This window comes from Vibrio sp. PSi01 (assembly GCF_054960695.1).
In genome coordinates this window covers 57,672-102,916 of the sequence record NZ_JBHNYN010000015.1, presented here as the reverse complement: position 1 = coordinate 102,916, position 45,245 = coordinate 57,672, and the positions used below count along the sequence as shown (strand labels likewise).

At 45.9% G+C, this 45,245-nt stretch carries 40 protein-coding genes (1 of these 40 only partly in view); 21 read left to right on the top strand and 19 right to left on the bottom strand.

From position 1 onward, the window contains the following. From ACFI6G_RS17670 to glnA, 5 genes are all read right to left on the bottom strand, one after another. On the bottom strand, positions 1–1,260 hold a 1,260-nt coding region (locus tag ACFI6G_RS17670), incomplete at its 3' end, for a HAMP domain-containing protein (RefSeq protein ID WP_462710382.1). A 107-nt stretch (positions 1,261–1,367) separates the two neighbouring features. Beyond that, positions 1,368–2,771 carry a nitrogen regulation protein NR(I) gene (gene glnG / locus ACFI6G_RS17665; RefSeq protein ID WP_462710380.1) on the bottom strand — a complete coding sequence of 468 codons (1,404 nt, stop codon included), beginning with the start codon at positions 2,769–2,771 and terminating at the stop codon, positions 1,368–1,370. Positions 2,772–2,880: 109 nt separating this feature from the next. Then, entirely contained in the window at positions 2,881–3,957 is a 1,077-nt protein-coding gene (gene glnL / locus ACFI6G_RS17660; protein ID WP_010433517.1) for a nitrogen regulation protein NR(II), read from the bottom strand. Between the two features lie 167 nt (positions 3,958–4,124). Next, complete coding sequence (locus ACFI6G_RS17655) at positions 4,125–4,697, bottom strand: DUF4124 domain-containing protein (protein ID WP_016787706.1); 573 nt, start codon at positions 4,695–4,697, stop codon at positions 4,125–4,127. 216 nt (positions 4,698–4,913) lie between these two features. After that, positions 4,914–6,323, bottom strand: a complete 1,410-nt coding sequence (gene glnA / locus ACFI6G_RS17650) for a glutamate--ammonia ligase (RefSeq protein WP_010433520.1) — start codon at positions 6,321–6,323, stop codon at positions 4,914–4,916. Between the two features lie 247 nt (positions 6,324–6,570). Between glnA and ACFI6G_RS17645 the strand changes: the two genes are divergently transcribed. Beyond that, positions 6,571–6,786 carry a hypothetical protein gene (locus ACFI6G_RS17645; protein ID WP_016768260.1) on the top strand — a complete coding sequence of 72 codons (216 nt, stop codon included), beginning with the start codon at positions 6,571–6,573 and terminating at the stop codon, positions 6,784–6,786. 100 nt (positions 6,787–6,886) lie between these two features. After that, the gene (gene typA, locus ACFI6G_RS17640; RefSeq protein ID WP_010433522.1) at positions 6,887–8,719 is read left to right on the top strand and encodes a translational GTPase TypA; all 1,833 of its coding nucleotides are present in this window, start codon (positions 6,887–6,889) and stop codon (positions 8,717–8,719) included. Positions 8,720–8,954: 235 nt separating this feature from the next. Here the strand turns inward: typA and ACFI6G_RS17635 are convergent, their stop codons facing one another. Next, positions 8,955–9,515, bottom strand: a complete 561-nt coding sequence (locus ACFI6G_RS17635) for an AAA family ATPase (RefSeq protein WP_016768261.1) — start codon at positions 9,513–9,515, stop codon at positions 8,955–8,957. 31 nt (positions 9,516–9,546) lie between these two features. Then, positions 9,547–10,188: a DUF2959 domain-containing protein gene (locus ACFI6G_RS17630; RefSeq protein ID WP_016784088.1), complete on the bottom strand. Its 642-nt coding sequence runs from the start codon at positions 10,186–10,188 to the stop codon at positions 9,547–9,549. A gap of 42 nt (positions 10,189–10,230) precedes the next feature. Here ACFI6G_RS17630 and ACFI6G_RS17625 point away from each other — a divergent pair, with 42 nt between their 5' ends. From ACFI6G_RS17625 to ACFI6G_RS17615, 3 genes are read left to right on the top strand one after another with little or no spacing between them, the layout of a single operon-like run. After that, positions 10,231–11,172, top strand: coding sequence for a virulence factor BrkB family protein (locus ACFI6G_RS17625; RefSeq protein ID WP_010433528.1), 942 nt, complete (start codon positions 10,231–10,233; stop codon positions 11,170–11,172). Next, positions 11,144–11,578, top strand: coding sequence for a D-aminoacyl-tRNA deacylase (gene dtd, locus ACFI6G_RS17620; RefSeq protein WP_010433531.1), 435 nt, complete (start codon positions 11,144–11,146; stop codon positions 11,576–11,578). Before ACFI6G_RS17625 ends, dtd begins: the two co-directional genes overlap by 29 nt. A gap of 16 nt (positions 11,579–11,594) precedes the next feature. Then, the gene (locus ACFI6G_RS17615; protein ID WP_010433534.1) at positions 11,595–12,530 is read left to right on the top strand and encodes a bifunctional GNAT family N-acetyltransferase/hotdog fold thioesterase; all 936 of its coding nucleotides are present in this window, start codon (positions 11,595–11,597) and stop codon (positions 12,528–12,530) included. A 28-nt stretch (positions 12,531–12,558) separates the two neighbouring features. Here ACFI6G_RS17615 and ACFI6G_RS17610 read toward each other — a convergent pair whose 3' ends face one another. The 4 genes from ACFI6G_RS17610 to hslR form a co-directional block, all read right to left on the bottom strand. Further along, positions 12,559–14,529, bottom strand: a complete 1,971-nt coding sequence (locus tag ACFI6G_RS17610) for an AsmA family protein (protein WP_261802844.1) — start codon at positions 14,527–14,529, stop codon at positions 12,559–12,561. A 156-nt stretch (positions 14,530–14,685) separates the two neighbouring features. Then, a complete protein-coding gene (gene pckA, locus ACFI6G_RS17605; protein WP_010433544.1) occupies positions 14,686–16,311 on the bottom strand; it encodes a phosphoenolpyruvate carboxykinase (ATP) in 1,626 nt (541 codons plus the stop codon). A gap of 337 nt (positions 16,312–16,648) precedes the next feature. Next, a complete protein-coding gene (hslO, locus tag ACFI6G_RS17600) occupies positions 16,649–17,542 on the bottom strand; it encodes an Hsp33 family molecular chaperone HslO (RefSeq protein WP_010433546.1) in 894 nt (297 codons plus the stop codon). 18 nt (positions 17,543–17,560) lie between these two features. Next, positions 17,561–17,947: a ribosome-associated heat shock protein Hsp15 gene (hslR, locus tag ACFI6G_RS17595; protein ID WP_016789622.1), complete on the bottom strand. Its 387-nt coding sequence runs from the start codon at positions 17,945–17,947 to the stop codon at positions 17,561–17,563. 317 nt (positions 17,948–18,264) lie between these two features. Here hslR and gspC point away from each other — a divergent pair, with 317 nt between their 5' ends. The 12 genes from gspC to ACFI6G_RS17535 all read left to right on the top strand — a co-directional run bounded on the left by gspC (position 18,265) and on the right by ACFI6G_RS17535 (position 29,838). Next, the gene (gspC, locus tag ACFI6G_RS17590; protein ID WP_016768265.1) at positions 18,265–19,161 is read left to right on the top strand and encodes a type II secretion system protein GspC; all 897 of its coding nucleotides are present in this window, start codon (positions 18,265–18,267) and stop codon (positions 19,159–19,161) included. A gap of 41 nt (positions 19,162–19,202) precedes the next feature. Next, on the top strand, positions 19,203–21,227 hold the full coding sequence (gspD, locus tag ACFI6G_RS17585; RefSeq protein WP_016794088.1) for a type II secretion system secretin GspD: 2,025 nt from the start codon (positions 19,203–19,205) through the stop codon (positions 21,225–21,227). Then, positions 21,227–22,729: a type II secretion system ATPase GspE gene (gspE, locus tag ACFI6G_RS17580; protein ID WP_010433557.1), complete on the top strand. Its 1,503-nt coding sequence runs from the start codon at positions 21,227–21,229 to the stop codon at positions 22,727–22,729. Before gspD ends, gspE begins: the two co-directional genes overlap by 1 nt. Before the next feature lies 1 nt (position 22,730). Next, the gene (gspF, locus tag ACFI6G_RS17575) at positions 22,731–23,951 is read left to right on the top strand and encodes a type II secretion system inner membrane protein GspF (RefSeq protein ID WP_010433558.1); all 1,221 of its coding nucleotides are present in this window, start codon (positions 22,731–22,733) and stop codon (positions 23,949–23,951) included. 87 nt (positions 23,952–24,038) lie between these two features. After that, a complete protein-coding gene (gene gspG / locus ACFI6G_RS17570) occupies positions 24,039–24,482 on the top strand; it encodes a type II secretion system major pseudopilin GspG (protein WP_004741459.1) in 444 nt (147 codons plus the stop codon). Between the two features lie 96 nt (positions 24,483–24,578). After that, positions 24,579–25,172, top strand: a complete 594-nt coding sequence (locus tag ACFI6G_RS17565) for a prepilin-type N-terminal cleavage/methylation domain-containing protein (protein ID WP_462710379.1) — start codon at positions 24,579–24,581, stop codon at positions 25,170–25,172. Next, positions 25,159–25,554, top strand: a complete 396-nt coding sequence (gspI, locus tag ACFI6G_RS17560; protein WP_010433567.1) for a type II secretion system minor pseudopilin GspI — start codon at positions 25,159–25,161, stop codon at positions 25,552–25,554. The genes ACFI6G_RS17565 and gspI overlap by 14 nt, the downstream gene beginning before the upstream one ends. Next, on the top strand, positions 25,541–26,293 hold the full coding sequence (gene gspJ, locus ACFI6G_RS17555; protein ID WP_010433570.1) for a type II secretion system minor pseudopilin GspJ: 753 nt from the start codon (positions 25,541–25,543) through the stop codon (positions 26,291–26,293). The genes gspI and gspJ overlap by 14 nt, the downstream gene beginning before the upstream one ends. After that, a complete protein-coding gene (gene gspK / locus ACFI6G_RS17550) occupies positions 26,286–27,335 on the top strand; it encodes a type II secretion system minor pseudopilin GspK (RefSeq protein WP_010433573.1) in 1,050 nt (349 codons plus the stop codon). The genes gspJ and gspK overlap by 8 nt, the downstream gene beginning before the upstream one ends. Further along, positions 27,304–28,548 carry a type II secretion system protein GspL gene (gspL, locus tag ACFI6G_RS17545; RefSeq protein WP_016798446.1) on the top strand — a complete coding sequence of 415 codons (1,245 nt, stop codon included), beginning with the start codon at positions 27,304–27,306 and terminating at the stop codon, positions 28,546–28,548. Before gspK ends, gspL begins: the two co-directional genes overlap by 32 nt. A gap of 20 nt (positions 28,549–28,568) precedes the next feature. Continuing rightward, complete coding sequence (locus ACFI6G_RS17540; RefSeq protein WP_016768269.1) at positions 28,569–29,057, top strand: type II secretion system protein M; 489 nt, start codon at positions 28,569–28,571, stop codon at positions 29,055–29,057. 1 nt (position 29,058) lies between these two features. After that, positions 29,059–29,838: a type II secretion system protein N gene (locus tag ACFI6G_RS17535; RefSeq protein ID WP_010433596.1), complete on the top strand. Its 780-nt coding sequence runs from the start codon at positions 29,059–29,061 to the stop codon at positions 29,836–29,838. Between the two features lie 124 nt (positions 29,839–29,962). Here the strand turns inward: ACFI6G_RS17535 and cysQ are convergent, their stop codons facing one another. The 4 genes from cysQ to ACFI6G_RS17515 all read right to left on the bottom strand — a co-directional run bounded on the left by cysQ (position 29,963) and on the right by ACFI6G_RS17515 (position 33,069). Next, positions 29,963–30,790 carry a 3'(2'),5'-bisphosphate nucleotidase CysQ gene (gene cysQ / locus ACFI6G_RS17530; RefSeq protein ID WP_010433599.1) on the bottom strand — a complete coding sequence of 276 codons (828 nt, stop codon included), beginning with the start codon at positions 30,788–30,790 and terminating at the stop codon, positions 29,963–29,965. 36 nt (positions 30,791–30,826) lie between these two features. Then, on the bottom strand, positions 30,827–31,378 hold the full coding sequence (nudE, locus tag ACFI6G_RS17525; protein ID WP_010433602.1) for an ADP compounds hydrolase NudE: 552 nt from the start codon (positions 31,376–31,378) through the stop codon (positions 30,827–30,829). Between the two features lie 282 nt (positions 31,379–31,660). Further along, positions 31,661–32,245, bottom strand: a complete 585-nt coding sequence (nfuA, locus tag ACFI6G_RS17520; RefSeq protein ID WP_010433605.1) for a Fe-S biogenesis protein NfuA — start codon at positions 32,243–32,245, stop codon at positions 31,661–31,663. A 110-nt stretch (positions 32,246–32,355) separates the two neighbouring features. Next, on the bottom strand, positions 32,356–33,069 hold the full coding sequence (locus ACFI6G_RS17515; RefSeq protein ID WP_016801014.1) for a ComF family protein: 714 nt from the start codon (positions 33,067–33,069) through the stop codon (positions 32,356–32,358). A 93-nt stretch (positions 33,070–33,162) separates the two neighbouring features. Here ACFI6G_RS17515 and bioH point away from each other — a divergent pair, with 93 nt between their 5' ends. Beyond that, entirely contained in the window at positions 33,163–33,939 is a 777-nt protein-coding gene (gene bioH, locus ACFI6G_RS17510) for a pimeloyl-ACP methyl ester esterase BioH (protein ID WP_016784078.1), read from the top strand. A gap of 355 nt (positions 33,940–34,294) precedes the next feature. Beyond that, positions 34,295–34,768, top strand: coding sequence for a hypothetical protein (locus ACFI6G_RS17505; RefSeq protein WP_010433611.1), 474 nt, complete (start codon positions 34,295–34,297; stop codon positions 34,766–34,768). Between the two features lie 124 nt (positions 34,769–34,892). On the opposite strand, the gene ACFI6G_RS17500 is transcribed toward ACFI6G_RS17505, so the two are convergent. Together ACFI6G_RS17500 and greB are read right to left on the bottom strand one after the other, a co-directional pair. Then, entirely contained in the window at positions 34,893–37,223 is a 2,331-nt protein-coding gene (locus tag ACFI6G_RS17500) for a Tex family protein (RefSeq protein ID WP_010433612.1), read from the bottom strand. Between the two features lie 672 nt (positions 37,224–37,895). Next, positions 37,896–38,378 carry a transcription elongation factor GreB gene (gene greB / locus ACFI6G_RS17495; RefSeq protein WP_010433615.1) on the bottom strand — a complete coding sequence of 161 codons (483 nt, stop codon included), beginning with the start codon at positions 38,376–38,378 and terminating at the stop codon, positions 37,896–37,898. A gap of 170 nt (positions 38,379–38,548) precedes the next feature. Between greB and ompR the strand changes: the two genes are divergently transcribed. Together ompR and envZ are read left to right on the top strand one after the other, a co-directional pair. Continuing rightward, positions 38,549–39,268 carry an osmolarity response regulator transcription factor OmpR gene (gene ompR, locus ACFI6G_RS17490; RefSeq protein WP_010433618.1) on the top strand — a complete coding sequence of 240 codons (720 nt, stop codon included), beginning with the start codon at positions 38,549–38,551 and terminating at the stop codon, positions 39,266–39,268. A 169-nt stretch (positions 39,269–39,437) separates the two neighbouring features. Beyond that, positions 39,438–40,739, top strand: a complete 1,302-nt coding sequence (envZ, locus tag ACFI6G_RS17485) for a two-component system sensor histidine kinase EnvZ (protein WP_010433621.1) — start codon at positions 39,438–39,440, stop codon at positions 40,737–40,739. A gap of 251 nt (positions 40,740–40,990) precedes the next feature. On the opposite strand, the gene recG is transcribed toward envZ, so the two are convergent. Further along, positions 40,991–43,069, bottom strand: coding sequence for an ATP-dependent DNA helicase RecG (gene recG / locus ACFI6G_RS17480; RefSeq protein WP_102306034.1), 2,079 nt, complete (start codon positions 43,067–43,069; stop codon positions 40,991–40,993). A gap of 177 nt (positions 43,070–43,246) precedes the next feature. Then, positions 43,247–45,245, bottom strand: the 3' portion of a protein-coding gene (gene spoT / locus ACFI6G_RS17475) for a bifunctional GTP diphosphokinase/guanosine-3',5'-bis pyrophosphate 3'-pyrophosphohydrolase (protein WP_010433627.1). Its footprint extends 128 nt past the window's final position; only the last 1,999 of its 2,127 coding nucleotides appear in the window; its start codon lies beyond the right edge, outside the window; the stop codon is at positions 43,247–43,249.

Here is a 45,245-nt window from a genome sequence, read left to right as displayed (position 1 = left end):
GAATGAGGCTTTTAAATTGTTGGCCATCTCATTAAAGGCTTCTACCAACAGGCTGGTTTCGTAGATGTTATTGCCAGATTTTGGCATGCCGCTGTCCCAGTCGCCGTTCGCGAGACGTTTGGCGGCATCTGCTGTGGAGGTGATGGGTTGGGTAACTCGATTAAAGGCGATCAATCCTGCGATAATACCGATACAGCTGAGAAGCAGTCCAAGTAGCCAGCTATTTCTTTGGTTTTTAGGTAAATCACCAAGCAGGTTGGTTTCAGGGATCGACATACCAATAAACCAATTGATGCCGTGATCATCTTGATAAGGCGTGATCTGATTGAAGTATTGTTCACCATCAAGAGTAAATTTGAAACGTTGCACGCCCATATTTTCAATCAAATGAAATTGGTCAACGTAACTGGCGCTCTCTTTTATGATGGGGTTAGCACTTTCTGTTGCTAATAAGCGCTGACCTTTATGAGTTTTACCGGTTCCCCAAGAGACAACGCTGCCCCCACCAGAGTGCGCCACCAAGCGCTGCTGTTGGTCAATAATATAGACAGAGGCATCGGTTTCGGCTTTTAGGTTTCTTAAGAAGGCGTTGAAAGTGTTGATCTTGATGTCACTGACAATCACGGCTTTAAATTCGTTGTCGTCATAGATAGGTGCTAGGGCTGAAAGCGTGATCTCTTGGCGTTCATCAGCGTTGGCGTAAATGGGCGACCAAGAAGCTGTTTTTTGATTAACAACAGGCGTGTACCAAGGACGAATTCTCGGATCGTATCCCGAAATGACGGAGCGAATGTCTTCACTAATCGTGCTGCCGCGATAAATGACAAGTTGATCTTGGGTTCGGTCATCTTGCACCATCAAGGTATAACCATTGTTGGCTTCTTGACGAAAGCCAACGTAGTTACCGTCTTCAGAGCCAAAGCCGATCACATCCAGTTGAGGAACGGCCTGAAAATGCGTAGAGAACTTATAAAGAATATAGTCTTGAACTCTGCTGAGGTTCCCCGATTGATAAAGGTGGTGGTAACCGATGTTGTGGCTCAGCGAGAGGTTGGCGTGAAACGGTTTTTCTAAAAACTCAGAAAGACTTTTATGAACGTTGTCTGTGAGTGATGTTAGTTGTCGCGCACTAAGATCACTCACCATTTCTTTGTAGCTTTGCTTTTGAGTAAAAACCATTACGCTCATAGTGAATAGAAAAATCATCACGAATGGCAGAACCACAGCGGTTCTTAATGTAATTTTTGTTTTCAAAGACATCGTCGCTACAACTTTAGTGAATGGCATACCTTAATTGTACCGACACTACTCAAACCAAGCGACTCTTTTTTGGGTTAAAAAGTCGCTGCATCGAAAGTCATATCAGGTCAGTACAGTTCTTTGAGTTTACGGGTTAGGGTGTTTCTGCCCCAACCTAAAACCTTAGCTGCATCTTGTTTATGACCATTGGTATGGTTGAGTGCAGCCTCGAGCAGTATACGTTCAAACTCTGGTAGAGCGTAAGTGAGCAGCTCTTTTTCTCCTGAATCAAGCGCACATTTCGCCCAATTCGCGAGCAGTTGCTGCCAGTTATCTCCGGTACCTGAAGTGGTCACGACTTTTTCTTCCAACAATTCCGGTGGTAGATCGGAAGGCAGTATCTCGCTGCCGCTAGCCATCACCGTTAACCAACGACAAATATTCTCAAGCTGACGTACGTTACCAGGCCAATTCAGTTGGTTGAGCTTTAGAATCGTTTCTGGATGCAGTGTCTTCACTTCAACGCCTAACTCTTCTGCAGCTGAGGCTAAAAAGTGGTGAGTCAGCTTTTCAATGTCCTGTTTACGTTCGCGTAGTGCTGGAATATGAATTCGAATGACGTTAAGTCGATGGAAAAGGTCTTCACGAAACCCACCTTCATGAACTAATCGTTCGAGGTCTTGGTGGGTCGCTGCGACGATGCGAACATCGACCTTAACTGCAGAGTGACCACCTACGCGATAGAACTGACCATCAGAAAGTACACGCAATAGACGAGTTTGAATATCGAGTGGCATATCACCGATTTCATCAAGAAACAGCGTGCCGCCGTTAGCCTGCTCAAAACGTCCTTGGCGAACATTGTTAGCACCAGTAAACGCGCCTTTTTCGTGGCCAAATAGCTCTGATTCAATGAGATCTTTAGGAATAGCCGCCATATTAAGGGCGATAAATGGCTTTTTCGCTCTTGGGCTGTGTCGGTGCAAAGCATGCGCGACGAGCTCTTTACCCGTACCTGACTCACCGTTAATAAGAACCGAAATGGATGAACGAGATAAACGACCAATAGCGCGGAAAACTTCCTGCATCGCAGGTGCTTCACCAATGATTTCTGGCGCATTAGTGTCTTCAGTTACTTCGCTGGCTTGTTCGCGTTTCTGTTCATGGCTATGCGCAATCGCTCGCTCTACCAGAGTCAGTGTTTCATCGATATCAAACGGTTTAGGCAGATACTCAAAGGCCCCTTTTTGGTACGCATTGACTGCTGCATCTAAGTCTGAGTGCGCGGTCATAATAATGACGGGTAGATCAGGCGATCGCTGATGAACTTGATGTAACAATTCAATCCCGTCGATACCAGGCATTCTAATATCAGATACTAATACATCTGGCGTTTCGCGCTCAAGAGCAAGCAATACGCTCTCTGCGTCGGCAAATGTTTCGCACTTTATGTCCGCAGAAGACAGTGTTTTCTCTACTACCCATCGGATAGAGCTGTCGTCATCAACGACCCAAACGTATCCCTTACTCATAATTCAATTCCTTTACAGCCAATTCTATTGTGATAATCATTGTTGTTTTTATTTTTCGGTATTCTTTTTTGCCTTTAAAGCTCGGTTTTCCATTGGGATCTAGCTTCACTTATATCGGCAAGTAAATCGTGAATGTGGTATTTCCTGGCCAGCTTTCAACGTCAATTTTCCCATTGTGTTGATCGATCAGGTTTTGCGATATGGATAACCCTAATCCCGTGCCACCTTCTCGCCCGCTAACCATTGGGTAAAACAGTGTGTCTTTTAATTCATCAGGAATACCTGGGCCGTTATCGCTGATCTCAATACGAGCAGCGAGTTTGTGTCGCTGCCCATGAATATTGGCTTGATGCACCGTTCTGGTGCGAATGGTGATTTTTCCTGATTCTTGGGTCTTTAAAATCTGTGCAGCATTGCTCACGATATTGAGCATGGCTTGTTCAACTTGGGCGGAATCCATCAAAATCGCGGGCAAGCTCGGGTCGTAATCTCTTTCGATAGCGAGTGTTGAACCTGATTCGAGTTCAACAAGTTGTCTTACTTTTTCGAGTATTTGATGGAGGTTCTCTTCCGATTTTGTTCCTGGCTTTTGTGGACCAAGAAGGCGGTCGACTAACGCTCTCAAGCGGTCGGCTTGCTCAATAATGATCTGCGTATACTCATTAAGGGACTGATCGGGCAGCATTTTTCCAAGCAGCTGCGCCGCGCCTCTTAATCCACCTAACGGGTTCTTAATTTCATGCGCTAACCCTCGCACCAGCAGCTTAGCCGCTTGTTGTTGCGCGTGCTGGTTTAGCTCTTGGCTGAGTCGTCTTTGTTGGTCTATCTTGCGCATCTCTACCAATAGCAAGGTCTCACGTTGCCAAGATATTGGGCTCACTGTCACTTCAAGCATTAATGGGCGGTTATCGACAACAAAGGTAACGTCACTGTCGGTAATGCTCTGGCCACTTTGCAGAGGTTGTGTCAGGAGGGCTAAATCGAGAGAGGCATGTTGGATGAGTTGACTCAATGGATGATCAACGATGCGTCTCGCACTTTGTGAAAAGAGTTGTTCAGCCGATGGGTTGGCGTATCGCACATACAGTTGCTCATCGAGCATCAATGTCGAGGTCACCATATTATCGAGAATGGCACTGGAAAGTTGATGTGTATCTATGCTGTCGCGTTTCGCTGATCGATTCACTATTTCGTCCTTGAACTGGTGTTTTCTCACTGCACCAATTTGGTGCGTAGCTAAGTTCAAGTATGGCGCATATCAATCAGAAGCTAAAGTTAATTCATTAAAGTTGCTGAAAGCTGTTGAGAACAGGTGAAAAGCTGAGGTAATTCCGTCTCTTTTAACACACAGGCCTACTTGATCGTCGCTCGATGTAAATACACGGTGACTGGACTAGTAGATGCAATAAGCTTGCCGCTTCTATGTGCTTGAATTGCAATGGTGTGAGTACCTCGGTCTATGCCCTTTAGTTCCCAGTGATATTGGGTTTGTGGAGCGCCATAACGACGACCATCAAGCATGAGTTGTAATTGTTCCCCGATACCTAGCTTTCGGCTCAGTTCTATTTTAATAGGGATTAAGCCGCGGTTGCTGCGGATGGTTTGATCGTGAACGGGAGTCAGCATAGTCAGTGTTAACTGAGTAGGGAGTTCTCGTTCTGTGGTGTTGTCGGCTGTTGGCTGATCATGAACTGGCGCAGTCACTTTCGTTGCCGATGAAGCCGAGGAATCAACGGGTATCGAGCTTTCAAATTTAGGCGCGGGCGCAGAAGCTTGTACGTCAGGTAAGTGAAGAGACTTGGCATTTTCAGCGGTGGGCATATCACTAAAGTGGAGTACGCCCTCGCTATCTTCCCAGGTATATACCGTTTGAGAAGAGCATGAGAGTGCGACTGTTAACCCGATCAGGAACAGTATATTTTTCATATCTTTAGCCTCTTTTAACCGCTAGGTGACTTCACGTTTGGCGTTGATTTTATTGTATTTATAGCAGCAGCCTCTGAAGGCTTTTGTCTAAGGTATGGTACGAGGAGGGGGGCGTCGAGAGAATAAAAAAAAGGCCCACCTGCGAGGCGAGCCTAATATTTTTTAGCACTTCTTACATGTTGCAGTAAGAGTCACTACACGATTATTAATCGAGGATTAAACTGAGTAGTACAGTTCAAACTCAAGTGGGTGTGTAGCCATGTTCACGCGTTGTACGTCGTCAGATTTCAGAGTGATGTAAGAATCGATGAAGTCGTCAGAGAATACGCCGCCAGCTGTTAGGAACTCACGGTCGTCGCTAAGTGCTGCAAGAGCTTCTTGTAGAGATTCCGCAACTGTTGGGATTTCAGCTGCTTCTTCTGCAGGAAGGTCGTATAGATCTTTGTCCATAGCTTCGCCTGGGTGGATCTTGTTCTTGATACCGTCAAGGCCAGCCATCAGCATTGCTGAGTAGCATAGGTATGGGTTAGCTGCTGGATCACCAAAACGTAGCTCGATACGACGTGCTTTAGGGCTTGGTACTACTGGGATACGGATAGAAGCAGAACGGTTACGTGCTGAGTAAGCAAGCATTACCGGTGCTTCGAAACCAGGTACAAGACGCTTGTACGAGTTAGTTGATGGGTTAGCAAATGCGTTGATTGCACGAGCGTGTTTGATTACACCACCGATGTAGTAAAGCGCCATTTCAGATAGGCCGCCGTACTTATCACCAGCAAACAGGTTTACACCGTCTTTTGCTAGAGATTGGTGAACGTGCATACCAGAACCGTTGTCACCAACTAGTGGCTTAGGCATGAATGTTGCCGTTTTACCAAATGCGTGAGCAACGTTGTGTACAACGTACTTGTAGATTTGAGTTTCATCAGCTTTCGCTGTTAGTGTGTTGAAGCGAGTTGCGATTTCGTTTTGACCCGCAGTTGCTACTTCGTGGTGGTGAGCTTCAACAACTAGGCCCATCTCTTCCATTACTAGACACATTGCTGAACGGATGTCTTGAGATGAATCGACAGGAGCTACTGGGAAGTAACCGCCTTTAACGCCAGGACGGTGACCTTTGTTACCGCCTTCGATGTCAGAACCTGTGTTCCAAGCTGCTTCTACGTCATCAATCTTGAAGAAAGAACCAGACATGTCGTTTGAGAACTTAACGTCATCAAATAGGAAGAATTCTGGTTCTGGACCAACTAGAACTGTGTCTGCGATACCTGTAGAACGTAGGTACTCTTCAGAACGTTTAGCGATAGAGCGTGGGTCACGGTCGTAGCCTTGCATTGTTGCAGGCTCAAGAATGTCACAACGGATGTTTAGTGTTGCGTCTTCTGTGAATGGGTCTAGTACAGCAGATGCAGCGTCTGGCATCATTACCATGTCAGATTCGTTAATGCCTTTCCAACCAGCTACTGAAGAGCCGTCAAACATTTTACCTTCTTCAAAGAAGTCAGCATCAACTTGGTGAGAAGGAATAGAGATATGCTGCTCTTTACCTTTTGTATCAGTAAAACGTAAGTCGATAAATTTAACTTCGTTCTCTTGGATCAGGGATAGTACATTTTCTACTGACATCTTGGATAACCTCCAGTGTTATTAATTCGGTATTAGCTCGATTCGGTTGAAACTAGCATTGATTAATGTCTGTATGTGCATTAATCGATGCTGATTTATCTATAGCCAAAAACGTGCCAAAAAAATTATTCCATTAATTTCAATGATTTACTTGTTTAACTGTTTTGTTCTCTTTGGTTTTTGCACCAAAATGATCTCTATCTGCACTTGTTTGGTGCAATCGTTTGTCTGTGCACCAAGATGAGTCATGAACGAATACTATTCAGCAATGAATTGCTTAAGTTGTCAATCCACTTTTACGGTTTTGAGAGAGATTCGGCTTGAAGCTGATTTGGTAATGATTCTTCAGAGTCATATAAAATGGACGGTTGGGTACGATACTGAATCAAAGTTAAGCGGATATGAATCGCTAATAAAGAAAAAAGCCTTGGTTCAGATCACATATTTCTGGGTTTTTGTCTAGAATCTGGTATATTATTGACCGTTTTTTAAATCAAGCTAGCGGTTATTATCCAAACTTTTGAGATAAGTGACGGCTACTTTTATGAGTGAATCGAGAATCCATGTCTACTCCACAGATTGATAAGTTAAGAAATATCGCGATCATCGCGCACGTTGACCACGGTAAAACGACTTTGGTTGATAAACTGCTACAACAGTCAGGCACTCTTGAGTCTCGTGGTGAAGCTGAAGAGCGTGTCATGGATTCGAATGACATCGAAAAAGAGCGTGGCATTACCATTCTTGCTAAGAACACAGCAATCAACTGGAATGATTACCGCATCAACATCGTAGATACTCCGGGACACGCGGACTTCGGTGGTGAAGTTGAGCGTATCATGTCTATGGTTGATTCAGTTCTTCTGATCGTAGATGCAGTTGACGGCCCAATGCCTCAAACTCGTTTCGTAACGCAAAAAGCATTCGCACACGGTCTTAAGCCAATCGTTGTAATTAACAAGATTGACCGCCCAGGCGCTCGTCCTGATTGGGTTATGGATCAAGTATTCGACCTTTTCGACAACCTAGGTGCTACTGATGAGCAACTAGACTTCACCGTTGTTTACGCTTCAGCTCTAAACGGTTGGGCAACAATGACTGAAGGCGAAACTGGCGAGAACATGGAACCATTGTTCCAAGCTGTTGTTGATACAGTTGAAGCGCCTGCAGTTGACCTTGACGGCCCACTACAAATGCAAATTTCGCAACTTGATTACAGCTCTTACGTAGGTGTTATCGGTGTTGCTCGTGTTACTCGTGGTTCTGTTAAGCCAAACCAACAAGTAACTATCGTGAATGCTGAAGGCAAAAAACGTAACGGTAAAGTAGGTACTGTACTTGGTTACCTAGGTCTTGAGCGTCACGAAGTAGATCAAGCTAACGCTGGCGACATCATTGCAATCACAGGTCTTGGTGAGCTGAAAATTTCAGACACTATCTGTGACGTAAACAATGTTGAAGCAATGGAACCACTGTCTGTTGATGAACCAACAGTAACAATGACTTTCCAAGTAAACACTTCTCCGTTCGCGGGTAAAGAAGGTAAGTTTGTAACTTCACGTAACATCCTTGAGCGTCTTGAAAAAGAATTGGTTCATAACGTTGCACTACGTGTTGAAGAAACTGAAAGTCCAGACCGTTTCCGCGTATCAGGCCGTGGTGAGCTTCACCTTTCTATCCTGATCGAAAACATGCGTCGTGAAGGTTTCGAGCTTGCAGTATCTCGTCCAGAAGTAATCATCAAAGAAGAAGATGGTCAGAAAATGGAACCGTTCGAAACGGTGACTATCGATGTAGTTGAAGAGCACCAAGGTGCGATCATGGAAAGCATCGGTCTACGTAAGGGTGAGCTAACAGATATGGCACCAGATGGTAAAGGCCGTGTTCGCATGGACTTCATGATGCCTTCTCGTGGTCTTATCGGTTTCCAAACTGAATTCCTTACAATGACATCGGGTTCTGGTCTTATTTACCACTCGTTCGATCATTACGGTCCTTACAAAGGCGGTATCATTGGTCAGCGTAACAACGGTGTTCTAATCTCGAACGCGACTGGTAAAGCACTGACTTACGCATTGTTCTTCCTTCAAGCTCGTGGTCGTCTATTCACAGAGCACGCTGATGAAGTTTATGAAGGTCAAGTAATCGGTATTCACAACCGTTCAAACGACCTGACAGTAAACTGTCTGAAAGGTAAGCAACTAACGAACGTTCGTGCATCTGGTACTGATGAAGCACAAGTTCTTTCTCCACCGATCAAGCACACTCTAGAGCAAGCTCTTGAGTTTATCGATGAAGATGAACTAGTAGAAGTAACGCCACTAAACGTACGTATCCGTAAGAAGCTTCTTACTGAAAACGAACGTAAGCGTGCAGCACGTCCAGCTAAGGCTTAATTGCCAGCAGACTAGCTTCTAGCTATCAAGCAGTTTTAGAATAAGTAAGAAAGCCCCGAGTAGCCTAGCTGCTCGGGGCTTTTGTTTTGTGTGCGGCTTGGAAAAGTATCGAAAACCATCAGCTGTGTGAGGTTCCTTATCACACTCGTGCCTCGCTGTAGGGAATGACGGTAGTTTGCTTAGATTCAGGTCAACGAGATGCGAGATACAAAGAGCATTCAAGTATTCGTCATCCTCAAGAGGGAGGACCGGCCGAGTTGGGGATTGAGCTTTTGATACCTAGGTGACTTTTAACAAATAGAGCCCGTTCTTCGACTGACATAAATGGAACCTCGACAACCTCATAACCCAGTTCTTGGTAGACTGTTACTAAAGCGTGGTGAATTTCTAAGGCTTCTTCAAACGGATAAGGGCGCACTTCATCTTGCACATAGATAGAAGCCTCTGGGCGGCAGAATAGGGCTTGTGAGTGATAGCCTTGGCTCGCTTCTCGGTAGGTCACATCAATATCGAGATTCGCCTGAGCTAAGTAACCGCAGATATCTGGAATCGCACGGTCGAGAAATGCAATCTGGTGTTGATTCGCTTGCTCTTTTTGCTCACTCATCACGGTTAAGCACAAGTGAGCAAAGCCCGGAAGGTCTAACCAAGGTAATATACCGTTCTCAAGTTGACTCTGCTGTTCTATCAACTGGCGAGAGGACTCAGCGAATATCGGGTAACCCATGTCACCCAAGGCATTAATTAGTGTGGTTTTACCAGCCCCTGGGCCGCCAGTAACAATGATTGGGTTCATACGGATTTATCTTAATTCGCTTCTAATGGCACTACTTCTGATTGAGTTGAGCTAGGAATTTATCCGACTCTGCTATTGCCGCATTCATCTGCTCTATTGCATAGGCGATGTCTTTTTCTAAGCTCATAAACTCTCCCTGCAACGAACCGACAGCGCTCGCATTTAGGTTGTGCTTGAGATAAAGCGTATTGTCGCGAAGGGTGTTGAGTACAGGGTCCATCTTTTTCTCGGCACGTTTCATCGCTGAAAGCATCGTTTGGTAAGACGATTTAGTCTCACGCAGCTTTTGCTCACTTGAACGACGCAGTGAGTCGCTAGTGTAAAGGTCTAGTTCACTTTGCCATTCGGCGAATAGCGCATCTGATACATCTTCAATAGCAGCAATCCGGTCACTGACATTTTGCGCGGCTTTCTCGCTGTCTTGGTATTTATCATTGATTTGGTTGTACATGTCTTCAAGGTCGCCACCGTTGAAGTTAGTCAGGCTGCTGAGCGCCTCTAGCGCGCTACTAAACTCTTCCTGAGCATCCTGCTGCGACTCTTTAGCGTCTTCCACTCTATCGACCATAATGTCGCGCTTGTGGTATCCCACTTGCTCCATAGCCGAGTAATAAGCGGACTGGCATCCAGTTAGGGTAAAAATAGAGAGGACTATAACTATTAAATAAGGCATCCTAGTTTCCTATAGTTAAATAAAGGAATATTAATTAGGACTATGAACGAGTTACCAGGGAGTTACAAGTTGAAGATAAAAAACGCAATCACTGGAAGCATCCAGTTTTCCCGCTATCTCCTCACGCGAATGACACACGATAGAGTCAATGTGAATGCCGGGTACTTGGCGTACATTACTTTGCTCTCAATTGTGCCGATGTTGACGGTTCTGCTCTCTATTTTGTCGTCATTCTCAATTTTTGCTGATGTTGGGCTCGTGATTCAAAACTTCGTTATTACCAACTTTGTTCCTGCGTCTGGGGATGCGGTGCATGGTGCCTTGTTAGAGTTTGTCGCCAATACTGGCAAAATGACAGCGGTAGGTAGTGTGTTCTTATTCGTTGCTGCACTGATGTTGATCTCCAATATCGATAAGAACCTAAACTACATCTGGCGAGTAACGGAAAAGCGACGTGCCGTGTTGTCTTTTTCCATGTACTGGATGGTGCTGACCCTTGGGCCTATTCTAGTGGGCGCTAGTATTGCAGCGACCTCTTACGTGACGTCATTGAATTTGCTGCAAAACGAAGTCGTATCGAGTGCATTTAATACCATTATTCGCAGACTTCCTTTGATTCTCTCTTTCTTTGCGTTTTTTGGCCTATATCTTCTTGTTCCAAACAAAAAGATACACTTTTCTCATGCCGCGGCAGGTTCTTTGGTGGCGGCAATTTTGTTTGAATTGAGTAAGAAAGGCTTTGCAGCTTACATTACTCAGTTTCCTTCTTACCAGTTGATTTACGGCGCGCTAGCGGCGATCCCGATTCTCTTTGTTTGGGTTTATTTGTGTTGGCTGATCGTGCTAGTCGGAGCTGAAGTGACAGCCGCGCTTGGTGAGCACGAACAGTGGAGTGACTCGCAAGAAATGGTACACTCAGCGGATAACGATGAAATTCCAGAACAAGGAAACAACAGTGATAGCCCTGATTCAAAGAGTAAGTGAAGCTGCCGTTCGAGTTGATGGCGAAGTAGTTGGTGAGATTGAACAAGGCTTATTGGTTCTATTAGGCGTAGAAAAAGGTGATGACGAAGCCAAAGCCAAACGTTTGATGGAACGAGTAACAACTTATCGTGTCTTTGAAGATGAAGACGGAAAAATGAACCTCAACGTAAAACAGGTTGAAGGTAAAGTGTTGGTGGTTTCTCAATTCACACTGCCAGCCGATACAAAAAAGGGAACTCGAGCGGGCTTTTCTCGTGGAGCAAACCCTGAAGATGCGGAGCGTCTTTACGATTATTTCTCTAACCAATGTGAATCAGTATTGCCAACGGAACGTGGCCGATTTGCAGCCGACATGAAAGTGTCATTGGTTAATGATGGCCCAGTAACATTCTGGCTGCAGGTTTAAACTTAAAAGGATAAGCATGTTTAAACTGATAACACCGACCACCGAAAATCAACTGAACAAGTATTACCATTTTCGTTGGCAGATGCTGCGTGAACCTTGGCGAATGCCGGTAGGTTCCGAGCGTGATGAATATGATGCCATGAGTCACCATCGCATGATTGTCGATGGTCGTGGCCGTCCGATGGCGATTGGCCGCCTTTACATCACTCCAGACCTCGAAGGTCAGATCCGTTATATGGCGGTAAAGAACTCTCGTCGAAGTAAAGGCATGGGCTCATTGATTTTAGTGGCGTTAGAGTCACTGGCTCGCCAAGAGGGTGCCAAACGTCTAGTGTGTAATGCACGTGAAGATGCGATCTCATTCTATGAGAAAAACGAATTTGAGCGTCGTGGTGAAATTAATGACCAGCGTGGTCCAGTTCGTCATCAGCAGATGGTGAAACACCTTGATCCGATGGCTGATGTACTGCGTAAGCCTGAATGGTGTAATGAGCTACAACAGCGCTGGGAAAATCAAATTCCGATCAGTGACAAGATGGGTATCAAAATTAACCAATACACGGGTTATCAGTTTGAATGTAGTGCTCAGTTGAACCCAAACCTTAATCCTCACAACACCATGTTTGCAGGCTCAGCTTTCACCTTAGCGACATTAACAGGCTGGGGAATGACTTGGTTGTTGATGAAAGAGCGTGGACTTACTGGTGATATCGTTCTGGCTGACAGTAATATTCGTTATCGTCACCCGGTTGAGCAAAACCCAGTCGCTGCTACTTCATTGGATGGAATCAGTGGTGATTTAGATCGTCTCGCTTCAGGTCGAAAGGCTCGTATCATTATCCACGTGACTATTCATAGTGGCGATGTTGAAGCGGTTGAATTCACGGGCACTTATATGCTGATCCCTGACTACAAAAAGCGATTATCAACAGACACTAACGTAAGCGTATAGCTGACACTGACTAACAGATACAAGGCGCCTACTCCTGTGGAGTGGCGCTTTTTTGTTGGCAGTTATTAATCTCCGAATATTTCGCTTGGTCGAGCTTTCCTGAGATTTGATGGCATTGGTCAGTTAAGGTGATGGAAAGTGTGTGTTTGCTAGTTTCTAGCAAATCGAGTTCTCCTGAGACCTCGCCAGTTAACGTTTGAATCCTTTGCGAACCTTGCGCTTCAGCGGATGCACCAATGATGTGCGTTGGTTCAAGGGTGAAACGGCCACGGTCAAAACTGGCATTCAGTTCTGGGACTTCAAATACATTATTACTCGAGGTTTCAGAAAGCTTATCGTTAAAGGTCATCATGCCTTGGCGAACGCTACCAGTAAGTTGGCCTGAGGTTGAGTACCCGAGCATTAGTGAATCGCCGTACAAACCTGCGGCTTGAAGTTCGAATTCTCCATAACCTGTCGCATCGAGTGGCAATTTAAGTTGCTGCAACATTAGTGAGATTGGTAACCCGTCAGCAGAGACATCTAAGCTCCATGGTTTGCTTATTTTGTTAAAATCGAGCGTTGCATTTGCTTCAATATAACCATCCCGTAGTGGGGCAAACAGGCGTGTTAACGTCCATTTCCCCTGCTCGCTATGCATTTCAATCACAGGTTGGGCGCTGAGGATGTTTTGATAGCTCGCATCGTTGGCGCTGGCCATCAACTTGCCCTGCCATAGACCTAATTTTCGGTCTTGAAGTAATTGAACCTGACGCCCCTCGATATGTAGCCCTGAGACTTGCCAGTAAGGTTTCTCGGCGAGTTGAATGAGTTGGCTGCGTTCGACGTTAAGTTGCTTGATAGAGATCTGTTGTAGCTCTTCAAACCAAGGCGTTAGGCGAACTGCAGGTAAATGTTCATCTAGGCTCTCCTTGATCCACTTTATTCCGCGAACATCGAGTTGTGTTAATTCAACGGTGCTCGGAGTTACTTTTCCATTCAGTTGAATACTGCCTTGAAGAAGTTGAGTATAGAAATCTTCAATCAGAATCTGGTTTGGTTGGAGGTTCAACTTAACGCTTGGGTCGATGAACCTGTCATCATCTAAAATGACACCTTCTGCTTGCAGAGAGAGCGTCGCTTGCTGTTGCTCCCACCATCTAAAAGGCAGTTGGATATTTTCGAGTGACGCATCAAAAGCGGTTAAGTGGCCATCTTGCCATTGCACGTCACTGCGTAGAATATCGAGACTGTTGATGTGATTGATCTGAATGCCTGCGACATCCCAATCTTTGTTTAACAGGCTTTGGGTCTGTTGTTCGTTTAATCGTAAGCCATCGACTGTGACATTCACCAATGACCAATCGCGTTGGTATTGTTCTGCCTGTCCAGATATTTTGGCTCCACGCCAATCAAATGAAGCGCCATAAAGGGTGCTATCACTCGGTTTTAGGTCTAAGTCTATCAACAGATTATCGAATGCTTCACCTTGCCAATACAATTGCGAGGCGGAGAGTTGGGTTTTGCCATAGGGCAGCAGTGAACGGTTGTCCCCCCAAATGGGTTCGGAGATCTGGAGGTTGATGCCTCGTGTATTAAAGTCTGGAGTCGAGAAATCTAGATTATTGATGGCCAACTGATGGAGTTTGAGACTTGGTTGAGTCAATACCGATGTGAGTGTTTCCAGATCGTCAGCTTCTAACTGGAGTCCGCTGATTAACACCGAGTCTAAAACCAGCTTGGCTTCAATAAGAGAGTCTGAACTGAACCAGATATCGATCTTATCGATATAAAGAGGCGTTTGCTGTTTAGGTTGGTTGTGGGTGATGCCCATCAAGGTGATGTGATACGGCGCCTGATACTCAATATCTTCAATGAGTACAGGTTGTTCAATCGTATGCTTGATAAAAAAGTTAGCAACATCAGCTCGGTATTGAGTTTGTAAGCTTAATAGCAGCGCCGCGAGAAGTGCAACGATGATGGAAAGCACAATGCCGAGCACCATGAATACCTTTTTCATTCCTTGAAAGCCTTAATTTTCACTAGTCTTAAAACAGAGTGGAACAAAAATGGGTAAGCAGCAACAAAAAAGCCCCTCAAAAGAGGGGCTTGCTACAAAAATATCATTTTGAAACAGGGTCTTTGCATTTCGCTCAACCCCGAGCAGACTTTAGGGTTAGTCTAGTTGTGGACCTGCAGCAACCAGTGACTTACCTTCAGCGTTATCTGTGTACTTGTCAAAGTTGTTGATGAAGCGCTCTGCTAGATCTTTCGCTTTGCTTTCCCACTGCAATGGATCAGTGTACGTATCACGCGGGTCAAGAATCGTAGGATCTACGTCGTGCAACGCTAGCGGTACTTCTAGGTTAAACATAGGGATAACCTTAGTATCCGCTTGGTCGATTGAGCCATCTAAGATAGCGTCAATGATGCCACGAGTATCTTGAATCGAGATACGTTTGCCTGTGCCGTTCCAACCAGTGTTCACTAGGTAAGCTTCTGCTCCCGCCGCTTCCATACGTTTCACAAGCACTTCAGCGTACTGAGTTGGGTGAAGAGTTAGGAATGCAGCACCGAACGCAGCAGAGAACGTAGGAGTTGGCTCAGTAATACCGCGCTCTGTACCCGCTAGTTTCGCTGTGAAGCCAGATAGGAAGTGGTACTTCGTTTGTTCTGGAGTCAGTTTAGATACTGGCGGTAGAACACCAAATGCATCAGCGGTCAGGAAGATAACTTTTTGAGCGTGACCTGCTTTTGATACTGGTTTAACAATGTTGTCGATGTGATGAATCGGGTAAGAAACACGAGTGTTCTCTGTTTTTGAACCGTCATCAAAATCGATAGAACCATCGCCACGAACCGTTACGTTCTCTAGTAGTGCATCACGACGGATTGCGTTGTAGATTTCAGGTTCAGCTTCTTTAGATAGACGAATTGTCTTCGCGTAACAACCACCTTCAAAGTTGAAGATACCATCGTCATCCCAACCGTGCTCATCATCACCGATTAGCTCACGTTTAGGATCGGTTGATAGGGTTGTTTTACCAGTGCCTGATAGACCGAAGAAAATAGCGACATCGCCTTTCTCGCCAACGTTTGCACTACAGTGCATTGAAGCAATACCTTGTAGAGGTAGTAGGTAGTTCATCATTGCGAACATACCTTTTTTCATCTCACCGCCGTACCAGGTACCGCCAATGATCTGAACACGTTCAGTCAGGTTGAAAGCGACAAAGTTCTCAGAGTTTAGACCTTGTTTCTCCCAGTTAGGGTTGGTTGTTTTAGCACCGTTCATTACCACGAAATCAGGTTCGAACGTTGCTAGTTCTTCGTCGGTTGGACGAATGAACATGTTCTTAACGAAGTGCGCTTGCCACGCTACTTCAGTGATAATACGCACACTTAAACGCGTATCTGGGTTAGCACCACAATAACCGTCGATGACAAACAGACGCTTGCCAGATAGCTGAGTTGTTACAAGCTCTTTCAGCTCGTCCCATACTTCAGTGGTAATCGGTTTGTTGTCATTTTTGCCTTGATCTGACCACCACATGGTATCGCGTGTTGTGTCATCTTTAACAATGTACTTATCTTTTGGTGAGCGGCCAGTAAAGATACCAGTATCAACCGCAACGGAGCCTAGTTCCGTTACTACGCCTTTTTCGTAGCCTTCTAGACCCGGCAGTGTTTCTTCAACGAATAACTGCTCGTAGCTAGGATTACGAAGAACTTCGGTAACGCCAGTCAGTCCGTGCTTAGTTAGATCAATTTGTGCAGCCTTAGTATGTTCCATAACGGTCATAGGTGCTCCTTGTAGGATATTTTGTAGGGATTTTGTAATAATTTTTTATTGTTATCTGCTCACCATGCTAGCAACGAGGCTCGGGGGAAACAGGGATACAGCTCAAAAAATATCCATATTAACCTTGGGGTTTTAAGCGCCTCGTCACATATTGGCCCAACTAGTCTATCCTGTACGCAAACCTTTGCGCTAGGGGCGAGAACATTATTAATTGATTAAAATTAAGCGGTGATTTTATTACGAGATGTTACGGAGTTTGCGCTATTTTGATCACAAAAAAGGCCAGCTGAGTGCTGACCTTTTTGGGGTAAATTACGTGTTTTTGGTACGCCGTAAATTAATGAACCGTATTGCTGCCTTTATCTGCCGCTTCTGCGTAAAGAGCATCTACATCATTTTTGTCGAACGAGTAGTTTGTGCCACAGTAATCGCAGTGTAGTCCCACACTACCTTCCGTGCTTAGAATGTCGTAAATCTCTTCTTGAGCAACAGTAATGATAGCCGCAGCGCTTCGATCACGTGAACAGCCACAGAAGAACTCAACCGGTTGAGGTGTAAATACCTGAACCTTCTCTTGGTTGTATAGACGGTAAAGCAGTTCGTTAGCTTCTAAAGAGAACAACTCTTCGTTTTTAACGGTGTCGGTTAGTTGCTCTAGATGCTCGAAATCATCTGGCGTACCTGTGCCGTCAGGCATAACTTGTAAAAGCATACCTGCAGCGTGAGCTTTGCCTTCATGTTCGCCAGTGCGCAGCCATAGACGAGTCTTAAGCTGTTCTGAGTTAGCAAAGTAACCTTCAAGAACGTCAGCAAGCGTTTCGCCTTCCAGACCAACGATACCTTGGTAACGTTCACCTTTCTTAGGATCGATGGTGATCACTAGGTGGCCTTTACCCATTAGGTCGTGTAGGCCTGCATCATCAGCAATCTCGCCTTCAAAGCGAGCGACACCGCGGATCTTTTGGTCGTGATCGCCATTGATAACAACTAGAGATACTGGGCCATCACCTTGCAATTGCATGGTAATAGAGCCTTCAAACTTTAGGGTCGCTGTTAATAGCGTCGTTGAAACCAATAGCTCGCCCAGTAGCTTTTGAACTGGCGCTGGGTATTCCTTGCTAGAAATAATCTGTTGGTACGCTTCATCGATTTGTACCAATTCACCACGTACTGATAGATCTTCAAATAGGTAGCGATTTAAAACATTACTTGTAGACATTGGGTCTGCCATTTGGCTATTCCTTCTAGCTTATTGATTCTTGAACTTGATAATGTCACGACGTTGCTTTTTATCTGGGCGACGTTCAGGTGCTGGGCTATGAGCATTCAGCTTACGTTGTGTTGCAAACTCTTCTCTTTTTGCCACGCTCTCGGTGGTTTCTGCATAGAGGGTTTGGGCGATCGGAGCTCCGCCACGATGAGCCGAGATTTTCTCGATTGTCACCGTTTTTTCTTCATTACCTTGACGCAGTGTAATCACGGCCCCAAGTTCGACAATTTTACTTGGTTTGCTGCGCTGACCATTATAGTGGACTTTGCCACCATCGACCATGTTGCGAGCAATAGACCGGGTTTTGTAAAAACGAGCTGCCCACAACCATTTATCGAGTCTGACAGCTTCATTAGCAGTTTTCATATAGGGCTGTGCCTTATTAAGTGAGAAATGAATGCGGTTTAACTGTAATGAACAGTGCGCAACATGTTTTTTTGATGATGCTTATCACATTAAGTAGAAGCTTAAAGTGGAGGCGGTTGGCATTTTTTTCAAGTCATATTACAAAATAGCCATGTAATGCCGTTTTATCGATTTGCTATGATATAGTTCGAGATCTTATGCTTAAATAAGCTCGGTATCGAACGAATGAATAAAAAGGCTGAAAGTTTAATGATTTGCAGCGTTTGTCGTCATGAAAAGGGGCAAGGGAAGTGAACTTTTTAGAGCTCAAAAGTCGCATGGGAAATTCACCTGTGTTGAGCCGCTTATTAGAGAATGGATTTGTATTTCAGCAAAAACTAAGCCTAGTGACGTGTTGTTTGTTGATTGCAGCTTCAGCATGGATTTTAGGACAGCTTGCGTGGTTTATTGAACCTGCCGAGCAAACCGTTGTGCCTTGGAAAGCAACAGCTTCATCGTCTTCCTCTCCTCAATCGACCCTCGATATTTCTTCCCTACAGCAGAGCAACATGTTTGGTGCCTATAACCCAACCACAGCTCCTGTTGTTAAACAGCAAGTTATCCAAGATGCACCTAAGACACGATTAAACCTAGTTTTGGTGGGCGCTGTCGCCAGCTCTAATCCAAAATTGAGCTTAGCGGTGATCGCGAATCGTGGCACGCAAGCGACTTACGGCATTAACGAAGAGATTGAAGGTACGCGAGCTAAGTTAAAAGCGGTATTAGTGGATCGCGTGATCATCGATAACTCAGGGCGAGATGAAACATTGATGCTTGAAGGGATTGAGTACAAGCGTTTAGCGGTATCAGCACCTGCGCCACCTCGTACCACTTCTTCTGTTCGTGGCAATAACCCCGCTTCCGAAGAAGAGAAGCTAGACGAAATTAAAGCGAAGATAATGCAAGATCCACAACAAATCTTCCAATATGTTCGACTGTCTCAGGTGAAGCGTGACGATAAAGTGATTGGTTATCGTGTGAGCCCTGGCAAAGATTCAGAACTTTTTAACTCTGTTGGGCTCCAAAACGGAGATATTGCTACTCAGTTAAATGGGCAAGACCTGACAGACCCCGCAGCGATGGGCAACATATTCCGTTCCATTTCCGATCTGACAGAGCTAAACCTCGTGGTCGAGAGAGATGGACAACAACATGAAGTGTTTATTGAATTTTAAAACTTTGCGTCTGAAGACAGACGAAAGTGTAGGAGAAATACGTGAAGCATTGGTTTAAGAAAAGTGCATGGTTACTGGCAGGAAGCTTAATCTGCACACCCGCAGCCATCGCTAGTGATTTTAGTGCCAGCTTTAAGGGCACTGACATTCAAGAGTTTATTAATATTGTTGGCCGCAACCTAGAGAAGACGATCATCGTTGACCCATCGGTGCGCGGTAAAATTGATGTACGTAGCTATGACGTACTCAATGAAGAGCAATATTACAGCTTCTTCCTAAACGTATTAGAAGTGTATGGCTACGCGGTCGTTGAAATGGACTCAGGCGTTCTTAAGATCATCAAAGCCAAAGATTCTAAAACCTCAGCAATTCCCGTTGTTGGTGATCGTGATTCGATCACAGGCGACAGTGTAGTCACGCGTGTTGTGACGGTTCGTAATGTCTCGGTTCGTGAACTTTCTCCTTTGCTTCGTCAATTGAACGATAATGCCGGTGCGGGTAACGTTGTGCACTACGATCCTGCCAATATCATCTTGATTACCGGTCGTGCGGCGGTAGTGAACCGTTTAGCAGAAATCATCAAGCGTGTTGACCAAGCGGGTGATAAAGAGATTGAAGTCGTTGAGCTAAAGAATGCATCGGCGGCAGAAATGGTTCGTATTGTTGATGCTCTGAGTAAAACCACCGATGCTAAAAACACACCTGCATTCCTACAGCCTAAATTGGTTGCCGATGAGCGTACTAATGCAATTCTTATTTCCGGTGACCCAAAGGTACGTAGCCGTTTAAGAAAGCTGATTGAACAGCTTGATGTAGAGATGGCGACCAAAGGTAACAACCAAGTTATCTACCTTAAATACGCAAAAGCGGAAGATCTTGTCGATGTGTTGAAAGGCGTATCGGACAACTTGCAGTCAGAGAAACAATCTTCAACTAAAGGCAGTTCATCGCAGCGTAATCAAGTCATGATCTCAGCCCACAGTGATACCAACTCGTTGGTCATTACCGCACAACCAGACATCATGAACGCGCTGCAAGACGTTATCGCGCAGTTGGATATTCGTCGTGCCCAAGTGTTGATCGAAGCCTTAATTGTCGAGATGGCTGAAGGTGACGGCATTAACCTTGGCGTGCAGTGGGGCAACCTAGATACTGGTGCCGTGATTCAGTATGGTAACACCGGTGCATCGATTGGTGGCGTGATGGTTGGTTTGGAAGAAGCCAAAGACACTGAAACGACCACTGCCGTTTATGATGACAATGGTGACTTCCAACGTAATGAAACCACCACTGAATCGGGTGACTATTCTACCTTGGCATCTGCTCTTTCTGGCGTTAATGGCGCCGCAATGAGTGTTGTTATGGGTGATTGGACAGCGTTGATCAGCGCGGTTGCGACCGACTCAAACTCAAACATCCTATCTTCTCCAAGTATCACGGTTATGGACAATGGCGAGGCTTCATTCATTGTGGGTGAGGAAGTGCCTGTTCTAACCGGTTCTACCGCAGGTTCAAGCAACGACAACCCATTCCAAACGGTTGAACGTAAAGAAGTGGGTATCAAGCTTAAAGTGGTGCCACAAATCAACGAAGGTGACTCGGTTCAGCTGCAAATAGAACAAGAAGTCTCTAACGTATTGGGCGCCAATGGTGCAGTTGATGTTCGTTTTGCTAAGCGTCAACTGAACACGTCTGTGATTGTTCAAGACGGACAAATGTTGGTGCTGGGTGGCTTGATTGATGAGCGTGCACTGGAAAGTGAGTCTAAGGTGCCGTTCTTGGGTGACATCCCAGTACTTGGACACCTGTTTAAATCAACCAGTACTCAGGTTGAGAAAAAGAACCTAATGGTTTTCATCAAGCCAACCATCATCCGTGATGGCATGACAGCCGACGGTATCACTCAGCGTAAGTACAACTTCATTCGTGCTGAGCAGTTATACAAGTCTGAACAAGGTTTGAAGCTGCTGGATGACGATAATATCCCGGTACTGCCTAAATTTGGTGCCGATATGAATCACCCGGCTGAAATCCAAGCCTTCATCGATCAAATGGAAACAGAATAATGTCTGAATTGGTAGGGGCGGCACGCACTTATCAGCGTTTACCGTTTAGCTTTGCGAATCGCTACAAGATGGTGTTGGAATATCAGCACCCTGAACGTGCGCCAGTGCTTTATTATGTTGAGCCACTGAAATCAGCTGCGATCATTGAAGTAAGCCGCGTTGTCAAAAATGGCTTTACTCCAGAAGCTATTACAGCAGAAGAGTTTGATAAAAAACTGACCGATGCTTATCAACGTGATTCGTCAGAAGCGCGGCAGTTAATGGAAGACATCGGTGCTGACAGTGATGATTTCTTCTCATTGGCAGAAGAACTGCCCCAAGATGAAGATCTACTCGAATCGGAAGACGATGCACCTATCATCAAATTAATCAATGCGATGTTGGGAGAGGCGATCAAAGAAGGCGCTTCGGATATACACATCGAAACTTTTGAAAAGTCACTCTGTATCCGTTTCCGAGTTGACGGTGTGTTGCGTGATGTTCTAGCGCCAAGCCGTAAACTGGCTCCGCTATTGGTTTCACGTGTAAAGGTTATGGCTAAACTGGATATTGCAGAAAAACGCGTGCCACAAGATGGCCGTATATCTCTGCGTATCGGTGGTCGTGCGGTAGATGTTCGTGTCTCAACCATGCCTTCTTCACATGGTGAGCGTGTGGTAATGCGTCTGTTGGACAAAAACGCGACTCGCTTAGACTTGCACAGCTTAGGCATGACCGCAGAAAACCACGAGAACTTCCGTAAGCTGATTCAGCGCCCACATGGCATTATCTTGGTGACCGGCCCTACGGGTTCGGGTAAATCAACAACCCTGTATGCTGGCCTGCAAGAGCTCAACAGCAATGAGCGAAATATCCTTACCGTTGAAGACCCAATCGAATTTGATATTGATGGTATTGGCCAAACACAAGTGAATCCTAAGGTTGATATGACCTTTGCGCGCGGTTTACGTGCCATTCTTCGTCAAGATCCCGATGTGGTTATGATTGGTGAGATACGTGACTTAGAGACCGCTGAGATCGCTGTTCAAGCCTCTTTGACGGGTCACTTAGTTATGTCGACCCTTCACACCAATACAGCAATTGGTGCGATCACGCGTCTACGTGATATGGGCATTGAACCTTTCTTAATCTCTTCTTCGCTGCTGGGTGTTTTGGCTCAGCGTTTGGTTCGTACTTTGTGTAACGACTGCAAAGAGCCTTATGAAGCCGACAAAGAACAGAAAAAACTGTTTGGATTGAAGAAGAAAGAGAGCCTGACGCTTTACCATGCGAAAGGTTGTGAAGCGTGCGGCCATAAAGGTTATCGAGGCCGTACCGGTATTCATGAACTGTTGATGATTGATGATTCAGTCCAAGAGCTGATTCATAGCGAAGCAGGTGAACAGGCGATTGAAAAAGCCATTCGTAGCACGACACCAAGCATTAGAGATGACGGCTTAAGTAAAGTTCTGAAAGGGATAACGTCCCTAGAAGAAGTGATGCGCGTTACCAAGGAAGTCTAGTATGGCGGCATTTGAATACAAAGCGCTGGATGCTAAAGGTAAAAGTAAAAAGGGGTCTATTGAAGCGGATAACGCTCGCCAGGCTCGCCAGCGCTTAAAAGAGCAAGGCTTAATGCCGGTTGAGATGACTGAAGCCAAGGCAAAAAATGCCAAAGGCTCTCAACCTTCGACCAGTTTTAAGCGTGGTATCAGTACACCTGATCTTGCTTTGATTACGCGTCAAATATCAACGCTTGTTCAATCTGGTATGCCGTTGGAAGAATGTTTAAAAGCGGTCGCCGAGCAATCGGAAAAACCACGTATTCGAACTATGTTACTTGCCGTCCGCTCTAAAGTGACGGAAGGTTACTCGTTAGCCGATAGCTTGTCAGATTATCCACATATCTTTGATGAACTGTTCAGAGCCATGGTTGCGGCGGGCGAAAAATCAGGGCACTTAGATGCGGTATTGGAGCGATTAGCTGATTACGCGGAAAATCGTCAAAAGATGCGCTCTAAGTTACTGCAAGCGATGATCTACCCGATTGTGCTGGTGGTGTTTGCGGTGACGATTGTCTCTTTCCTATTGGCAACGGTAGTACCTAAGATCGTTGAACCCATTATTCAAATGGGCCAAGAACTTCCGCAATCGACACAATTTTTATTAGCATCGAGTGAATTTATCCAGGATTGGGGCATCCAATTACTGTTGTTAACTGTTGGTGTGATTGTTCTGATTAAGACGGCACTGAAAAAGCCGGGCGTTCGTATGAGTTGGGATCGAAAATTATTGAGTATCCCGCTGATCGGTAAAATAGCGAAAGGGATCAATACCTCTCGTTTTGCTCGAACACTCTCTATTTGTACCTCGAGTGCGATTCCTATTCTTGAAGGGATGAAGGTTGCGGTGGATGTGATGTCGAATCACCATGTGAAGCAACAAGTACTGCAGGCATCAGACAGTGTTAGAGAAGGGGCAAGCCTGCGTAAAGCGCTCGATCAAACCAAACTCTTCCCACCGATGATGCTGCATATGATTGCCAGTGGTGAGCAGAGTGGCCAGCTGGAACAGATGCTGACAAGAGCGGCGGATAACCAAGACCAAAGCTTTGAGTCGACCGTGAATATCGCGCTAGGTATTTTTACGCCAGCACTTATCGCTTTGATGGCAGGCTTAGTGCTGTTCATTGTGATGGCGACGCTGATGCCGATGCTTGAAATGAATAATTTGATGAGTGGTTAACCAACTGCTCATAAGACGTTAGTTTTTGGATGAGCGAGAAGAAGGACACTATTACCTTCACTCGTTGTCTGTAATTTGGAGAAAACAATGAAAAATAAAATGAAGAAACAATCAGGCTTTACCCTACTAGAAGTGATGGTTGTTGTGGTTATCCTCGGCGTATTGGCGAGCTTTGTTGTACCTAACCTATTGGGTAACAAAGAGAAGGCTGATCAACAGAAAGCGATCACTGATATCGTGGCGCTAGAGAACGCGCTGGATATGTACAAACTGGATAACAGCGTTTACCCAACAACGGATCAAGGCCTTGATGCATTGGTTTCCAAGCCAAGCAGCCCAGAGCCTCGTAACTACCGTGACGGCGGTTACATCAAGCGTTTGCCAAACGACCCATGGGGTAACGAGTACCAATACCTAAGCCCTGGTGATAACGGCACTATCGATATCTTCACACTTGGTGCTGATGGCCAAGAAGGTGGTGAAGGGATTGCTGCAGATATCGGCAACTGGAACATGCAGGATTTCCAATAAGCTTCGGCTTGTTGTTTGATTCGTTCCTGTTGGTTGATAAGTTATTGAGCTTGAAACGTTATTGATGGTTGGACGTAAACAGATGGAGTCTACAAGGTGAAAACTAAGCAAACACAGCCAGGTTTCACCTTGATTGAGATTCTTTTGGTGTTGGTATTACTGTCAGTAACGGCGGTCGCAGTGATCGCGACCATACCTACCAATAGTAAAGACGTCGCCAAAAAGTATGCCCACAGCTTTTATCAACGAATTCAGTTGCTTAATGAAGAGACTATTTTGAGTGGCTTAGATTTTGGTGTTCGTGTTGATGAAAAGAAATCGACTTACGTTCTGATGACTTTGAAGTCTGATGGCTGGCAAGAAACTGAGTTCGAAAAAATTCCCTCTTTAACTGAATTACCAGAAGATCTCGCATTGTCACTGACCTTAGGTGGTGGCGCATGGGAAGACGATGATCGGTTATTCAATCCAGGAAGCCTGTTTGATGAAGATATGTTTGCTGATCTTGAAGAGGAAAAAAAGCCTAAGCCACCACAGATCTACATCTTATCGAGTGCTGAAATGACACCATTTGTGCTGTCGTTTTATCCAAATACAGGTGACACCATACAAGATGGTTGGCGCATTCGAGTGTTGGATAATGGCGTTATTCGATTGCTTGAGCCAGGAGAAGAAGATGAAGAGGAATAACGGCTCTCCTTATCGTTCTCGTGGTATGACTCTTGGTTCTCGAGGAATGACCCTGCTTGAAGTATTAGTTGCGCTCGCTATTTTCGCAACGGCAGCGATCAGTGTTATTCGTGCCGTCACTCAGCACATTAATACCCTTAGCTATCTAGAAGAAAAAACCTTCGCAGCTATGGTAGTAGACAATCAAATGGCTCTCGTCATGCTGCATCCTGACAAGCTTAAAAAAGCGCAGGGCACGCAAGAGTTAGCAGGAAGAGAGTGGTTCTGGAAAGTGACGCCAATTGATACTAGCGGTGATTTGTTAAAGGCGTTTGATGTCAGCGCGGCAACCAGTAAGAAGGCCTCTCCAGTGGTTACGGTGCGCAGCTATGTTGTCAAATAAGAGCATGTCGTCAAATAAAAGCATGTCGTTAAGTAGGGTCAAGCCATCAGCTAAGGTTTCATCTAAGTGTCTGTCACGCAAACAAAGACTATCCTCGAAAGGGAGAGGCTTTACCTTAATCGAAGTTTTGGTCTCGATCGCTATCTTTGCCACGTTAAGCATGGCGGCTTATCAAGTGGTAAACCAAGTTCAACGAAGTAATGAAATCTCAATTGAACGCAGTGCGCGCTTGAATCAATTACAGCGTAGCTTGGTCATTTTAGATAATGATTTTCGTCAGATGGCAGCGAGACAATTTCGCACCGATGGTGAAGAAGCATCATCTAAGCTGATCTTATTGAAAGAGTATTTACTGGATTCCGACAGTGTTGGCATCATGTTTACTCGTTTGGGTTGGCATAACCCGCAGCAGCAGTTCCCTCGAGGTGAGGTGACTAAAGTGGGTTACCGCATCAAAGAAGAAACGCTTGAGCGAGTATGGTGGCGCTACCCAGATACACCAGCAGGCCAGCAAGGCGTGATGACTCCCTTACTTGATGATGTCGAAAGCTTGGAGTTCGAGTTTTATGACGGCAGTCGTTGGGGGAAAGAGTGGCAAACTGATAAGTCTCTGCCTAAAGCGGTAAGACTCAAGCTAACATTGAAAGATTATGGTGAGATAGAACGTGTTTATCTTACGCCTAGTGGTACGTTAGACCAAGCTGATGACTCTTCAAGTAGTGAGGACAGCAATGGCTAATCGAATCAATCGTCCTGCTAAGAGACGTTCGGTCATAGGGCGCAAACAACGCGGTGTAGCATTGATCGTTATTTTGATGCTATTGGCAATCATGGCAACCATTGCAGGCAGTATGTCTGAGCGTCTGTTTACTCAATTCAAACGCGTTGGTAATCAGTTAAATTACCAACAAGCTTACTGGTATAGCATTGGTGTAGAAGCGCTTGTACAAGACGGTATTAGGCAAAGCTATAAAGACAGTGATACTGTGAATCTAAGCCAACCATGGGCGTTAGAGGAGCAGGTCTATCCATTAGATTATGGGCAAGTCAAAGGCCGTATCGTGGATGCGCAAGCTTGCTTTAATCTTAATGCGCTAGCGGGTGTTACGACAACTTCAAGTAACCAAACACCTTATTTAGTGACAGTTTGGCAAACCTTATTGGAAAACCAAGATATTGACCCTTATCAGGCTGAGGTTATCGCGAATTCAAGCTGGGAGTTTGTTGATGCTGATACCCGAACCACTTCTTCGTCTGGCGTAGAAGACAGCACCTATGAAGCGATGAAGCCATCGTATTTGGCGGCCAATGGTTTAATGGCCGATGAATCGGAGCTACGAGCGGTGTATCAGGTTACCGGTGATGTGATGAATAAAGTTCGCCCTTTGGTTTGCGCTTTACCAACCGACGACTTCCGATTGAATGTGAATACACTCACGGAAAATCAGGCGCCTTTATTGGAAGCGATGTTCGCGCCGGGCTTAAGTGAATCGGATGCTAAACAGCTGATAGATAAACGCCCATTTGATGGTTGGGATACGGTAGATGCATTTATGGCGGAGTCTGCCATTGTCGGTGTGAGTGCCGAAGTTAGCAAGAAAGCGAAAGCATATTTAACTGTAGATAGCGCCTATTTTGAGCTAGATGCAGAGGTATTAGTTGAGCAGTCACGTGTACGTATACGGTCGCTTTTCTATAGTAGTAATCGAGAAACAGTGACGGTAGTACGCCGTCGTTTTGGAGGAATCAGTGAGCGAGTTTCTGACCGTTCGACTGAGTAGCGAACCACAAAGCCCTGTGCAGTGGTTAGTTTGGTCGACAAGCCAACAAGAAGTGATAGCAAGTGGTGAATTGTCGAGCTGGGAACAGCTTGGTGAATTAACACCTTACGCTGAAAAGCGCAGTTGTATTGCTTTATTGCCGGGAAATGAGTGCTTAATTAAGCGTGTTGAGATCCCGAAAGGTGCTGCTCGCCAGTTCGACTCTATGCTGCCATTTTTGTTAGAAGACGAAGTGGCACAAGATATCGAAGACTTGCACTTAACCATTTTAGATAAAGATACCACTCATGCCACGGTATGTGGTGTTGAGCATGAATGGTTAAGACAAGCGCTAGGTAAGTTTCGTGAAGCCAATATTATCTTTCGCAAGGTCTTGCCAGATACACTCGCTGTGCCTTTGGAAGAGCACGGCATTAGTGCATTGCAGATAGACCAACATTGGCTGTTACGCCAAGGTAACTCTCAACGCCAAGGTCACTATCAAGCGGTATCGATCAGCGAAGCATGGTTGCCGATGTTTTTGCAAAGTGACTGGGTTGCTGACGATGCAGAACAACCTACGACTATCTTCAGCTATACAGCGATGCCGAGTGACGATGTTCAACAGCAAAGTGGTGTGAATTGGCAAGCTAAGCCTGCTGAGTTGGTGATGTCTCTATTGAGCCAACAAGCGATCGCAAGCAGTGTGAATTTACTGACTGGCACCTTTAAAACTAAATCTTCATTCAGTAAATATTGGCGCGTATGGCAGAAAGTAGCGATTGCTGCTTGCTTGCTGGTGGCCGTGATTGTGACTCAACAAGTGTTAAAGGTTCAGCAATACGAAGCGCAAGCACAAGCTTACCGCATGGAGAGTGAACGTATCTTTAGAGTCGTACTACCAGGCAAGCAACGCATTCCGACCGTGAGTTACCTCAAGCGTCAAATGAACGATGAAGCTAAGAAATACGGTGGCTCGGGTGAGGGCGATTCCTTACTCGGCTGGTTAGCGCTGCTGCCAGAGACCTTAGGCAAAGTGACATCGATCGAAGTTGAAAGTATTCGTTACGACGGTAACCGCTCTGAGGTTCGACTGCAGGCGAAAAGTTCGAATTTTCAGCACTTTGAGACTGCCAGAGAGAAACTCGAACAGAAATTTTCCGTGGAACAAGGCCCACTAAATCGCAATGGTGATGCTGTCTTTGGCAGTTTTACTCTTAAACCCCGTCAATAACCAACGCAAGGAGAGCAGTGATGAGAAATATGATTGAACCACTCCAAGCGTGGTGGACTTCAATAAGTCAGAGGGAACAACGATTAGTCATTGGTTGTTCTATTTTATTGATACTGGGTATTGTTTATTGGGGATTAATACAACCACTTAGCCAACGAGCTGAGCTAGCGCAGAGCCGTATTCAAAGTGAGAAGCAATTGCTGGCTTGGGTTACGAATAAAGCTAATGAAGTGGTTGAATTAAGAGGCAGCGGCGGCATCAGTGCGAGCCAGCCTTTAAACCAGTCGGTACCCGCTTCTATGCGTCGTTTTAACATCGAGCTGATCCGTGTACAACCACGTGGCGAGATGCTGCAAGTGTGGGTAAAGCCGGTGCCATTTAATAAGTTCGTAGACTGGCTGACATACCTGAAAGAAAAGCAGGGTGTTGAGGTTGAATTTATGGATATTGATCGCTCTGATAGCCCTGGGGTTATTGATGTCAACCGACTACAGTTTAAACGAGGTTAATGTGAAACGCGGTATATCGTTAAAATACAGCCTGCTATTCAGCGGCATCTTTATCGTTTTTTTCTCAGTAAGTTTGTTGCTGCACTTACCGGCTTCTTTTGCTCTCAAACATGCACCTGTGGTACGCGGTTTAAGTATCGAAGGTGTTGAAGGTACCGTTTGGCAAGGTAGTGCTAACAATATCGTGTGGCAGCGTGTTAATTACGGCTCAGTACAGTGGGACTTCCAGTTTTCTAAACTCCTACAGGCTAAAGCTGAGCTCGCGGTTCGTTTTGGTCGTAATAGCGATATGAACTTATCAGGCAAAGGACGTGTCGGGTACAGCATGAGCGGCGCGTATGCCGAAAACTTAGTGGCTTCAATGCCTGCTATGAACGTGATGAAATACGCACCAGTGATCCCAGTCCCGGTTGCTATTGGCGGACAAGTTGAACTGACGATTAAGCATGCGGTTCATGCTCAACCTTGGTGCCAATCGGGCGAAGGCACGCTTGCTTGGTCTGGCGCTGCCGTTGATTCTCCTGTGGGTGCGCTAGATCTCGGCCCTGTGATTGCTGACATCAGCTGTGAAGACAGTACAATTGCAGCCAAAGGCGTTCAGAAGAGCACTCAAGTAGACAGTGAGTTCTCAGCGAGTCTAACACCTAACCAGCGCTACACATCTGCAGCGTGGTTTAAACCGGGTGTTGAATTCCCGCCAACGATGCAAAATCAGCTTAAATGGTTGGGTAATCCAGATAACCAAGGCAAGTATCAATTTACCTACCAAGGTCGATTTTAGCTCGGTATCTACTTCTGAGATAGTCGCTGTTGGTGAGTGAATTTGGTTATTAAATCGCGAGATATAAAAAATGGGCACCTCACTGAGGTGCCCATTTTGTTTGAATATCGGTAAGTTACAGACGCTAATCTTTACCCTGAAGTATCTCAGCCCAAGGTAAGTCTGCATCACCAAGAACAATGAAGTTCGGGTTCTCAAGCGTCTCTCTTTCGTTATAAGAAAGTGGCTCTAATTGAGTGCTTAGGATTCGGCCTCCCGCTTCTTCAACAATACATTGCGTTGCTGCGGTATCCCACTCGCCGGTTGGGCCTATTCTTAGGTAACAGTCCACAGCGCCTTCCGCCACTAAACATGCCTTAAGTGCAGCGGAACCTAGTGGAACCAAGTCATAGTTCCAAGCTGAGCTCATACGGCTAGTGATGCGGTTGATGTCTTGACGACGACTGATCGCCATCGCGATCGATTGGTTTGGTAGCTCGTGATGATGCGTTTTGATTTTCACGCTGTCGTTGAGGTCTGGAATTTTCCAAGCGCCTTTACCGCTATAAGCGTAATAGCTCACCCCTGAAACTGGCGCATACACCACGCCCATTACTGGCTTGTTGTGCTCAATTAAGGCGATGATTGTTGCAAAGTCGCCACTTCGAGCGATGAATTCTTGCGTGCCATCGAGTGGGTCAACCAACCAGTAGCGATCCCATTGAGAACGCTGCTCTAGGCTGATGTCGGCGGCTTCTTCAGATAAAACGGGAATATCAGGTGTGAGTTCAGTGAGTTTTTTCGAGATCAGCTTATGTGCGGCGAGATCGGCACTGGTGACAGGTGTGTCATCGCTTTTGGTGAACTCTTCGTAATCTTTTTTCTCATAGATCTCTAAGATGAGTTGCCCTGCAGAGCGAGCAATCTCAATGACAGAGGGAAGGAGATGAGATAAATCTTTTGTTATTGGCATAAATATTCTCTTACTCTTCGAGCGAGCCTGTTTGTTCTAATTGTTGTTTAAGACTCGAAGGGTTAATAGTAGGGCGGTAATACTGCGAGCCTCACAGAAGTCGAGATGTGTTAATAGCTCTTCAGCTTGAGCAAGTGGCCAGCGAACAATATCCAGCGGCTCAGGCTCATCACCTTCTAATTTCTCTGGATAGAGCTCTTCTGCGATGAATAGCGTCATTTTGCTAGAGAAGTAAGAGGGTGCGAGAATCACTTCTTTTAGCGGGGTAAGCTTGTTGGCACCAAAGCCTATCTCTTCTTTTAATTCGCGAACGGCGGCTTCATTAGGCTGCTCTCCTGGGTCAATGAGACCTTTTGGAAAGCCTAATTCATAACGCTCAGTACCCGCGGCGTATTCACGCACTAATAGAATATCGCCTTGCTCAGTAATCGGAACCATCATTACTGCATTGCGACCACTAGGCTTCATGCGTTCGTAAGTGCGCTCTTCACCGTTTGAAAAGCGTAAATCGAGAGACTCGATAGAGAATAGTTTTGATTGAGCGACAGTTTGCTGAGCCAAAATCTCTGGCTTGGTCCTTTTTGTCATTGCGCTCGCTCCTTAACTCATTGAGGTTCTTTCTTGTAAAGTCATTCTAATATAGGGGAAATGACGTTGAGTTCCTAGATCCGAGTTTTCATATCCTAGATTTATTAGATCAGGAACCGATTGCGATCACTTGAATACCTTACTGCAAATGGTAACGCCGCCGTCATTATTGTGATTGCACGGGATATATACGGATAGAGGGTGTTTTTGCCGTTTTTAAAACAAAAAAGGTTGATGCTTGCGCATCAACCTTTTAATCATTGAATCATACTAATTGAGTGATTAGTAGTAAGAGTGCTCACCGCGATCGTGCTCAGTGGCATCGCGAACTGCAGTCAGTTCACCTTCGAATTGTTGAAGAAGTTCTTTCTCGATGCCTTCTTTTAGCGTTACATCAACCATAGAACAACCGTTACAGCCACCGCCGAATGCAACGATAGCAGCGCCATCTTCAGTGATTTCTACCAAGCTTACGTGACCACCGTGGCCTGCAAGTTGCGGGTTAACTTGTGTTTGAATTGCGTATTCAACGCGTTCTACAAGTGGTGCATCATCAGAAACTTTACGCATCTTAGCGTTTGGTGCTTTCAGTGTGAGCTGAGATCCCATTTTATCGGTCACGAAGTCGATTTCAGCTTCGTCTAGAAATGGCAGGCTTAGCTCATCAACGTATGCAGAGAATGCGTCGAAAGAAAGCTTTGTATCCGATGCTTCGATAGCATCTGTTGGGCAGTAAGAAACACCACACTCAGCGTTTTGTGTGCCTGGATTTACCACGAACACACGAATGTTTGTACCTTCAGGCTGCTGTGACAGCAGATTGGCAAAGTGAGTTTGAGCTGTTTCTGTAATAGTAATATTTGACACGACGAATACCTGAGTAGATTTGTAGGTTATTAGCGCCATTCTACTCCTGTCAGATTTGTAATTCAGCCCTTTTTTTGTTGGATTGCTGTACAAGTAGCGATCCACAGCTTTTATCCAGAGGGCTCAGGAGTGCGGCAGATGCAGTAAATATCAATCCTTTTCACGCCCACTTCAAGTAGTAATTGGCATAATTGATACACTGTACTGCCTGTGGTTACAACATCATCAATTATCGCGACGTGAGAGTCATCGTTCGTTGAAAAATTCGTATTGCGCAGCGTGAAAGCGTCTTCCAGGTTGTTCTGCCTTGCTGATTTGGTTAATCCTTGCTGCGAATCTGTTGAGCGAGATCGACGAAATAAAACCGCACTTTTAACATTCAGCTCCTGAGCTGTGTAATGTGCCAATAACTGGCTTTGGTTAAAACCTCGATGAAGGTATCGAGTCCAATGTAAGGGAACACCGGTAATCAAAGGCGCTGGGTGCTGAATATGTGGCGCTAACAATTTTGATAGATCGCGAGCGAACCAGAACTTATCGGCGTATTTCATTTGTTGGATATAACGCGCCGTTGGAAAGGTGTAGTCACCTACACAATAGAGATGATGCCAAGGTGGAGGCTGAGACAAGCATTGACCACACTGCTCGACTGTGAGTAGTGTTTTTAACCCACATCGTTGGCAGCGTGGCTGTTGGCAAAAGAGATCGAGGCAAGACTGACACCATCGAGGATGAGTATCATTGGGGAGTTTGTCTAGCTTGCATAGGTGGCATTGAGGTGTGACCAGGCGTGGTGTGTTTTTTTGTAGCCAATCAGATAACATAGCTCGTGATGCTTTTGGGTTAGGGTGTTCCTTTTGCTCACCATACTGAAAAGCGCGGATTATCGCTGATGGAAAAAGTAGGGAATATTGAGAATGAGTGACGCGTTGTATTGGCATGTTTCAGGGCAAGGTCCTGATTTGGTTCTGGTTCACGGTTGGGGAATGAACGGTGCGGTATGGCAACAAACGGTCACTGCGTTAGAGTCTGATTTCCGAGTTCATGTTGTCGATCTGCCGGGTTATGGACACAGCTCTCACTGCCACGCTCAAGATCTTGAAGAGATAGCTCAGCAACTGTTGGCCGATGCCCCTAAGCAAGCTATTTGGGTCGGTTGGTCACTCGGTGGCTTGGTCGCGACGCATATGGCTCTGTATCATTCAGATTATGTAAGCAAATTGGTGACGGTCGCCAGTTCTCCCAAATTCGCCGCTGCAAAAGAACCTGTTTTGTGGCGAGGTATTCAATCCAATGTATTAACGGCTTTCACTGAACAGTTAGTGGAAGACTTTCAGACCACCATCGAACGCTTTATGGCATTGCAAGCCATGGGCAGCCCTTCAGCAAGGCAAGATGTAAAACAGCTCAAGCAAGCAGTGCTTTCACGTCCGTTGCCGAATCCAGATTCTTTATTGGCGGGCCTAAAGATGCTGTCGGACGTCGACCTGCGTGAACAGCTCCCTGAGATTTCAGTGCCTATGCTGCGTTTATACGGTCGATTAGATGGATTGGTGCCAGTGAAAGTGGCCAAAGATCTGGGAAATGCGCTACCCGATACCGAGCAATACATCTTCACACAGTCGTCCCATGCGCCGTTTATGACAGAAGCCGATGCCTTTTGCAGTGAACTGGTCAGCTTCGCGCAAAAATAATCGCTAAATTTATCGCTGGCTTGGTCGATATATAACCTAATACCAATCACAGTAAGTAAGTGTTCAAAAATAGCGTAGGAAAAAGGCTTGAGAACAAGGCAGCTTTTTTTTGACAAGTAGTTTTGATAAGTAGTTATTCTACAATCAAAAGTTCTAACGCCGTTATCGAGCATTTTAACAAGCTAGGATGAGCAGTTATTCACTACGATTGGTATAACACCAAGGCATTGCATGATACTCAGACCTCACTCTCTCCAGAGTGGATTGCGATAAGTTGGGCTATGCCTGTTGTGCTGACTCACAGTACAACAGCGTTGTAGCAATAACGATGGGCGATTCTTGAGGAGAGTTCGCGATGATTGTGTCACCTGCAACTGCAGTGAGTGTGCCACTGATCGCTCCATCCGTTAATGTGCAAACAGAGCAAGTTGCGCGTGATAATAGAGTTCGAGAACCCGTAGCTCCTGCCGTAGCATTGGCGAAAACCAATGCAGAGCGAAAGGTAAAATCGGACGATAAGCGAAGGCAGCAGTCGGCTTGGGATCCTTCAGACCATCCTGGTTATGAAATGGAGAACGAGTCAGAGGCCAATTCGATTAGCCAAGAAGAGCCACAAGATCCTTTTGAGAGGTTATTCAGCTTATTGGCACTGAGAACATACAGTGCTGATCAAGGAAAGGGCTATACCATGCGTTTTCGCCTGCCAAAGCATGTTTTAGATGCGGCGATTCAAGAGGGACAGATGGAGAAACGACGTAAGGTCATAAAATATCATTATGGTCATGCTGTTGCGCCTCATGCTCCATCAGAGATGCTGGTCGTGTTGTAAGTCGAAAACTTATGACCCTGCCAAACTTCGATGTCTTTTTTGAACACATAATAAAAACCTGCATACCCTAAGGGATGCAGGTTTTTTGTTTTAGGCGAATCAGCTTTTCAGATGAGCTAACGGATTACTTTTTCGCTTTTGCAAAAGCAGCAGCGAACGCACCACCCATCGCAGCGTTTTGTTGCGGCTCTTCGCGACGGCGTTGTCCGCCTTGTGAATTTTGGTTCGGGCGGTTTTGCGTGCGAGGCGCGCTTGAGCGCTGTGCACGGTTGTCTTGTCCAGGCTCATCTTTCATGCGCATGCTTAGCGCAATACGTTTACGTTGAACATCAACTTCCATTACCTTCACTTTCACGATGTCACCGGCTTTTACCACTTCACGCGGATCAGAAACAAAACGATCGGTCAGTGCTGAAATGTGCACCAAGCCGTCTTGGTGTACGCCAATATCCACGAACGCACCAAAGTTTGCCACGTTTGAAACCACACCTTCTAAGATCATGCCAGGTTCTAAGTCAGACATGCTATTCACGCCATCAGCGAAGGTCGCAGTCTTGAACTCAGGACGAGGATCTCGACCCGGTTTATCCAGCTCTTTAATAATGTCGGTTACTGTGGGTACACCAAAGCTTTCGTTGGTGTAATCAATCGCATGTAAACCTCGTAAGAAATCTGTATTGCCGACCAGAGATTTGATGTCTTTGTGGTTTTTCTCGGCGATGGCTTTCACCAATGGGTAAGCTTCTGGGTGAACCGAAGATGCGTCTAGTGGATTCTTACCATCCATAATACGTAGGAAGCCAGCACACTGTTCAAAGGCTTTTGGCCCTAAACGAGCAACTTTCTTCAGCGTAGTACGCGCTTCAAAGCGACCATTTTCATCGCGGTAATCTACGATGTTCTGAGCGATGGTGTTAGAAAGACCAGCAACACGAGTTAGAAGCGCAGCAGAAGCGGTATTCACATCAACACCAACCGCGTTTACACAGTCTTCGACAATCGCATCTAGGCGCTTAGCGAGCATAGTTTGGCTAACATCATGTTGGTATTGGCCCACACCGATCGATTTAGGGTCAATCTTCACCAGCTCTGCCAGTGGATCTTGCAGACGACGCGCAATAGATACCGCACCACGAATCGATACATCCATGTTCGGGAATTCTTTTGCCGCTAGCTCAGAAGCAGAGTAAACCGATGCGCCGGCTTCGCTGACAATGATTTTTTGTGCTGTTAGGTTGCTACGCTTAATTACATCAGCAACAAAGCTGTCGGTTTCGCGTGAAGCCGTACCGTTACCAATCGCAATTAAATCAACATTGTATTTACGAACCATTTGCTCAACAACGTGCGCAGATTTGTCGTATTGTTTTTGAGGCGGGTGAGGGTAAATGGTTTCTGTCGCCAGAACTTTACCGGTTGAATCTACCACCGCGATTTTCGAACCGGTACGTAAACCCGGATCCAAGCCCAAGGTTGCACGAGGTCCAGCCGGCGCTGCCATCAGCAGGTCTTTAAGGTTAGTTGCGAATACTTCAATCGCTTCGATCTCTGCACGCTCTTTCATCGCACCCATCAATTCGGTTTCCATGTGCATAGAAACCTTGATGCGCCATGCCCAGCTAATCACTTGCTTACGCCATGCATCTGCAGGTGCGCTGCTTAGAGTAATGCCATAGTGATCAGAGATGATGTTCTCGCAGTAAGAACCACGTACACCTTCTTCTTGCTCTGGGTCTGCATTCATTGCCAGCGTTAGGAAGCCTTCATTTCGACCTCGCAACATAGCAAGCGCACGGTGAGAAGGCACTTTGTTGAGTGTTTCGTTGTGTTCAAAATAGTCTTTGAATTTCTCGCCTTCATGTTCTTTCCCCGTAACGACACGAGCCACTAGCTCAGCATTGCGGTTTAGGTGTTGGCGAATTTTCTCAAGCAGGTTTGCATCTTCAGCAATGCGTTCCATGATGATCGCACGTGCACCATCGAGTGCGGCTTTAGTATCGGCGATGCCTTTATCGCTGCTGATGAAGTTAGCGGCTTCAGTTTCAGGATCGTGCTGTGGTTCATTCCATAGCGTATCGGCTAGGGGTTCTAGGCCCGCTTCAATCGCGATCTGACCTTTGGTACGACGCTTTGGTTTGTATGGCAGGTATAGATCTTCTAGGCGCGTCTTACTGTCGGCTTGAGTGATATCCCGCTCTAACTCTGGCGTGAGCTTACCTTGATCTTGAATCGACTTAAGAATCGTTTGGCGACGATCGTCGAGCTCGCGAAGGTATGAAAGGCGGCTATCAAGGTTACGTAGTTGGGTATCGTCTAAGCCACCCGTGACTTCTTTACGGTAGCGGGCAATAAAGGGAACGGTGTTACCGTCGTCAATTAGGTTTACTGCGGCGGTGACTTGCTCTGAACGAACATTCAGTTCTTCAGCAATCAGTCGACAGATAGCTTGGCTCATCCGATGAATCTCTTATTTAATATCATGACAAATACATGGGGGTTAGCGTACGCTTTTTCTAGCTTTGGCTGTGTAATTATCCTGTCAGAAGCCAAATTTCCGTTTGTGATACCCGCTTTGTGCGAGATCTCTTACACGTGGTGTGCGACTAAGTCACTTTAAACCGATGAAATCGTCTTAAAATAAATCTAAGTTACTGATTTTATTTGTTTGTGTGTTTGTGGGCGTATTTCTCACCTGAAATGTTTTTTGGGACAGTCTAGGAAACTCGCTCAATTACCGTAATATTTAACTTGTCGACAGGGAGTTGGCAGGAACAGGAAAAAGCCTAATGGACTAGGTATCTTCAGGATGAAGATTTGATTACTTAGGATGAGTGGTCAGCAAGGAAGTGATAATCTCTGGATGAGATTCGCCAGTCAGGATGACAGGCTAGAATGGACACCGCTAGGATGGCGATGAACAAAAAGGAAATTGGTTAAAGGATTTAGCCACTATCAAGGAAAGATGCAGGGAGCACCTTATCTCGAAGAGATAAACAGTAGCCGGATTGCTGCGATAGAGACTTAACCCCGCTAGGCGAAAGCCTTGCGGGGTTTTCTTTTATCTGGAATTTGGTTTTTGCCAGTTTCGGGCTGTTATGGCCAGTTAACTGCGCTTGTCTAGTCAGTTCTAAGCGTTATCTGTGTAGTGAATTGAATTGATAAACCATTCTTTTATGCCTTCCGGGGTCTTCACCTCGAACTCATCGTCGACTTCCTTTTTAAGCAGAGCTCTAGCCATAGGTGAGTCGATAGAGATATAGCCTTTAGCATCGCCGTAGATCTCTTCAGGGCCGACAATACGAAACTTCTTAATTTCCCCATCATCATTCTCAATTTCCACCCAAGCACCGAAAAATACCTTACCTTCTTGTTGCGGCGAGTAATCAACGATAGTTACATCAGGTAAGAACTTGCGTAGGAAACGCACTCGGCGATCAATTTGACGAAGCAAACGCTTATTGAAGGTGTAATCTGCGTTTTCTGAACGATCTCCAAGGCTTGCAGCCCAAGTGACTATCTTAGTAATTTCAGGACGTTTCTCGTGCCATAAGTGGTCATGTTCTGCTTTGAGCTTGTTATAACCTTCTCGGGTGATAAGTTTGGTTTTCATAAATCTGACTTAATGAAATGATGATCTAAGATAGAATATATAGAAAGGCAACATACGTTAACAATTATTTAGGCGACTTTTTCCTCAATAATGTTACATTTTTAATGTCTTATACAATTTACCAAGAATGCTTAACCTCAGGTTTAAGCTTTAATAGGTGGAACCATTACATGCAAGAAAACTACAAAATTTTAGTGGTCGATGACGATGCTCGTTTACGTGCACTGTTAGAACGCTATCTGTCAGAGCAAGGCTTTCAAGTGCGTAGCGTGGCAAACAGTGAGCAGATGGACCGCCTGTTAACCCGTGAAAATTTTCACTTGATGGTATTGGATTTAATGTTGCCGGGCGAAGATGGTCTTTCGATCTGTCGTCGTCTAAGAAACGCAAACAACTCGCTACCTATCCTTATGCTGACAGCAAAGGGGGATGAAGTGGATCGCATTGTGGGCTTGGAAGTGGGTGCGGATGATTACCTGCCAAAACCATTTAACCCACGTGAACTGCTTGCTCGTATCAAAGCGGTAATGCGTCGCCAAGTGATTGAAGCGCCGGGCGCACCAAGCACAGAAGAATCTGTGGTTGAGTTTGGTGAATTCCGCTTAAATCTAGGTACGCGTGAGATGTTCCGCGGTGAAGATCCGATGCCTCTTACCTCAGGTGAATTTGCGGTTCTTAAGTCACTAGTGACTAACGCGCGTGAGCCAATGTCTCGCGATAAGTTGATGAACATGGCGCGCGGCCGTGAGTATTCAGCGATGGAACGTTCTATCGATGTTCAGATTTCTCGTCTGCGTCGTCTAGTGGAAGAAGATCCAAGTAAACCTCGTTATATCCAAACGGTGTGGGGCTTGGGTTACGTATTCGTTCCAGATGGCAAAGCAGTCTAAGCCGGTTTTGTAAGCTCTATATCAGCTTCATCGGTTCTGTGAATCAGAATTCTATATTTACGGGTCATCTCATTAATATGTGATGGCCCGTTTTGTATTCAGCACAAGGGTTTAGGGTTATAGTCATAGCCATATAAAACATTTTATCACCCCTCACTTTAGGTCTCCTATGCGCATACGTAGTTCCTTTACTCAGTCGATAGTGCTCTTCTTAACCTTGTTGGTTGCTAGCCAAATATTTTCTTATTACGCAGTGTTCAACTACGCATTAATGCCGAGTTTGCAGCAGTTTAATAAGATTTTGGCTCATGAGTTAAACCTTGTGTTGGACCAAGGCACTGACATGGATATCGAAATTGATGCGCCATTACGTCAGCGTGTACTTGAGCAGTTAGGGGTAACTGTTCACGCGAAAAACAGTGAAGCGGCGGGTGAGTATTACCACGCCGTTGCGATTGACTTGATGAGCGAGGAGATGACCAAAGAGCTGGGTTCTGAAACCGAAGTGCGGCTGATCTTGGGGAAAGAGAGTTATGTACTGTGGATGGACATTGCGCAGTTACCCAACTCTTTAATTCGTATTCCGTTATCAGAGCTGCAAGAAGAGGATTTTGCACCACTGTTTCGTAACAGTCTGATCATGGCGCTGTTGATTGTCGCAGGTGGTTGGCTGTTTATCCGATTGCAAAACCGTCCGTTGATTGCGCTGGAGAAAGCCGCGCAAGGTGTCGGGCGAGGTGATATTCCACCACCCCTGCCAGTACAAGGTGCGCAAGAGATTCGTTCAGTAACCCGAGCCTTTAATCAGATGTCGAAAGGTATCCAAGAACTCGAAGAAGACCGCGCTTTGTTGATGGCAGGTATCAGTCATGATTTACGTACTCCGTTAACGCGTATTCGCTTGGCAACAGAGATGATGTCGCCAGAAGACAGTTACTTAGCGGAAGGCATCATCAGTGATACCGAAGAGTGTAACGAGATCATCAGTCAGTTTATGGATTATTTAAAACCCGTTGATCGAGATTCATTTCAAGCGGTGTTTGTTGACGATATTGCTCGTGAGGTTTCTAGCTCTGAAGGTGGATACGAAGTACAGATTGAAACGGATATTCCTGAATCAATGAAGCCCGCGCTTGGTAACCCAATTGCGATGAAGCGTGCGGTGAGTAACTTGGTAGTCAATGCGCTGCGTTATGGTAATGGTTGGGTCAAGGTATCGACCGGCATGACAGCGGATAACAAACTTGCTTGGGTAACGGTGGAAGATAATGGACCAGGTATCCCACAGGACCAGATCGGGAAGTTGTTTGAACCGTTCACGCGTGGCGATACTGCCCGAGGCAGTGAAGGGACCGGTTTAGGCTTGGCTATTGTGAAACGTATTGTCAGCCAACACCAAGGTGCGGTAGTCGTGAATAATCGTAGTGAAGGTGGCTTAAAAGCGCAGATCAGTTTCCCTGTTAAGCCGTAAGTTCAGTTTAATGGTTTGGCGAGTCGGTTGGGTTTCGGCTTAGAGATCCCTGACTCGGTCACTTTTCCCTCTCGGGGATGACGAATTGCTAACCATGGACTTTGATGGTGAAAGTTTACTTTGATCGTCATTCTCTATCGTGAGGAACGAGCGAATAGGGAATCTCGCTCTTGCTTGATGAGAGTAAGGCACAGTAAAAAGGCTTCCTAGAAGGGAAGCCTTTTTGTCTTTTTATGCAGTCTCAGCGTTAGCTAAGCCTTGGAGTAAACATCGCGCTCGCCTAGCCAGCGGTTGATGATCGCCTTGGCGTTATCTGGGTAGCTATCGTGAATATGACGCGCAATACGCTGCACTTCAGGGATCAAACGTTGGTCTCGTACCAAGTCAGCAATCTTAAAGTCTGCCAAGCCCGTCTGCTTAGTGCCAAGCAGCTCACCGGGCCCTCGAATTTCTAAATCTCGCTGTGCAATGACAAAGCCATCGTTACTTTCACGTAGCACACCTAAGCGTTTCTGAGCGGTTTTAGACAGTGGTGAGTGATACAGCAATACACAATGGCTTGCGACCGAACCACGGCCGACACGGCCTCTTAGTTGGTGCAGTTGTGCTAGGCCAAGACGCTCTGGGTTCTCGATGATCATTAAGCTTGAATTAGGCACATCCACACCGACTTCAATCACGGTAGTCGCGACCAACAAATGCAGTTTGTTCTCTTTGAATTCCTGCATTACTGCTTGCTTCTCGGCTGGCTTCATTCGGCCGTGCACGAGACCAATTTTGACGTCAGGCAGTTTGCGTTGCAGCTCTTCAGCAGTATCAGCCGCAGCTTGAGCTTCTAATACTTCGGACTCATCAATCAGCGTACATACCCAATAGGCTTGTTTGCCTTCATTAAGACACGCATTTTTCACACGTTCGACAATGTCATCCCGCTTGGTATCAGGAATCGCCACGGTTTGAATTGGTGTTCGACCCGGTGGCAACTCATCAATAATTGAGGTTTCGAGGTCGGCATAGGCCGTCATCGCTAACGTTCGTGGAATCGGTGTTGCCGTCATGACTAATTGGTGTGGGTAATAACCTTGCTTTGCACCTTTCTCACGCAGCTCTAATCGCTGGTGGACGCCAAATCGGTGCTGCTCATCGATGATCACTAAACCAAGGTTTTTGAACTCGACATGTTCTTGGAACAAAGCATGAGTACCGACCACCATTTGTGCTTCACCACTAGCAATACGAACGAGCTCGGTTTCGCGAGCCTTGCCTTTGAGTTTACCTGCTAGCCACCCAACTTGAATGCCCATCGCCTCAAACCAGTTGGCAAAGTTAATCGCGTGCTGTTCTGCGAGTAGTTCAGTTGGTGCCATCAGTGCCACTTGCTGACCGTGTTCGAGTGCGCGAACAGCCGCGAGTGCAGCCACTAAGGTTTTACCAGAGCCCACATCACCTTGCACTAAACGCATCATAGGGTGCGGCTTTTCAAGGTCAGCTTCGATCTCTTTGGTTACTCGTGCTTGTGCGTTGGTTGGCGAGAATGGCAGCTGAGCTAACAGTTTATCTTTGAGGGTGTTCACCGGAGGAAAAGGCATTGCCTTGTCTTGCTGCCCTTTGCTACGAACAGACAACATCGACAGGTTTTGAGCCAGTAACTCTTCCATAATCAGGCGTAGCTGCGCAGGGTGTTTACCTTCATCAAACAACTCTAGGTTAATGCCTGGAGGTGGCCTGTGAATGGTATGCAGTGCTTGCGCGAGGGTAATTTGGTGATCGTATAAACCTGATGGTAGCAGCTCATTCACCGCGGCTTTGTCGATCAGTTCTAATGCTTGGTCGGTGAGGTTACGCAGCGTGACTTGTCTTAGCCCCTCCGTGGTTGGATACACTGGAGTCAGATTGGCTTCAACATCTGGCTGTTGCCTAGGCGCAAAGAATTTGTAGTCGGGATGGACAATCTCCAGCCCCATGTTACCGCGCTTGATCTCACCGTAGGCATGCACTTGTTTGCCTTCAGCAAAGTTGTTCTTCATACCTGCGGTGAAGTTGAAAAAGCGTAGGGTAATAGTGCCGTTACCATCGCTGATCTTTACCGCCAACATCTTACGTTTACCGAAAATGGTATCGACATGCATGACCTTGCCTTGCACTGCAGCCCATAAGCCCGCGTGCAGTTTTACGATAGGGTAGATACGTGTTCTATCTTCATAGCGCAAAGGGAGGTGAAAAAGCAGATCTTGTACGTTGTTAAGCCCAACCTTTTCCAGTTTCTCTGCGACTTTAGCGCCGACTCCAGATAAAGAGTTGAGAGGGATAGCAGATAAAAGCTGTGACATAACAAGGCTCATAAACGTAAGAGAGATGATCTATTCAAGCATTTTACTGGATTTTTGTACAGGCAGGAATGGGAGGGAGCGCGGTAAATACTAGGATTACGGTTATAAAAATCCCCTTAAGCGATAAAGCATTAAGGGGATTTAAATTCTTGGCAAAACTATTATCAAGTTTAAACGTTAGTTCTTACGACGTCTTACTTTCAGCGCGTGTGGCATCACACGTAGCTTTTTCATAATACTTGCAAGATGAACACGATCTTTGGTGGTCAGCAAGATAGTCACTGTGTACAGGCGTCCATCACGTTCTTCAGTTGAAATACCGTGAATGTTCGAGCCTGTTTTCGAGATAACGTTAGTTAACTCAGCCAGTGCACCTTGGTGATTCTGCAGATCAACCTGAAGTTCAGCAGTGAACTCTTGGTCGTAATCGTCAGACCATTCAACCGCCATGTATTTGTCTGGTTCTTTCTGGTAACCACGAACGTTTGGACACGTTTCACGGTGAACCACAAGGCCACGACCTGGCGATACATGGGCAATGATGTGATCATCTGGAATTGGGTGACAACAGTTAGCGAACGTCAGTAGTAGACCTTCAGCACCACGGATAGCCAATTTCTTCCTTGGTGTGTCGCTGTTGTTTTCCACTTCAGTCAGTTCGTCAGCATCACCCAGTAGACGACGAGCAATAACGATACTCATCAGCTCACCAAGACCAATCGATGCCAGTAAATCTTCAACATTGTCTAGGCGAAGATCAGACAATACGTGGTCGATATTCTCTTGGCCGATATCGCCAATAGAGTGTTCGCCAAGTGCATGATTCAGTAGACGACGGCCTAGCGTGATCGACTCTTCACGACGCATCGTTTTCAGAACCTGACGGATCTTAGTACGTGCACGCGATGTCACCACGTAGTTGAGCCATGCTGCATTCGGGCGTGCGCCCGGAGCACTGATGATCTCAATGGTTTGGCCATTCTTCAGCGATTTGCTCAGTGGGTAAGGGTTCATGTCTACACGAGCACCTACACACATGTTGCCGACATCGGTATGTACCGCGTAAGCAAAATCGACCGCTGTTGCGCCCGCAGGAAGTTCGACAATGCGACCTTTCGGCGTGAACACAAAGATCTCATCAGGGAACAGATCAGACTTAACGTTTTCAATGAATTCGAATGAGTTACCTGCGCTTTGTTGCAGCTCAAGTAAGCTCTGCATCCAACGTTGTGCTTTAACCTGTGCGGTCGTGCCGTTGCTACTACGTGCCCCATTGCCTTTGTAAGACCAGTGCGCTGCGACACCTTTGTCTGCCATTTGATCCATATCTTCAGTACGAATCTGAACCTCAACGGGCACCCCGTGAGGGCCGATCATTGAGGTGTGCAGAGATTGGTAGCCGTTGGCTTTTGGTACCGCAATGTAATCTTTCATGCGGCCAGGACGAGGCTTGTACAGGCTGTGAGCCTGGCCAAGTACGCGATAACAAGTATCTGGGGTATCAACCACCACGCGGAAAGCGTAGATGTCCATAATGGTGTGGAAGCGTTGTTCTTTGGTTTTCATCTTGTTATAGATGGAGAACAGGTTCTTTTCACGACCAAGTACGCGAGCAGGCAAACCGACTTCTTCAAGACGGCCTTCGATTTCGCTATGGATACGTTGGATCATTTCCTTACGGTTACCACGCGCAGCTTTCACTACGTTTTTAAGTACGCGATAACGGTTAGGGTAGAGGGCTTCAAAGCCCAACTCTTCTAGTTCGGTCTTGATGTTATGAATACCAAGACGGTGAGCCAGTGGAGAGTAGATCTCTAGGGTTTCACGAGCAATACGACGCTTTTTGTCAGGACGAAGTGCCCCAAGCGTACGCATGTTGTGAGTACGGTCAGCTAATTTGATCAAGATAACGCGGATGTCTTGCACCATGGCGAGAACCATCTTGCGGAAGTTCTCTGCTTGCGCTTCTTTGCGATCACGAAATTTAAGCTTATCCAGCTTAGATACACCATCTACCAATTCAGCAACAGTATTGCCAAATTTAGCCTCAAGGTCTTCTTTAGTGACATCACAGTCTTCGATGACGTCATGAAGTAAGGCTGCTTGCAGGGTTTCGATATCCAGACGCATTTCTGCCAGGATTCTTGAAACCGCTACAGGGTGGATTATGTATGGT

Bases quoted from the DNA above. Each gene is read 5' to 3' on its own strand.
- glnG (WP_462710380.1), bottom strand. From the start codon at position 2,771: ATGAGTAAGGGATACGTTTGGGTCGTTGATGACGACAGCTCTATCCGA.
- ACFI6G_RS17655 (WP_016787706.1), bottom strand. From the start codon at position 4,697: ATGAAAAATATACTGTTCCTGATCGGGTTAACAGTCGCACTCTCATGC.
- glnA (WP_010433520.1), bottom strand. From the start codon at position 6,323: ATGTCAGTAGAAAATGTACTATCCCTGATCCAAGAGAACGAAGTTAAA.
- ACFI6G_RS17645 (WP_016768260.1), top strand. From the start codon at position 6,571: ATGAACGAATACTATTCAGCAATGAATTGCTTAAGTTGTCAATCCACT.
- typA (WP_010433522.1), top strand. From the start codon at position 6,887: ATGTCTACTCCACAGATTGATAAGTTAAGAAATATCGCGATCATCGCG.
- ACFI6G_RS17635 (WP_016768261.1), bottom strand. From the start codon at position 9,515: ATGAACCCAATCATTGTTACTGGCGGCCCAGGGGCTGGTAAAACCACA.
- ACFI6G_RS17630 (WP_016784088.1), bottom strand. From the start codon at position 10,188: ATGCCTTATTTAATAGTTATAGTCCTCTCTATTTTTACCCTAACTGGA.
- ACFI6G_RS17625 (WP_010433528.1), top strand. From the start codon at position 10,231: ATGAACGAGTTACCAGGGAGTTACAAGTTGAAGATAAAAAACGCAATC.
- ACFI6G_RS17615 (WP_010433534.1), top strand. From the start codon at position 11,595: ATGTTTAAACTGATAACACCGACCACCGAAAATCAACTGAACAAGTAT.
- ACFI6G_RS17610 (WP_261802844.1), bottom strand. From the start codon at position 14,529: ATGAAAAAGGTATTCATGGTGCTCGGCATTGTGCTTTCCATCATCGTT.
- pckA (WP_010433544.1), bottom strand. From the start codon at position 16,311: ATGACCGTTATGGAACATACTAAGGCTGCACAAATTGATCTAACTAAG.
- hslO (WP_010433546.1), bottom strand. From the start codon at position 17,542: ATGGCAGACCCAATGTCTACAAGTAATGTTTTAAATCGCTACCTATTT.
- hslR (WP_016789622.1), bottom strand. From the start codon at position 17,947: ATGAAAACTGCTAATGAAGCTGTCAGACTCGATAAATGGTTGTGGGCA.
- gspC (WP_016768265.1), top strand. From the start codon at position 18,265: ATGGGAAATTCACCTGTGTTGAGCCGCTTATTAGAGAATGGATTTGTA.
- gspE (WP_010433557.1), top strand. From the start codon at position 21,227: ATGTCTGAATTGGTAGGGGCGGCACGCACTTATCAGCGTTTACCGTTT.
- gspF (WP_010433558.1), top strand. From the start codon at position 22,731: ATGGCGGCATTTGAATACAAAGCGCTGGATGCTAAAGGTAAAAGTAAA.
- gspG (WP_004741459.1), top strand. From the start codon at position 24,039: ATGAAAAATAAAATGAAGAAACAATCAGGCTTTACCCTACTAGAAGTG.
- gspI (WP_010433567.1), top strand. From the start codon at position 25,159: ATGAAGAGGAATAACGGCTCTCCTTATCGTTCTCGTGGTATGACTCTT.
- gspJ (WP_010433570.1), top strand. From the start codon at position 25,541: ATGTTGTCAAATAAGAGCATGTCGTCAAATAAAAGCATGTCGTTAAGT.
- gspK (WP_010433573.1), top strand. From the start codon at position 26,286: ATGGCTAATCGAATCAATCGTCCTGCTAAGAGACGTTCGGTCATAGGG.
- ACFI6G_RS17540 (WP_016768269.1), top strand. From the start codon at position 28,569: ATGAGAAATATGATTGAACCACTCCAAGCGTGGTGGACTTCAATAAGT.
- cysQ (WP_010433599.1), bottom strand. From the start codon at position 30,790: ATGCCAATAACAAAAGATTTATCTCATCTCCTTCCCTCTGTCATTGAG.
- nudE (WP_010433602.1), bottom strand. From the start codon at position 31,378: ATGACAAAAAGGACCAAGCCAGAGATTTTGGCTCAGCAAACTGTCGCT.
- ACFI6G_RS17515 (WP_016801014.1), bottom strand. From the start codon at position 33,069: ATGTTATCTGATTGGCTACAAAAAAACACACCACGCCTGGTCACACCT.
- bioH (WP_016784078.1), top strand. From the start codon at position 33,163: ATGAGTGACGCGTTGTATTGGCATGTTTCAGGGCAAGGTCCTGATTTG.
- ACFI6G_RS17505 (WP_010433611.1), top strand. From the start codon at position 34,295: ATGATTGTGTCACCTGCAACTGCAGTGAGTGTGCCACTGATCGCTCCA.
- ACFI6G_RS17500 (WP_010433612.1), bottom strand. From the start codon at position 37,223: ATGAGCCAAGCTATCTGTCGACTGATTGCTGAAGAACTGAATGTTCGT.
- greB (WP_010433615.1), bottom strand. From the start codon at position 38,378: ATGAAAACCAAACTTATCACCCGAGAAGGTTATAACAAGCTCAAAGCA.
- ompR (WP_010433618.1), top strand. From the start codon at position 38,549: ATGCAAGAAAACTACAAAATTTTAGTGGTCGATGACGATGCTCGTTTA.
- envZ (WP_010433621.1), top strand. From the start codon at position 39,438: ATGCGCATACGTAGTTCCTTTACTCAGTCGATAGTGCTCTTCTTAACC.
- recG (WP_102306034.1), bottom strand. From the start codon at position 43,069: ATGTCACAGCTTTTATCTGCTATCCCTCTCAACTCTTTATCTGGAGTC.